General features: G+C 70.4%; 55 protein-coding genes and 1 pseudogene (1 of these 56 cut by a window edge). 40 read left to right on the forward strand and 16 right to left on the reverse strand.

Annotated elements, in window-relative coordinates; all coding sequences use genetic code 11:
* Positions 1-113: 113 nt before the first annotated feature.
* Complete coding sequence (locus ABTX78_RS26950; protein WP_352209385.1) at positions 114-1,361, reverse strand: cytochrome P450; 1,248 nt, start codon at positions 1,359-1,361, stop codon at positions 114-116.
* Positions 1,362-1,625: 264 nt separating this feature from the next.
* On the opposite strand from ABTX78_RS26950, the gene ABTX78_RS26955 reads away from it, so the two are divergent.
* The 3 genes from ABTX78_RS26955 to ABTX78_RS26965 all read left to right on the forward strand — a co-directional run bounded on the left by ABTX78_RS26955 (position 1,626) and on the right by ABTX78_RS26965 (position 3,555).
* Positions 1,626-2,084: a hypothetical protein gene (locus tag ABTX78_RS26955; protein WP_352209386.1), complete on the forward strand. Its 459-nt coding sequence runs from the start codon at positions 1,626-1,628 to the stop codon at positions 2,082-2,084.
* A 138-nt stretch (positions 2,085-2,222) separates the two neighbouring features.
* Positions 2,223-2,675, forward strand: coding sequence for a tyrosinase family oxidase copper chaperone (locus tag ABTX78_RS26960; RefSeq protein WP_352209387.1), 453 nt, complete (start codon positions 2,223-2,225; stop codon positions 2,673-2,675).
* A 19-nt stretch (positions 2,676-2,694) separates the two neighbouring features.
* On the forward strand, positions 2,695-3,555 hold the full coding sequence (locus ABTX78_RS26965) for a tyrosinase family protein (RefSeq protein WP_352209388.1): 861 nt from the start codon (positions 2,695-2,697) through the stop codon (positions 3,553-3,555).
* Between the two features lie 120 nt (positions 3,556-3,675).
* Here the strand turns inward: ABTX78_RS26965 and ABTX78_RS26970 are convergent, their stop codons facing one another.
* The gene (locus ABTX78_RS26970) at positions 3,676-3,948 is read right to left on the reverse strand and encodes a chaplin (protein ID WP_352209389.1); all 273 of its coding nucleotides are present in this window, start codon (positions 3,946-3,948) and stop codon (positions 3,676-3,678) included.
* 215 nt (positions 3,949-4,163) lie between these two features.
* Here ABTX78_RS26970 and ABTX78_RS26975 point away from each other — a divergent pair, with 215 nt between their 5' ends.
* The 3 genes from ABTX78_RS26975 to ABTX78_RS26985 all read left to right on the forward strand — a co-directional run bounded on the left by ABTX78_RS26975 (position 4,164) and on the right by ABTX78_RS26985 (position 5,999).
* The gene (locus ABTX78_RS26975) at positions 4,164-5,039 is read left to right on the forward strand and encodes a S1 family peptidase (RefSeq protein ID WP_352209390.1); all 876 of its coding nucleotides are present in this window, start codon (positions 4,164-4,166) and stop codon (positions 5,037-5,039) included.
* Positions 5,040-5,119: 80 nt separating this feature from the next.
* Positions 5,120-5,326 (forward strand): hypothetical protein, encoded by a 207-nt coding sequence (locus tag ABTX78_RS26980; protein ID WP_352209391.1) that lies wholly within the window; start codon positions 5,120-5,122, stop codon positions 5,324-5,326.
* A 46-nt stretch (positions 5,327-5,372) separates the two neighbouring features.
* A complete protein-coding gene (locus ABTX78_RS26985; RefSeq protein ID WP_352209392.1) occupies positions 5,373-5,999 on the forward strand; it encodes an alpha-ketoglutarate-dependent dioxygenase AlkB in 627 nt (208 codons plus the stop codon).
* 67 nt (positions 6,000-6,066) lie between these two features.
* Here ABTX78_RS26985 and ABTX78_RS26990 read toward each other — a convergent pair whose 3' ends face one another.
* A complete protein-coding gene (locus ABTX78_RS26990; protein ID WP_352209393.1) occupies positions 6,067-7,677 on the reverse strand; it encodes an N-acyl-D-amino-acid deacylase family protein in 1,611 nt (536 codons plus the stop codon).
* A 14-nt stretch (positions 7,678-7,691) separates the two neighbouring features.
* A complete protein-coding gene (locus ABTX78_RS26995) occupies positions 7,692-8,996 on the reverse strand; it encodes an alanine racemase (protein WP_352209394.1) in 1,305 nt (434 codons plus the stop codon).
* A gap of 133 nt (positions 8,997-9,129) precedes the next feature.
* Between ABTX78_RS26995 and ABTX78_RS27000 the strand changes: the two genes are divergently transcribed.
* From ABTX78_RS27000 to ABTX78_RS27015, 4 genes are all read left to right on the forward strand, one after another.
* On the forward strand, positions 9,130-10,227 hold the full coding sequence (locus tag ABTX78_RS27000) for a sugar kinase (protein ID WP_502993973.1): 1,098 nt from the start codon (positions 9,130-9,132) through the stop codon (positions 10,225-10,227).
* On the forward strand, positions 10,224-10,976 hold the full coding sequence (locus ABTX78_RS27005; RefSeq protein ID WP_313944397.1) for an IclR family transcriptional regulator: 753 nt from the start codon (positions 10,224-10,226) through the stop codon (positions 10,974-10,976). Before ABTX78_RS27000 ends, ABTX78_RS27005 begins: the two co-directional genes overlap by 4 nt.
* 208 nt (positions 10,977-11,184) lie before the next feature.
* Positions 11,185-11,595: a RidA family protein gene (locus tag ABTX78_RS27010; RefSeq protein ID WP_340475071.1), complete on the forward strand. Its 411-nt coding sequence runs from the start codon at positions 11,185-11,187 to the stop codon at positions 11,593-11,595.
* A gap of 121 nt (positions 11,596-11,716) precedes the next feature.
* A complete protein-coding gene (locus ABTX78_RS27015) occupies positions 11,717-13,192 on the forward strand; it encodes a GntP family permease (RefSeq protein ID WP_352209395.1) in 1,476 nt (491 codons plus the stop codon).
* 106 nt (positions 13,193-13,298) lie between these two features.
* Here ABTX78_RS27015 and ABTX78_RS27020 read toward each other — a convergent pair whose 3' ends face one another.
* Positions 13,299-14,651, reverse strand: a complete 1,353-nt coding sequence (locus ABTX78_RS27020; RefSeq protein ID WP_352209396.1) for a M14 family metallopeptidase — start codon at positions 14,649-14,651, stop codon at positions 13,299-13,301.
* A 210-nt stretch (positions 14,652-14,861) separates the two neighbouring features.
* Between ABTX78_RS27020 and ABTX78_RS27025 the strand changes: the two genes are divergently transcribed.
* Positions 14,862-16,181, forward strand: a complete 1,320-nt coding sequence (locus ABTX78_RS27025; protein WP_352209397.1) for an Nramp family divalent metal transporter — start codon at positions 14,862-14,864, stop codon at positions 16,179-16,181.
* A 115-nt stretch (positions 16,182-16,296) separates the two neighbouring features.
* Here ABTX78_RS27025 and ABTX78_RS27030 read toward each other — a convergent pair whose 3' ends face one another.
* Positions 16,297-17,997 carry a chitinase gene (locus ABTX78_RS27030; RefSeq protein ID WP_352209398.1) on the reverse strand — a complete coding sequence of 567 codons (1,701 nt, stop codon included), beginning with the start codon at positions 17,995-17,997 and terminating at the stop codon, positions 16,297-16,299.
* 439 nt (positions 17,998-18,436) lie between these two features.
* Between ABTX78_RS27030 and ABTX78_RS27035 the strand changes: the two genes are divergently transcribed.
* The 17 genes and pseudogenes from ABTX78_RS27035 to ABTX78_RS27115 all read left to right on the forward strand — a co-directional run bounded on the left by ABTX78_RS27035 (position 18,437) and on the right by ABTX78_RS27115 (position 34,271).
* Positions 18,437-19,315 (forward strand): hypothetical protein, encoded by an 879-nt coding sequence (locus tag ABTX78_RS27035; RefSeq protein ID WP_502993974.1) that lies wholly within the window; start codon positions 18,437-18,439, stop codon positions 19,313-19,315.
* Positions 19,316-19,427: 112 nt separating this feature from the next.
* Entirely contained in the window at positions 19,428-20,141 is a 714-nt protein-coding gene (cpaB, locus tag ABTX78_RS27040; protein ID WP_352209399.1) for a Flp pilus assembly protein CpaB, read from the forward strand.
* A gap of 7 nt (positions 20,142-20,148) precedes the next feature.
* A complete protein-coding gene (locus ABTX78_RS27045; RefSeq protein ID WP_352209400.1) occupies positions 20,149-21,396 on the forward strand; it encodes a CpaE/TadZ family protein in 1,248 nt (415 codons plus the stop codon).
* Between the two features lie 244 nt (positions 21,397-21,640).
* Positions 21,641-22,042, forward strand: coding sequence for a TadE/TadG family type IV pilus assembly protein (locus tag ABTX78_RS27050; RefSeq protein WP_352209401.1), 402 nt, complete (start codon positions 21,641-21,643; stop codon positions 22,040-22,042).
* The gene (locus ABTX78_RS27055; protein WP_352209402.1) at positions 22,039-22,392 is read left to right on the forward strand and encodes a TadE/TadG family type IV pilus assembly protein; all 354 of its coding nucleotides are present in this window, start codon (positions 22,039-22,041) and stop codon (positions 22,390-22,392) included. The genes ABTX78_RS27050 and ABTX78_RS27055 overlap by 4 nt, the downstream gene beginning before the upstream one ends.
* Before the next feature lie 40 nt (positions 22,393-22,432).
* Entirely contained in the window at positions 22,433-23,773 is a 1,341-nt protein-coding gene (locus ABTX78_RS27060; protein ID WP_352209403.1) for a TadA family conjugal transfer-associated ATPase, read from the forward strand.
* A gap of 176 nt (positions 23,774-23,949) precedes the next feature.
* On the forward strand, positions 23,950-24,891 hold the full coding sequence (locus ABTX78_RS27065; protein ID WP_352209404.1) for a type II secretion system F family protein: 942 nt from the start codon (positions 23,950-23,952) through the stop codon (positions 24,889-24,891).
* 14 nt (positions 24,892-24,905) lie between these two features.
* Positions 24,906-25,793 carry a DUF5936 domain-containing protein gene (locus tag ABTX78_RS27070; protein WP_352209405.1) on the forward strand — a complete coding sequence of 296 codons (888 nt, stop codon included), beginning with the start codon at positions 24,906-24,908 and terminating at the stop codon, positions 25,791-25,793.
* A 115-nt stretch (positions 25,794-25,908) separates the two neighbouring features.
* Positions 25,909-27,291: a sensor histidine kinase gene (locus tag ABTX78_RS27075; RefSeq protein ID WP_352209406.1), complete on the forward strand. Its 1,383-nt coding sequence runs from the start codon at positions 25,909-25,911 to the stop codon at positions 27,289-27,291.
* Between the two features lie 44 nt (positions 27,292-27,335).
* Positions 27,336-28,172 carry a response regulator gene (locus ABTX78_RS27080; protein ID WP_352209407.1) on the forward strand — a complete coding sequence of 279 codons (837 nt, stop codon included), beginning with the start codon at positions 27,336-27,338 and terminating at the stop codon, positions 28,170-28,172.
* Positions 28,173-28,295: 123 nt separating this feature from the next.
* Positions 28,296-28,541, forward strand: a complete 246-nt coding sequence (locus tag ABTX78_RS27085) for a hypothetical protein (protein WP_352209408.1) — start codon at positions 28,296-28,298, stop codon at positions 28,539-28,541.
* 44 nt (positions 28,542-28,585) lie between these two features.
* Positions 28,586-29,197 (forward strand): annotated as a pseudogene (locus tag ABTX78_RS27090) (pilus assembly protein TadG-related protein); the annotation flags it as partial.
* Positions 29,198-29,226: 29 nt separating this feature from the next.
* A complete protein-coding gene (locus tag ABTX78_RS27095; protein WP_352209409.1) occupies positions 29,227-29,823 on the forward strand; it encodes a hypothetical protein in 597 nt (198 codons plus the stop codon).
* Complete coding sequence (locus tag ABTX78_RS27100) at positions 29,823-30,452, forward strand: OmpA family protein (RefSeq protein ID WP_352209410.1); 630 nt, start codon at positions 29,823-29,825, stop codon at positions 30,450-30,452. Before ABTX78_RS27095 ends, ABTX78_RS27100 begins: the two co-directional genes overlap by 1 nt.
* Positions 30,453-30,535: 83 nt before the next feature.
* Complete coding sequence (locus ABTX78_RS27105) at positions 30,536-31,861, forward strand: hypothetical protein (protein ID WP_352209411.1); 1,326 nt, start codon at positions 30,536-30,538, stop codon at positions 31,859-31,861.
* A gap of 384 nt (positions 31,862-32,245) precedes the next feature.
* Positions 32,246-33,127, forward strand: coding sequence for a serine/threonine-protein kinase (locus ABTX78_RS27110; protein WP_352209412.1), 882 nt, complete (start codon positions 32,246-32,248; stop codon positions 33,125-33,127).
* 79 nt (positions 33,128-33,206) lie between these two features.
* Positions 33,207-34,271, forward strand: a complete 1,065-nt coding sequence (locus ABTX78_RS27115; RefSeq protein ID WP_352209413.1) for a phosphotransferase family protein — start codon at positions 33,207-33,209, stop codon at positions 34,269-34,271.
* 125 nt (positions 34,272-34,396) lie between these two features.
* Here the strand turns inward: ABTX78_RS27115 and ABTX78_RS27120 are convergent, their stop codons facing one another.
* Positions 34,397-34,813 carry a DUF192 domain-containing protein gene (locus ABTX78_RS27120; protein WP_352209414.1) on the reverse strand — a complete coding sequence of 139 codons (417 nt, stop codon included), beginning with the start codon at positions 34,811-34,813 and terminating at the stop codon, positions 34,397-34,399.
* A 103-nt stretch (positions 34,814-34,916) separates the two neighbouring features.
* On the opposite strand from ABTX78_RS27120, the gene ABTX78_RS27125 reads away from it, so the two are divergent.
* The 4 genes from ABTX78_RS27125 (at position 34,917) to ABTX78_RS27140 (ending at position 38,815) form a co-directional block, all read left to right on the forward strand.
* Positions 34,917-35,792: a prepilin peptidase gene (locus ABTX78_RS27125; protein ID WP_352209415.1), complete on the forward strand. Its 876-nt coding sequence runs from the start codon at positions 34,917-34,919 to the stop codon at positions 35,790-35,792.
* A 135-nt stretch (positions 35,793-35,927) separates the two neighbouring features.
* Entirely contained in the window at positions 35,928-36,323 is a 396-nt protein-coding gene (locus ABTX78_RS27130; protein ID WP_352209416.1) for a cupin domain-containing protein, read from the forward strand.
* Positions 36,320-37,102, forward strand: a complete 783-nt coding sequence (locus ABTX78_RS27135; RefSeq protein WP_352209417.1) for a class I SAM-dependent methyltransferase — start codon at positions 36,320-36,322, stop codon at positions 37,100-37,102. Before ABTX78_RS27130 ends, ABTX78_RS27135 begins: the two co-directional genes overlap by 4 nt.
* A gap of 159 nt (positions 37,103-37,261) precedes the next feature.
* Positions 37,262-38,815, forward strand: a complete 1,554-nt coding sequence (locus ABTX78_RS27140; RefSeq protein WP_352209418.1) for a DUF2079 domain-containing protein — start codon at positions 37,262-37,264, stop codon at positions 38,813-38,815.
* On the opposite strand, the gene ABTX78_RS27145 is transcribed toward ABTX78_RS27140, so the two are convergent.
* Positions 38,793-39,947 (reverse strand): winged helix DNA-binding domain-containing protein, encoded by a 1,155-nt coding sequence (locus ABTX78_RS27145; RefSeq protein ID WP_352209419.1) that lies wholly within the window; start codon positions 39,945-39,947, stop codon positions 38,793-38,795. The genes ABTX78_RS27140 and ABTX78_RS27145 overlap by 23 nt on opposite strands.
* A gap of 113 nt (positions 39,948-40,060) precedes the next feature.
* On the opposite strand from ABTX78_RS27145, the gene ABTX78_RS27150 reads away from it, so the two are divergent.
* Positions 40,061-40,414: a winged helix-turn-helix transcriptional regulator gene (locus ABTX78_RS27150; protein ID WP_352209420.1), complete on the forward strand. Its 354-nt coding sequence runs from the start codon at positions 40,061-40,063 to the stop codon at positions 40,412-40,414.
* A 429-nt stretch (positions 40,415-40,843) separates the two neighbouring features.
* Here ABTX78_RS27150 and mgrA read toward each other — a convergent pair whose 3' ends face one another.
* The gene (gene mgrA / locus ABTX78_RS27155; protein WP_352209421.1) at positions 40,844-41,881 is read right to left on the reverse strand and encodes an L-glyceraldehyde 3-phosphate reductase; all 1,038 of its coding nucleotides are present in this window, start codon (positions 41,879-41,881) and stop codon (positions 40,844-40,846) included.
* A gap of 210 nt (positions 41,882-42,091) precedes the next feature.
* Between mgrA and ABTX78_RS27160 the strand changes: the two genes are divergently transcribed.
* From ABTX78_RS27160 to ABTX78_RS27180, 5 genes are all read left to right on the forward strand, one after another.
* The gene (locus ABTX78_RS27160) at positions 42,092-42,853 is read left to right on the forward strand and encodes an isoprenyl transferase (RefSeq protein ID WP_352209422.1); all 762 of its coding nucleotides are present in this window, start codon (positions 42,092-42,094) and stop codon (positions 42,851-42,853) included.
* 305 nt (positions 42,854-43,158) lie between these two features.
* Positions 43,159-44,481: an RNA 5'-3' helicase PhoH2 gene (phoH2, locus tag ABTX78_RS27165; protein WP_352209423.1), complete on the forward strand. Its 1,323-nt coding sequence runs from the start codon at positions 43,159-43,161 to the stop codon at positions 44,479-44,481.
* Positions 44,482-44,869: 388 nt separating this feature from the next.
* Positions 44,870-45,559 carry an aggregation-promoting factor C-terminal-like domain-containing protein gene (locus ABTX78_RS27170; RefSeq protein ID WP_352209424.1) on the forward strand — a complete coding sequence of 230 codons (690 nt, stop codon included), beginning with the start codon at positions 44,870-44,872 and terminating at the stop codon, positions 45,557-45,559.
* A 110-nt stretch (positions 45,560-45,669) separates the two neighbouring features.
* Positions 45,670-47,010 (forward strand): AI-2E family transporter, encoded by a 1,341-nt coding sequence (locus ABTX78_RS27175; RefSeq protein WP_352209425.1) that lies wholly within the window; start codon positions 45,670-45,672, stop codon positions 47,008-47,010.
* The gene (locus ABTX78_RS27180; RefSeq protein WP_352209426.1) at positions 47,007-47,759 is read left to right on the forward strand and encodes a hypothetical protein; all 753 of its coding nucleotides are present in this window, start codon (positions 47,007-47,009) and stop codon (positions 47,757-47,759) included. The genes ABTX78_RS27175 and ABTX78_RS27180 overlap by 4 nt, the downstream gene beginning before the upstream one ends.
* A gap of 110 nt (positions 47,760-47,869) precedes the next feature.
* Here ABTX78_RS27180 and ABTX78_RS27185 read toward each other — a convergent pair whose 3' ends face one another.
* Both ABTX78_RS27185 and ABTX78_RS27190 read right to left on the reverse strand, forming a co-directional pair.
* A complete protein-coding gene (locus ABTX78_RS27185) occupies positions 47,870-48,403 on the reverse strand; it encodes an alkyl hydroperoxide reductase (protein ID WP_352209427.1) in 534 nt (177 codons plus the stop codon).
* A 2-nt stretch (positions 48,404-48,405) separates the two neighbouring features.
* Entirely contained in the window at positions 48,406-48,960 is a 555-nt protein-coding gene (locus tag ABTX78_RS27190) for a peroxiredoxin (protein WP_352209428.1), read from the reverse strand.
* A gap of 141 nt (positions 48,961-49,101) precedes the next feature.
* Here ABTX78_RS27190 and ABTX78_RS27195 point away from each other — a divergent pair, with 141 nt between their 5' ends.
* Entirely contained in the window at positions 49,102-50,034 is a 933-nt protein-coding gene (locus ABTX78_RS27195; RefSeq protein ID WP_352209429.1) for a LysR substrate-binding domain-containing protein, read from the forward strand.
* Here ABTX78_RS27195 and ABTX78_RS27200 read toward each other — a convergent pair whose 3' ends face one another.
* The 5 genes from ABTX78_RS27200 to ABTX78_RS27220 all read right to left on the reverse strand — a co-directional run bounded on the left by ABTX78_RS27200 (position 50,035) and on the right by ABTX78_RS27220 (position 54,931).
* Positions 50,035-52,392 (reverse strand): FtsX-like permease family protein, encoded by a 2,358-nt coding sequence (locus ABTX78_RS27200; protein WP_352209430.1) that lies wholly within the window; start codon positions 52,390-52,392, stop codon positions 50,035-50,037. It lies immediately after the preceding gene.
* Entirely contained in the window at positions 52,392-53,075 is a 684-nt protein-coding gene (locus ABTX78_RS27205) for an ABC transporter ATP-binding protein (protein WP_352209431.1), read from the reverse strand. The genes ABTX78_RS27200 and ABTX78_RS27205 overlap by 1 nt, the downstream gene beginning before the upstream one ends.
* Positions 53,072-53,596: a PadR family transcriptional regulator gene (locus ABTX78_RS27210; protein ID WP_352209432.1), complete on the reverse strand. Its 525-nt coding sequence runs from the start codon at positions 53,594-53,596 to the stop codon at positions 53,072-53,074. The genes ABTX78_RS27205 and ABTX78_RS27210 overlap by 4 nt, the downstream gene beginning before the upstream one ends.
* A gap of 178 nt (positions 53,597-53,774) precedes the next feature.
* Positions 53,775-54,050 (reverse strand): type II toxin-antitoxin system antitoxin, encoded by a 276-nt coding sequence (locus tag ABTX78_RS27215; RefSeq protein WP_502993976.1) that lies wholly within the window; start codon positions 54,048-54,050, stop codon positions 53,775-53,777.
* Entirely contained in the window at positions 53,996-54,931 is a 936-nt protein-coding gene (locus ABTX78_RS27220) for an SPFH domain-containing protein (RefSeq protein ID WP_352209434.1), read from the reverse strand. Before ABTX78_RS27220 ends, ABTX78_RS27215 begins: the two co-directional genes overlap by 55 nt.
* A gap of 287 nt (positions 54,932-55,218) precedes the next feature.
* On the opposite strand from ABTX78_RS27220, the gene ABTX78_RS27225 reads away from it, so the two are divergent.
* A protein-coding gene (locus tag ABTX78_RS27225; RefSeq protein ID WP_352209435.1) for a transglycosylase domain-containing protein crosses the window boundary here: on the forward strand, positions 55,219-56,610 show its 5' portion. It continues 837 nt past the right edge of the window; 1,392 of the gene's 2,229 nt are visible here — the first part of the coding sequence; its start codon is at positions 55,219-55,221; its stop codon lies beyond the right edge, outside the window.

Genomic DNA, 56,610 nt, shown 5'->3' on the forward strand with positions numbered 1-56,610 from the left:
AGCTGCGGGCCTGACCCTCAGCGCGGCTCGAAGGCGAACGGCAGGGCCAGCTGCGGGCCTGACCCTCAGCGCGGCTCGAAGGCGAACGGCAGGGCCAGCTGCGGGCCTGACCCTCAGCGCGGCTCGAAGGCGAACGGCAGGGCGCGGACCCGGTTGTCGAAGCTGGAATCGACCAGCTCGGCCGCGCCCACGGCCCGCAGATCGCGAGGCCGGGTGAACAGCTCGTGGAAGAGCGCCTTCATCTCCTGCCGCGCCAGATGGGCCCCCAGGCAGTAGTGCGGCCCGCCGCCTCCGTACCCCAGATGGGGGTTGGGCTCGCGGGTGATGTCGAAGACGTCGGGATTCTCGAAGACCGCCTCGTCGCGGTTGGCCGACGCGTAGAAGAGCACCACTTTCTCGCCGGGGTGGAAAGCACGGCCACCGAGCTCGCACGGTGCGGCGACGGTACGGCGGAACTGGATGATCGGCGTCGAATGGCGCACGATCTCCTCCACCGCAGCGTCGGCACGGCGCTCGAAGTCGGACATCAACAGGGCGCGCTGGTCGGGATGTCCGGACAGCAGCGCCAGTCCGTGGGCGATCGCATTGCGCGTGGTCTCCACACCTGCGACGAGCAACAGGGAGAAGAACGCGCCCAGTTGGCGTGAGGAAAGGGACTGTCCGTCGATGTCGGCGGTCACCAGCGCCGAAATGAGGTCACCGGTCGGGCGGCTGCGCCGTTCCCGGGCCAGTCTCGCCATCACCAGTTGCATATGGGCCAGGGCACGCAGTCCGCGCCCCGGCATCCGAAGTCCGCGCTTCACCCCGACGTTCTCCGACGCCTGGTCGATCCGTTCGGCGATCTCCCGACGGTACCGCTCGGGGATGCCCATCAGATTGCAGATGATCTCGAACGGCATACGGGAGGCGACGGACGCCACGAAGTCGCGCGGGCGTTCGGCGATCATCTCGTCGACGATGCGCCGGGCGACCTCGCGCACATCGTCCTCGGCGTCGGCGAGCAGCTTCGGGGTGAAGGCCCGCGAGACGATCCTGCGCATCCGGGCGTGCTCGGGACCGTCCATATTGACCATCGAGTTGCCGAAGACCGCCTTGGCCCAGGCGGCCGGCTCCGGTGTGGTGACACCGGGCGCGCTGGCGAAGTCCTTCGGCCGGCGGCTCGCCTCCATCACGTCGGCATGGCGGACCAGGGCGTGGAAACCGGGCCCGGTGCCGAAGCGCGCGGGCGCGGGGAGGCCGCGCAGCAGGGCGAACGACTCCAGGCGGACGGACCGCGGCAGCCGCCAGAACGCCGGATCGGCGAGATCGACGTCCTCCACGCGCAGCGGGGGCGGTGCGGACGACTGCTTCGGGACCTTCATGACCACTACCTCCTGGGGCTCGGGCGGCCATGCCGGCCCCATGCGCGGAGCCGGATGACCGACAGCAACCCGAGAGTGGACGAATTCCCACGGACGCGTGACGCCCCGCGTCAAGGGACGCGTTGCTGCGGACAGGGGAACTTTGCACTGGTTCAGCCATCTGGCTCGTTGGAGCAGGGCGACAGAAAGTCTGTTGAGCCAGAGGGGACGTACGTACCAATGAAGTTGACCACCCGAGGGTCTCTTGCGGCAGTCATCGCGTGCATGGCGTCGGCGGTGGCGGCCGCGCCCGCCGTCGCCGGTACGTCGGTGCCGGTCACGCTGCCGCTGGAGAGCCTGGAGACGGTTGTCCCGCTGGAGGCCCCCGCGCTGAGCACCGGCATCCCGGTGCTGGTGCCCGGTGCGCCCGAGGGGCCGCGTCATGTCACGGGCCGGCTCCTCCCGGAGGGCACGGTGCCGCAGGTGCCGTTCACCGGCGAGGTGCCGAAGACCCTGCTCGAACTGCCGGTGGAGAACGTGCTGGGCGAGGGCAACCTCGGAGTGGCGACCGCCGAGTCCGAGGCCTCCGACCTGGAGCTGAGCAGCCCGGGGGCGTCCCTCGGCGCCCCGCTGTCGGCGCCGCGCCCCGATCTCTTCGGTCAGCCCGAGCCGGTGCTGCCCGAGCTCGCGGTGCTCACGCCCTCGGTCGTGGGTGACCCCGTCGCCCATCTGCTGCTGAGCTGACGCACCGCGCCCGGGTGGCCGGCGGCGCCCGTACGGCTGTGAAGTGACAGTCGTACATCCGGCCACCCGGACGAGGAACCCTTTCGTGGTCGCCTCGTTGACAACACCGAAGCACGGCCACGTCGAAGGAGCGGACCCATGCGCATCCTCACCCGTCGCGTCGCACTGCGCGCGTTGTTCACGATCGGTGTGGTCGCGGGCACGGCCGGGGTACTCGCGCCGGTCGCCTCCCGCAGGCCCGGCACCGGCTCACCGGCCACGGACACCCCTTCGGGACCGGAGCTGGAGCGGTTCACCGAGATGTACCGGGGCCGCCGTATCGAGGGCACCGCGATCCACATGGTCCCCGCCGCCGGTTCCGGCGGCGAGTTCTCCGCTGCGGCGCGGGTGCTCCCGAGTGTCGAAGTCCGCATCGACGGACGTCCGTTGCACGTCATGCGGCGCGCCGACGGCAGCTATCTGAGCCTGGTCAACCACTACGAGTCGTTTCCGACGCTGCGTGACGTGGCCCGCGCCGCGGTCGACGAACTGGGTGCCGAACAGCTGGCGCTGTCCCCGGCGCACTCCCCGCTTTCCTCGTCCAGCATCTGAACCGGGAGGGGCCCCACCGGTGCACACCCGCAAGAACCAGCGGAACCTCAGCCGCAGCGAGAAGCGGCGGCTGGTCGACGCGCTGCTCGCGCTGAAGCGCTCGGGACGCTACGACGAGTTCGTCCGGATGCACGGCGAGTACTACGTCCCCGACGCCGACAGGGGCCCGCGTGCGGCCCATATGACGCCGTCGTTCTTTCCCTGGCACCGCAGGTTCCTGCTGGAGTTCGAGCGCGCTCTCCAGCAGGTCGACCCCGGGGTGTCCGTTCCCTACTGGGACTGGACGACGGACAACACGCCCGCGTCCTCGCTGTGGGCCGAGGACTTCCTCGGCGGCAACGGCAGGACCGGTGACCGGCAGGTGATGACCGGCCCGTTCGCGTACTCGAACGGGAACTGGAGGATCAGCGCCCGGGTCACCGAAGGGAAGTTCCTGACCCGGAACTTCGGCCGCCCCTCGGACCCCGTGTCGCTGCCCACCAAGGACGACGTCGCCAAGGCGCTCCGAGAGCCCGCCTACGACGCGGCTCCCTGGGACTCCACCGCGAGGACCGGCTTCCGCAACGCCATCGAGGGCTGGAGCGCCGGCGGCCCCGCACGGTGGCGCAACCACAACCGGGTGCACCGCTGGGTCGGCGGCGTGATGCTGGGCGCGACCTCGCCCAACGACCCGGTGTTCTGGCTCCATCACGCGTTCATGGATCTGCTCTGGACCCGCTGGCAGCGGGCGCACCCGCGGTCCGGTTATCTGCCGCGCACCCGGCTCGCCGCGTCGGATCCGCAAGCCGGACGGGTGTTCGCCCTCGACGAGCCGATGCCGCCGTGGAACGTACGGCCTTCGGCGCTGCTCGACCACAGCCGTCTCTACCGCTACGCCTGAGAGCTGTCCTCGGCGAACCGGCGGTCTCCTGCTACGGCGGGAGGCGGCCGGCCCGGTGCACGACCGAGGCCTCTCCCTTCCGACCGGAAGGGAGAGGCCTCGGTGTTGTGGGGGTGGGGCTCAGCCGCCGTAGGCCTCGTCCTTGTCGTGCCCGCCGTTGTTCACGCACTGGTTGCCGAACGCCGGGTTCAGCAGCGCGATCACGTTGACGGTGTTGCCGCAGACGTTGACCGGGATGTTCACGGGCACCTGGATGAGATTGCCCGAGGCGACACCGGGCGAGTGGGCGGCGACGCCCTCCGCTCCGGCGTCGGCGGCGGCCAGACCGGCACCGCCGGCCAGGATGGCGCCCGATCCGGCGACGACGGCCACAGCCTTCGCGATACGCGACATCAGTTCTCCTTGCAGATGAGAGCCAGGCCACATCGTGTGGCCTTCACGTTCCTTCAACGCGCCGACCCGGAGGGGGTAACGGTGGCAACCGAAGTTGTCGTCATATGCGGCTGACCGGATTTCGTCCCTTGTCGGCTTGTCGTGGGACCCCAACAATGCGCATGACAAACCGAAGGACCCCTTCGGTCACAGAAGTCGCAAGAGGGGACCCCCACATGAAGAAGCCTCTCGTCGGCGCTTTTCTCGCTCTGACACTCCTCGGGGCGGGTGCGGCACCCGCGGTCGCCGTCACCGCTCCGGACGCGGCGCCCGCCGCCGCGAGCGCCGAACCCCGCGCCAAGGCTCCGGCCGACGTCAAAGCCGTCGATTTCGCCGGGACGGTGGCGCTCAGCAACTGCTCGGGATCGGTGGTGCGCATGCCGGCCTCCGAGCCCGACGACCCCGCCCTCGTGCTCTCCAACGGACACTGCATCGAGAGCGGTTTCCCGGCCGCGGGCGAGGTCATCGTCGACCAGCCGTCCAGTCGCAGCTTCAGCCTGCTCAACTCGGCGGGCAGCAGAGTCGCGACGCTGCGCGCGAGCAAGATCGCGTACGCGACGATGACGGACACCGACGTCTCGCTCTACCAGCTCACCCGCACCTACGCGCAGATCGAGAGCAGCTACGGCATCAAGGCGCTGGAGGTGAACGCGGCCCACCCGGTCAAGGGCACGGCGATCAAGGTCGTCTCCGGGTACTGGAAGAGGATCTACAGCTGCTCCGTCGACGGCTTCGCCTACCGGCTGAAGGAGGGGGAGTGGACCTGGAAGGACTCGGTCCGCTACACCTCCAGCTGCAACACGATCGGTGGCACGTCGGGCTCACCCGTCGTCGACAACGCCACCGGGAAGGTCGTCGCCGTCAACAACACCGGCAACGAGTCCGGCGGACGGTGCACGGACAACAACCCCTGTGAGGTGGACGAGAGCGGCAACGTCACGGTGCGCAGGGGTATCAACTACGGCCAGCAGACGTACCAGATAGTCCCGTGCGTCGGCCTGGACAACAAGATCGACCTCGGCCGGCCGGGCTGCACGCTGCCCAAGCCGTAGTACCGCGCGCCGCCCCGGGCTCAGGGGTGGACGACGGCCGGACCCGTGACCCGTCGCGTGGTCCGGCCGTTGCACCGGGCGTGATCAGCTACAAGTACGCCGCCGCTGCCGCGGCCGCCGCATGCGCCCTCGCCGTCACGTCCTTCGGGACCGCCCACGCCGCCGCTCCGGACCCGGGCACCCGGTCCGGTGCCTCGAACGAGATCGACCGGAACCTGATCAAGCCCCCGCCGGGCGGTGTCCTCGCGCCCGTCGCCGACGCCGCCGGCAAGATCCTCCCCACCTGACTCCACTGTTCGATCGCTTGTTCGGTTTTATGGTTACCCTGGAAGCATGGCCGCACATCTCCAGGGCTCGCTTTTCGACCAGACCGACGAGATTCGACTCGGTCCGCTGGACGGCGTCCGGCGGACCGTGCTCGGCGACGGCGCCTGGATCGACGTCCTGCCCGGCTGGCTCCACGGGGCGGACGCCCTCTTCGAGGAGCTCCGCTCCGGTGTTCCCTGGCGCGCCGAACGGCGCCAGATGTACGAGCGCGAGGTGGCCGTGCCCCGGCTGCTGGCCCACTACCGGGAGAGCGACCCGCTGCCGCACCCCGTGCTGGACGAGGCCCGCGACGCGCTCGACGCCCACTACGCGGAGGAGCTCCGTGAGCCGTTCACCACGGCGGGACTGTGCTACTACCGCGACGGCCGCGACAGCGTGGCCTGGCACGGTGACACCGGAGGGCGGGCGTCCCGGCAGGACACCATGGTCGCCATCCTCTCGGTCGGCGCGCCCCGCGATCTGCTGCTGCGCCCCCGCGGGGGCGGCCCGTCCATGCGCCGGGCGCTGGGGCACGGCGACCTCATCGTGATGGGCGGGTCCTGCCAGCGGACCTGGGAGCACGCCGTGCCGAAGACGACACGCGCCACGGGGCCGCGCATCAGCATCCAGTTCCGGCCGCACGGTGTGCACTGAGCCCCCGCCCGGCCGCACGGCGTGCACTGAGCCTCCGCGCGGCAGCCGGAACGTGAGCCGGGGGCTGTCAGGCGCGCGGTGTCCGGCGCACCGACCGGCCCGCCAGCACATCCGTCCGTACGCCGTCCTCGATGACGAACCGGCCGTCGATCAGGACGTGGGGGATGCCGGTCGGCAGGGTGCGCGGCTCCTCGAAGGTGGAGCCGGCTGCGACCGTCGCCGGGTCGAACAGCACCAGATCGGCGCGGTGGCCCTCGCGCACCAGGCCCCGGTCCGACAGCCGCAGCCGGGCCGCCGGGCGTGAGGTGAGGTGGGCGACGGTCTCCTCCAGGGAGAGGATGCCGAGCTCCCGGGCGTAACGGCCGAGATAGTGCGGGAAGGTGCCGTAGGCGCGCGGGTGGGGCTTGGCGCCCTGGAGGATGCCGTCGCTGCCGCCCGTGTGGACCCGGTGGCGCATGATCGCCCGGACGTTCTCCTCGTGCCCGACGTGCTGGAGGATCGTCGAGCCGAGGCCGTCCTCGATGAGCAGCCGGCGGGCGGTGGCCCAGGGGGCCTCGCCCCGCGCCCGCGCGGTCTGCTCGATCGTCCGGCCCACATGGGAGGCGAGCGCCGGATCGGAGACGCCCGAGATCTCGATGGTGTCCCACTCGATCGGCACCCCGTGGCAGCCGTCCGAACCGATCTCCTCCAAGTGGTGGCGGATCCGCTCGGCGCCGGCCTCGTCCCGGAGCCGGGCGAGCACCGCGTCCGGTCCGCCCTCGCCCGCCCAGCTGGGCAGCATGGCGACGAGCGTCGTGCAGCCGGGGGTGTAGGGGTAGGTGTCGAGGGAGATGTCCGCCCCCTCGTCGAGCGCCTTGTCGAGCAGGGCGAGGAGATCGGGTGCCTTGCCCTTGTTCACTCCGAAGTTCATGGTGGCGTGGGCGAGATGGAGTGCGCAGCCGGCGTCCCGGGTGACCTCGACCATCTCCTCGTACGCCTGGAGGGCGCCGGCGCCGTAGGAGCGGTGGTGCGGGCAGTAGTAGCCGTCGTAGCGGGCCACCACCCGGCACAGCTCGGTCAGTTCGGCGTCCTTGGCGTACATCCCCGGGGTGTAGGTCAGGCCGGAGGACATGCCCACCGCACCCTGTTCCAGGCCCTCGGCCACCAGTCGCTTCATGTGGTCCAGCTCGGCGCCGGTCGCCGGGCGGTCGTCCCAGCCCAAAGCGTACATCCGCACGGTGCCCTGCGGGATCAGATACGCGGCGTTGACCGCGATGCCCCGGTCGAGACGGTCCAGGTACTCGCCGACCGTGCGCCAGTCGAAGTCGACGGAGGTGTCCGAGGGGCCGCCGCCGTTCCAGCCGGTGATCGCCTGGCGGACCGCGTCGAGGGTGCGGTCGTCGACCGGGGCGTACGACAGGCCGTCCTGGCCGAGCACTTCGAGCGTCACGCCCTGGGCGGCCTTCGCCTCGTGCGCGGGGTCGCGCAGCAGGGCCAGGTCGCTGTGGGCGTGCATGTCGATGAAGCCGGGGGACAGGGCGAGGCCGGCCGCGTCCACGGTGCGTGCCGCGGTCGGGCGGGGGCCGTCACCCTCGCGGTGGATCGCGGCGATGCGCCCGCCGTCGACGGTGACGTCCGCGCGGTAGGAGGGGGCGCCGGAGCCGTCGATGACACGGGCGTCGCGGATGACGAGGTCCATGGGACGACCGCCTCTCAGAAGAAGGTGCGGATGTAGTCGGTGACCGTGCCGTCGGCCTCGACCAGCGGGATCAGCTGCCACTTGTCGAAGGAGGTGCACGGGTGGGACAGGCCCATGCCGATCCAGTCGCCGACCTCCAGTTCGGCCTCCGGTGCGGTGCGCACCCAGCCGTGCTGGTCCGACAGGCCGCTGACGGTGATGCCGGTGGCCGGGCGGATCTCGCCGGTGCGGCCGTCCCGGACGACCTGGGCCTCGGGGAGGTCGAGGTCATGGGCGGCGTCCCGCTTGCCCGCGTTGACGAAGGCCTGCTCGCCGCTCGGGCGGGAGACGACCTGGGCCCAGAGGCGGAAGGCGGGCCGGAGTGCGCCCTCGTCGGGGACGCGGTTGAACGGGGTGAGGTGGCGGTAGTGGCCGTCGTCATGCGAGATGTACGCGCCGGATCGCAGCAACTTGCAGACCGGCAGAGACAGCTCGGGGATCTCGGCGAAGACGTCGGCCACCGCGTCGAACCAGGCGCTGCCGCCCGCGCTGATGACGATCTCGTCCGTGGCCGCGAAGCGCCCGGCCTTGTCGAAGTCCGCGGCGAGCGCGGTCAGCCGGCGGAGCCACGCACGGACCCGGTCGCCGTCGGCCTGCGGCACCTCGCCCTCGTACCCCGCGACACCGACGAGGCGCAGCGTGGGGGCGGCGGCCACGGCGTCGGCGATCGCCGCGCAGTCGGCGCCGGTGCGGGCGCCGGTGCGGGCGCCGTCACCGGCGCCGAGTTCGACGACGACATCGAGCGGGCGGGAGGACCCGGCGTCCCGCAGAGCCTCGTCCATCAGCTCGGCGCCGCGCACCGAGTCGACGTAACAGACGAAGCGGAAGTCGGGATCGGCGTCCAGCTCGCGGGCCAGCCAGTGCAGGGCGACGGCATCGACGACCTCGTTGGCGAGGAAGATCCGCCGGATGCCGTGCGCGCGGTAGACACGTACCTGGTGGGGCACGGCGGCGGTGATGCCCCACGCTCCGCGCTCCAGCTGGCGCACGAAGAGCTGCGGCGCCATGGACGTCTTGCCGTGCGGTGCGAAGGCCAGACCGTGGCGCTCGGCGTAGGTCTCGAGGAGCGCGAGGTTGTGCTCGACCGACTCGGCGGACAGGGCGAGGACGGGCGTGGTGAACCCACCGTCGAAGAGGTTGCGCCGCTCGGCGGCCAGTTCGGCGACCGTGAGGCCCTCGGCGTCCGGCGGGAGCGCCTTGAAGCGGTGGTCGACACGCTCGTCCCCGAGCTGGTCCACGCGCTCGTTCCCGAACTCGTCGGTGGGCCGGTCGGCGGCCATGGGAGCCTCCTCGAAAGGTATCGTTGCAACATCTGCAACAGTCATTGCGTATAACGCTTAATGGTGTCTAACATCCGGCGCAATGCCGGGTCAATGGATCCGGCTGCCCCAGAACCCGCGAGGAGGCCCCAGGGTGAGCAGCGTGACCGGCACCGCAGCCGCGGACCCGACCGAGGTGATCTGCCTCGGCGAGTCCATGGTCACGTTCATGCCCTCACGGCCCGGGCGCCTCGCCGACGTCCCCTCCTTCGCCCGCACCATCGGCGGCGCCGAGTCCAACGTCGCCTGCGCGCTCGCGGCGGCCGGGCACCGGGTGAAGTGGGTCAGCCGGGTCGGCGCCGACGGATTCGGCGACCACCTCATCGAGGCGATCGGCGCGTACGGGGTCGACACCTCGGCCGTCGGCCGCGACCCGGACCGGCCCACCGGCATCTACTTCCGCACCGCGACCGACCGGTCCACCGACGCGCACGAAGTGGCGTACTACCGAGCCGGTTCGGCGGCGTCGGCGATGTCCCCGATGACCCTGCCGTACGCCGAACTCACCGGTGCGCGCGTCCTGCACCTGTCCGGCATCACCGCCGCTCTCTCCGCCGACTGCCTGGCGCTGATGCTCGAACTCACCGAACGGCGCGAGGGGCGGCCGCTGGTCTCCTTCGACGTCAACCACCGGCCGGGGCTGTGGCGCGACGCCTCGGGACCGGAGGTCCTGCTGGAACTGGCCCGCGGAGCCGACCTCGTCTTCGTCGGCGAGGACGAGGCGGCGGACGCGTGGGGGCTCAACGGCGGGGCCGCGATCCGCGAGGCGCTGCCGGAGCCCGGTGTCGTCGTCGTGAAGCACGGCGCCCGGGGCGCCACCGCCTACACCGGGCCCGCGCCCGAGACGGCCGGAGGCCTCGCGCCGGGAAGGGCCGAAGGCCCCGCGGACGGCGCGCGGGGTGCGGTCTTCGCCCCCGCTCCCCGTGTCGACGTCGTCGCCCCGGTCGGGGCCGGTGACGCCTTCGCGGCCGGCTTCCTCTCCGGCACACTGCGCGAACTGCCCCTGCGGGACCGACTGCGGCACGGACACCTCATGGCCGCCGCCGCCCTGACCGTCCCGGGCGACCTCGGCACCCCGCCCTCCACCGCGCACGCCGACCGCCTCGCGGAACTGGACGACGCGGCCTGGGAGAGACTTCGACTCGGCCCCGGCTGGACCTCAGCCGTGGATGAGGAGGTACGTACGTCATGAGCCAGACCGTCGACCGAGCGCTGAGCATCCTTCCGTTGCTCGCCCAGGGACCCGCCGACCTCGGACAGGTCGCCGAACGACTCGGCGTTCACAAGTCCACCGCGCTGCGGCTGCTGCGTACGCTCCACGAGCACGGACTGGTCTACCGCCAGCAGGACCAGCGCTACCGGCTCGGGGCCCGGCTGTTCGCCCTCGCGCAGGAGGCCGTCGAGAACCTCGACGTACGCGAGATCGCCCACCCTCATCTCGTCACCCTCAACGAGCAGATCGGGCACACCATCCATCTCGCCGTGTACGAGGAGAGCGAGGTGCTCTACATCGACAAGGTCGAGAGCCGCTACCCGGTGCGGATGTACTCGCGGATCGGCAAACCCGTCGCGATCACCGTCGCGGCCGTGGCGAAGCTGCTGCTCGCCGACCTGCCCGAGCCCGAGCGGCGCGCGGTCGCCGAGAAGCTCGACTACCCCATGTACACATCCCGTTCGACGCCGAACGCCGGTGCGTTCCTCAGAGAACTCACCGTCGTGCGCGAACAGGGATGGGCCACCGACCTCGGCGGCCACGAGGAGTCCATCAACTGCATCGGCGCACCCATCCGGGGCGCCGACGGCCGGGTCGTCGCCGCGATGTCGGTGTCCGCGCCGAACGTCGTCGTCACCGGAGAGGAACTCCTCACCCTGCTCCCGCTGGTGCGCCGCACCGCCGACGCCATCAGCCGGGAGTACTCCGGTTCCGTCACTCCCCACTGAGCGCTACCGGAACCACTGAGCGCTACCGGAACCGCCGAGCGCTACCGGAACCACCGAGCGCGACCGGAACCACCGAGCGCGACCGATCCACCGAGCACGCCGATCCACCGAGCACGACCGATCCACCCACCACGCCCGATCCGTCGAGTCGACCGAGCACCCCGCCGGTACGACACACCCCAGCACGACACCGCCCGAAGGAAGCTCCATGACCGAGAAGACCGCGATCACCCCCGCCACCCACACCGAGCCGCCCGCCAAGTTCTCCCACGGCGTCAAGAAGGGCAACATCCTTCAGGTCGCCGGACAGGTCGGATTCCTTCCGGCCGTCGAGGGACAGGCCCCCACCCCCGCGGGCCCCACGCTGCGCGAGCAGACCCTCCAGACGCTCGCCAACGTCAAGGCGATCCTCGAAGAGGGCGGTGCGAGCTGGGACGACGTGATGATGATGCGCGTCTACCTCACCGACGTCGGCCACTTCGCCGAGATGAACGAGATCTACAACGCGTACTTCGCGGAGCAGAATCTGAAGGCCCCCGCCTCCGCGCGCACGACGGTCTACGTCGGACTGCCCGCCGGGCTCCTCATCGAGATCGACGCGCTGGCGGTCCTCGGCTGATCGTCCGCTGACCTTGCCCGACCCCACCCCCCACCCCACACCGCACGGCCCGGCGCCCGTCCCCGGGGCGCCGTGCCGCGGTCCCCCCTACCCGAAATCACCTCGAACGACAGGTTCTCCCATGTTCCTCGCCGCTGACGCACCGCCACCGGCCCCGCCGCACACCGGTGGACTGCTCCACCTCATCGACGGCACCGCAGGTCTGCTGACCATCGCCGCCCTCGGTATCGCGCTTCTGCTCGTGCTGATCATCAAGGTGAGGCTCCAGCCGTTCGTCGCGCTGCTCGCCGTCTCCATCGCGGTGGGTCTCGCCGCCGGCCTCTCCGTCACCGAACTCTTCGGCACCGTCCAGCGGTCCGCGGCCGTGTCCGTCATCGAGACCGGTATGGGCGGCATCCTCGGCCATGTCGCGATCATCATCGGACTCGGCACCATGCTGGGCGCGATACTCGAAGTGTCCGGCGGCGCCGAGGTGCTGAGCGCGCGTCTGTTGGGCCTGTTCGGTGAGAAGCGCGCGCCGCTGGCCATGGGACTGACCGGTCTGATCTTCGGTATCCCGGTCTTCTTCGACGTCGGCATCTTCGTCCTCGCGCCGATCGTCTACGCGGCGGCCAAGCGCTCCGGCAAGTCGATCATCCTGTACGCGATGCCGCTGCTGGCGGGCCTGTCGATGACCCACGCCTTCCTCCCGCCGCACCCCGGCCCGGTCGCCGCGGCCGGCCTGTTCAAGGTCTCGCTGGGCTGGGTCATCCTGATGGGCATCGTGGTCGGCATACCCGCGGTCCTCGCCGCCTGGGGGTACGCGGCGTGGATCGGCAAGCGGCTGTTCGTCGAGGTTCCGCAGGACATGCTGGAGGCCGCCGAGGACGCCAAGGCCGCGATAGCCGCCGAGCGCAAGGACCGGCTGGGAGACGGCGCCGGCGAGGCGCCCGTGTCGCTCGCCACCGTCCTGCTCATCATCGGTACGCCGCTGGTGCTGATCCTCGCGGCGACGTTCTCCTCCATCGCGCTGGACGAGTCCACGCTCCGCTCGGTCGTCGAGTTCTTCGGCAATCCGTTCGTCGCGCTGACGATCGCGCTCTTCCTCGCGTACTACCTGCTCGGCATCCGGCGCGGCTGGTCCCGCAAGTCCCTGGAGCGGGTGTCGACCTCGTCGCTCAAGCCGGTCGGCAACATCCTGCTCGTCGTCGGCGCGGGAGGTGTGTTCGGTGCCGTCCTCAAGGCGAGCGGGGTGGCCCAGGCGCTCTCCGACACCTTCAACGACGTCGGCCTGCCGGTCATCGTCCTCGCCTATCTGATCTCGCTGGTGCTGCGGGTGGCGCAGGGTTCGGCGACCGTCGCGATCGTCACCACGGCCGGCATCGTGCTGCCGCTCGTGGAGAACGGCGGTCATTCGCAGGCCTTCCTGGCCCTGGTCATCATGGCCATCTCGGCCGGTTCGATCTTCGCCTCGCACGTCAACGACGGCGGCTTCTGGATCGTCTCCAAGTACTTCGGCATCTCCGAGCGCGACACCCTCAAGTCGTGGACGGTGCTGGAGTCGGTGCTGTCCGTCGCGGGCTTCGCGGTCGCGGCGGCGCTCAGTCTCGTGGTCTAGGGCCACCGGCAATCCTGCTGACCGGTCGGCCCGCGCGGACGAAGGCGCCCGGGACGGTGTCCGTCCCGGGCGCCTCCGCGTGCCTCGGCGGGTCGGCCCGCGCGGGTCAGCTCGCGCAGTACTGCTGTTCCTTGCCGATCGAGCGGTACATGCAGTCCGAGTTCTCCAGCAGTTGCAGGACGGCGTCCCGGTTGCGGCTGGTCTCGCGCTCGATCACCTCGTCGGGCGGGTAGAAGCCGCCACCGCCGAAGCCCGTCGGGTACATCTCGAAGGTGTACGCGAAGATCTTCTGGTTGCCCCACAGCCAGTCGTCGATCGAGCCGTCCGTGACGTAGAGGTCGCTGGACTGCTCGGGCGTGTAGCCGTTGCTGGCCGCCATCTTCCTGCCGACCGCGGCGAACGCGTCACGGTCGTCCTTCGTCAGCCCCGGGGCGGTGTCCGCGGTGGTGTACCCGTACGGCCACAGCACCAGTTCGCTGTAGGTGTGGAAGTCGATGCCGGTCCTGATCTGCTGCTTGCCGCCGACGACGCGGCTGCGGGCGAAGTCGGCGACGACCTTGACCTCGGGGCCGGACTCGGCGGCACGGCCGCGGTAGGTCTCGGAGCTCGGGGATCCCGACGAGCCGTTGCAGCAGCCCCACTTGAAGTTCCAGTTGCGGTTGAGATCGGTGCCGATGGCCGACGAACCGGTGTTGGGCTGCCGGTTCTTGCGCCAGCTGCGGTACGAGCCGGAGGCGATGTCGTACTCGCCGCCGTCCGGATTGACGTCCGGGATGATCCAGATCTCCCGGCCGTTGACGGCGTTGGTGACCCGCGAGTCGGTGCCGTAGTCGTCACCGAGCTCGCGCAGCAGATACAGCGCCATCTCGACCGTCAGATGTTCACGCGCGTGCTGATGGTGGGTGAAGAGCACCTCGGGCTCGGCCTCGTCGGTCGCGACGTTGTCGCTGATCTTGACGGCGACGATGTCCCGGCCCTGGTAGCTCTTGCCGATGACCCGCTTGCTCATGATGGCCGGATGGGCGGCGATGCGCTGGTCGATCTCCGCGGTCATCTCGGCGTAGTTGTGATAGCGCGAGTCGGCCGACGGAAAGTCGAACGGCTCCACGGCCGCTCCACCGGTCCTGGCCGGCGGTCCGGGCAGCGCCGTCAGTTCGTAGCCGAGCGCGCGAAGCCGTTTCGCCTGGGCGTCGTTCGCGCTCACCACGGCCGAGCGGGCGTCGGCCTCGTCGATCGAGACGCCGGTGGCGGCGATGGCGGTACGGGCCGCGACGCCGGCCGCGCCCTTGATCTCGTACTGAAGGGTCCGTTCCTCCGCGGCGGCCGCGGGGGTGGTGGCCGGAGCCCGGGCATCGTCCGGGGGTGCGGCGTTGGCGGTGAGCGGTGCTGCCACCGCGAGCGCCAGCAGGGCGGCGAACGTGACCGTTCTCCGGCCGCCGCCGCGTATGCGAAGTCGCATGCTGTCTCCTGGGTGTGGAGGTGGGGGGTTGCGCAGGTGCGACACGTCGTGCGGGTGTGTGCGCACATGGTGCGGCCGTGGCATGACCCGGTCAAGAGGGAAGCTTCGGCCATCCGGCCCCCGATTCGTACGGACCTCTTGCGCGATCACTCGTCCACCGATTACGTGACCTGAGCCCCACGCCGGTACGAGTGAGAAGGCGGCCCGCACATGTCAGGCACCACCGAGAGCAGCACCGACGAGCCCGTGTCCCGACCGCGCAAGTCCAGTTGGAAGTACATCGGCCCCGGCATCGTCGTCGCCGCGACCGGCGTCGGGGCCGGCGACCTGGTCGCCACGCTCATCGCCGGCAGCAACTTCGGCTACACGCTCCTGTGGGCCGCCGTCCTCGGCTGCGTCGTCAAGATCTCGCTCGCGGAGGCGGCCGGGCGCTGGCATCTGTCCACCGGACGCACGCTCTTCGACGGCTGGGCCGACCTCGGCCGCTGGACCACCTGGTTCTTCGTCGTCTACGTGGTGATCTGGGGCTTCGTCTACGGGGCGGCCGCCATGTCGTCCAGCGGCCTTCCGCTCCAGGCGCTGTTCCCCGGAGTGATGGACCTCGAATGGTGGTCCATTCTCACGGGTGTCTGCGGCCTGGTCTTCGTCTGGTTCAACAAGTACAGCGTCTTCGAGAAGGTCATGACCGTCCTCGTGGGCGTGATGTTCGTGGTCACCGTCTACCTGGCGATCCGGGTCACCCCGAACCTCGGCGACGCCTTCGCCGGTCTGCTGCCCGTACTGCCGGACGAGAAGGACTCGATCCTCAACACCCTCGGCCTGATCGGCGGCGTCGGCGGCACGATCACGATCGCCGCGTACGGCTACTGGGTCAACGCCAAGGGCTGGACCAACACCGGCTGGATGAACGTGATGCGGCTCGACAACCGCGTCGCCTACATCACCACCGGCATCTTCGTGGTCGCGATGCTCATCGTCGGTGCCGAACTGCTCCACTCGGCCAATGTGGCCATCGCGAGCGGCGACAAGGGACTGGTCCAGCTCGGTGACATCCTGGAGAAGGAGTACGGCCAGGCCACCGCCACGTTCTTTCTCGTCGGCTTCTTCGCCACGTCCTTCACCTCACTCATCGGTGTCTGGCACGGCGTTAGCCTGATGTTCGCCGACTTCGTCGAGCGTTACCGCAGGAACCGCGCCGACGCCGGCGGGGTCACGGGCGAAGAGGTGGCCTCCGGCGCGCGCGAACGGTCGCTGCCGTTCCGGCTGTATCTGCTCTGGCTGACCTTCCCGCCGATGGTGCTGCTCTTCCAGGGCCAGCCGTTCCGCCTGGTGATCATCTACGGCGTGCTCGGCGCGGCTTTCATGCCCTTCCTGGCCCTGACCCTGGTGTGGCTCCTCAACTCGAACCGCACTCCCCGGGAATGGCGCAACGGCAAACTGAGCAACGGGATGCTGGTGATCTCCGGACTGCTGTTCCTGGTGCTGGCGGCCAAGCAGGTCATCGACCAGCCGTGGGCCGACTTCTTCTGACCCCGCTGTCTTCTTTCTGACCCCGCTGTCACCCATGGGGGAGGCAGGACAACGGACAGGGCCCGTCCCGCCGGGGGGAGCGGCGGAACGGGCCCTGTCATCCGAACGACAGGCCCTACGGCAGGCCGTGCACGTGCGGGCCCACCGCGTTCGACCAGGCGTTGCCGGCCGTCGCGTCCCAGTTCGTGGACCAGGTCATCGCGCCCCGCAGACCCGGGTAGGTCTTCGAGGGCTTGAAGGAACCGCAGTTCGTGCCCCGGGCGAGGCAGTCCAGCGCGTTCTTCACGATCGACGGGTCGACATAGCCGCTGCCCGCGCCCCGCGTGGAGGCCGGCACACCCAGTCCCACCTGGGAGGGGTCGAGACCGTTCTCCAGCTGGATGCAGGCGAGCGCCGTGAGGAAGTCCACGGAGCTTTGCGAGTAGACCTTGCCGTCGCAGCCCAGCATCGAACCGCTGTTGTAGTACTGCATGTTGACGACCGTGAGGATGTCCTTCACGGCCAGCGCGGTCTTGAAGTACTCCGAGCCGGTGTTCTGCATGTCGATGGTCTGCGGCGCCATCGTCAGCACCAGCGAGGCTCCGGCCTTCTGCGACAGCTGGCGCAGCGCTTTCGTCAGATAGGTGGAGTTGATTCCGTGCTCCAGGTCGATGTCGACGCCGCTGAAGCCGTACTCCTGCATCAGTGCGTAGGCGCTGTTGGCGAAGGCGGTGGCGGAGGCGTCGCTGTTGATGGTGACGTTGCCCTTCTCACCGCCGACCGAGATGATCACCGACTTGCCCGCTGCCTTCTTCGCGGCGACGTCGGCCTTGAAGTCGGCGACCGAGGCGTAGCCGACGGCCGGGTCCAGGTTGAAGACGATCTGGCCCGGTGTGGCCGTGGAGTCCGCGAAGGAGACGGCGATGATGTCGTACTGGGACTGCACATCGCGAAGCTTCTGCACGGTCGCGCCGTTGTTGAAGTTCTGCCAGTAGCCGGTCAGGGCGTGCTTCGGCACGGCCGGGTTGCCCGGGTTGCCGGTGCTCTGGCTCGTCCTGCCGGTGACCGCCGCCGACTTCGGGGACTCACCCGCGGAGTTCGTCGCCGTCACCTGGAACTGGTACGAGGTGTTCGCGGCGAGTCCGGAGACCGTGGCCGAGGTGCCGCTCGCCGACTGGACCCTGGTCCCGTCGCGGTAGACGTTGTAGCCGGCCGCGCCCGACACCGCGCCCCAGTTCAGGGAGACGGAGGAGGAGGTCACCGAGCCGACCGACACACCGGCCGGTGCGGAGGGGATGCCGGGCTCGGGGTCCGTGCCGCCGCCCCCGTCGGGGCCGAAGACGTTGACGTCGTCCGCGATGTAGGCGGCCTGGCCGTACCACCCGTGCATGTAGATCGTCACCGACGTGGTGCTCGCGCCGGTGCGGAAGCCGGTCGACAGCTGGGTCCAGCTGCTGCTGCCGGGCGTCCAGGTGGAGACGTCGGTGGTGCCGGTTCCCGTCGCGCCGAGGTAGGCGTACCCGCCCTGCACCCATGCGGCCAGGGTGTAGGTCGAGTTGGGCTTCACGGAGACGGTCTGGGTGCACCTGGCGTTGTCCTGGCCGGCCGGTGTGGCCTTCAGCGCGGAGGAGCCGGTGCGTACGGGGGAGGAGGTGTTCGCACCACTGCCGCCGGAACAGGTCCAGTTGGAGAGCCCGGACTCGAAGCCGGCGTTCTTGGCGACGTTGATGTCGGCCGCCTGAGCGGTGCCTGTGCTGCCCACGATGGAGATACCGGCTCCGACGGCGAGCGCCAGGGCTCCGCCGAGCCATCTCCGCGAGCGTGTGGTGCGGTCCACTTTGCAGCCTCCGGTGGGGGAGTTGGGGGTGTGGAGGGGGTCTCGGAACGGTGGCCACCGCTGGGCGTACAAACTGGTCCAGACCAATGGGGTTGTCAAGACCTCTGACATCGATTCGTATACGGACGCCTTCGTCGGTTTTCGGCCAAAGGTGGAGGGCGCCTGTCCCGCCTTTCCCGTCACCCGGGCAGGAGTTGTCCTCGACGGCCGATTCGACCGGACGTTCGGCATCCCGAATTCACTCCCGCGTGACGGGAGTGAACTTCTGACCTCTACGTCCGGTTTGGCCTGTGCGGAGAGTGCGCGAGTTGAGGCTCTCGGTTCTGAAAGGTGTTCTCTGCCTCGGGACTCGTGGATAAAGTGCTGAGGCAGGAGCGATGAGCAGTAGGTAACTGCGGTCACGGGTCCCCCGGCGGCCGGAGCTGAACGGGGAACCAGCGTGCCGACCGCAATAGCTGTCACCAGCGCAGATCTGGTGCTACCGCCGATGGACCACCACACGCCCACGGCGGCTCTGCTGCAGGCGCCGGACGTACAACCGCTGGATGCCGCCCTCTCCGACATGACGGTCCTGCTGGAACAGCACGGCTATGTGATCGCCCTCTATCCGGCCTCGATTCCGCTCGCCCACGAACGCAGACTGCACACGGTCCGATCCGTGCTGGAGAGCAGTCGCATCGCCCTCCTGAAAGTGGATCTTCCACCTCTGGCGACGGCCGTGCTGGTGCGCCAGCTGAGGCAGTTGTCGATCTGCGATTTCAGCGCCGGGATCGTCGCGTCCGCGGCCCGGCTGCTCTCGCACTACATCTACGCGGGAGCGCTGCTCCATTCCGTCACCCGGCTCGACCGGGTGCCGGTGAGCCTCAAATCCCACGCCAAATCATGGGTTCCGGGTTCGCAGTTCGGCGTGCTCGCCAATCCCGACCCCGAACTGATCAGAATCGGCACCGGTCGGCTCACCGGCCCCGAGTTCGTCACCCGGCTCGCGGTGGCCGAGGGCCGGCTCCAGTCCGACTGGGTGAGGGCGACCCTGGCCCCGGAGTGGCAGACACAGGGCCTGGAGGAGGCCCGGTTGCCCGCCGACTCACCGGTCTGGTGGGGCACCGGCCGGCTGATCGAATTCGCGGCCTTCCTGCCCGACATCTCGGTTCTCCACCAGCTGGTTTCATCCGTACGGAGAGAGGTGTGCACCTGGTGCGGAATCGAACTCATCGGTGATCGCTGCGGCTTCTGTTGCGCACCGCTCTCGGCGGCCGAGAACCGCGCCCACGAGCCCCGCGCGCTGAGCCGGGGAACGTCCTCGTACCACGGACCGTGAACGGCCGGCCGGGCCACTTGTATCGAACGGCTTGCCGAAAGCGCGTCCCCCACCGCACTTCTCGCTCTGTCCGCTCCGCCAGTCCACGTCTGCGAACGAGGTTGTCCAGCCCATGAATTCACGCCAACGCCGCGGCATCATACTTCTGCTCCTCTCGGTGCTGTGCGCCCTCGGGGCGTTCGCCGGCGTGATTTCCGTGATCAGCGACGTGAATTCGAAGGTCGGCCCCGAGGTTTCCGCCTACCGGCTCAAGGCCGATGTCTCTCCCTATACGCCTTTGCGGCCGGAGCAGTTCGAGAAGATCTCGATGCCCCGGCGCTGGCTCTCCGACAGCGCGGTGACCGACCTGTCCGTGGTGAACGGAAAGATCGCCGTGACGCAGCTGCGCAAAGGGTCGCTGCTCCAGGACGACATGATCGTCAAGCGGCCGGTGCTCGCCTCCGGTGAGCAGGAGATCGCGATCATGATCGATGCCGCCACCGGAGTGGCCGGAAAGATCACCCCGGGGGACCTGGTCAACATCTTCGCGACCTTCGCCGGCAAGGACGAAGGCGACCCGGACCAGTCCCGGATCATCGTCCCCAACGCCAAGGTGATCGACGTCGGCCGGCTCACCCCGCTCGAACCCAAGGACGACGATCGCTCCAGCGGCCCGCGCGAGGCCGTGCCGATCACCTTCGCGCTCAACACCACCGACGCCCAGCGCGTCGCGTACGCCGAGTCCTTCGCCGAGCACGTGCGCCTCGCGCTTCTCGCCAAGGGCAGCCCGGCCACATTGCGCCCCGGTGACAGCACCTACACCCTCGACGAAGACAAGAACAGGTGAGGGCTGTATGACCACACGCATCCTCCCGGCCGTCGGCGAACCCGATGCGGCCCGGTCCATCACCACCCTGCTGAGCCAGCTCCCGGACGCGGAGCCGGCCGCGCCGGTCGCCGACTCGACCTCGCTGCTCGACATGCTGGCCCGGCTGGCGTCCGAGTCGCTCGACGAACTGCCCGAGGTCGTGCTGGTCCACGAACGCATCGGACCGGTCCCCGCACTCGAACTGATCCGGGAGGTGGCCCTGCGCTTCCCCGCCGTCGGTGTGGTCCTGGTGTCGGGCGACGCGAGCCCGGTCCTCTACTCGGCCGCCATGGACTCCGGAGCCCGCGGACTGGTCGGACTGCCGCTGTCGTACGAGGAACTGGCCCAGCGGGTCCAGGCAGCCGCCGGCTGGTCCGTCGGCGTACGACGCCATCTCGGGCACGGCGGGGACGTGTTCAGCGGACCCGGCGGCACGGTGGTCACCGTCAGCGGGGCCAAGGGCGGTGTGGGTGCGACGGTCATCGCGGTGCAACTGGCGCTCGCGGCACAGGCGTCGGGCCGACCGGTGGCTCTCGCCGACCTCGACCTCCAGGCCGGGGACATCGCCTCGTACCTCGATGTGCAGTTCCGCCGCTCGATCGTCGACCTCGCCGGGATCCAGGACATATCCCCGCGCGTCCTCCAGGACGCGCTGTTCGCCCACCCGACGGGGATGGGGCTGCTGCTCGCCCCCGCCGAGGGCGAACGCGGCGAGGAGGTCAACGACCGTGCCGTGCGCCAGATCGTCAGCGCGCTGCGCAACCGGCACGAGGTCGTGATCATCGACTGCGGCACGCAGATGAACAGCGCCAACGCGGCAGCCATCGAGATGGCCGACATCACGCTGCTGGTGACCACCCCGGACGTGGTCGCCGTCCGCGCGGCCAAACGCATGGTGCGCATGTGGGACCGGCTCCAGATCCGCAAGGCGGAGGAGACGGTCGCCGTGGTGAACCGGCACACCCGCGGGACCGAGATCCAGCCCCCGCTGATCGAGAAGATCACCGGCACCCGGGTGTCGCGGATCGCCGTCCCGGCGAACTTCAAGGAGCTTCAGCCCGTCGTCGACGCCGGGCGGATGCAGGACCTGGAGTCCCGGTCGACCGTGAAGCAGGCCGTCTGGGGGCTGGCGGGCGAACTCGGCCTCGTACGCGCTCCGGCGGGTGACCGGAAACAGGGCAGGTTGCGCGGCGACAGGGGATCGATCGGTGTCCGGCGGGCACGGTCGAGGTGACTGCGGTGAGGGGGCACGTCGAGCGATGAGATCTCCAGCGACAAGAGTGACTGCGACGGCGACTGCGACGGCGACGGCGGCTGCGGCTGCGGGTGCGACGGCGACTGCGGCTGCGACAGGGGCGGTGGTGGCGCGGCTGCGTGGTGACCGGGATGAGGTGCCGGTGGTGACGCGGCTGCGTGGTGAGCGGTGTCGGGCATCGGTACCGGCGCGGCTGCGTGGTGACCGGAGTGAGGTGCCGGTGGTGGCGCGGTCGCGCGATGAGCGGGGCGAGGTGCCGGTGCTGGCGCGGCTGCGTGGTGACCGGGGGCAGGCCGCCATCGAGTTCACAGGCACGGTCCCCGTCATTCTCGCGACGCTGGTCCTGCTGTGGCAGGCCGCCCTGCTCGGCTACACGTTCTCGCTCGCCGGGAACGCCGCCGACGCGGCGGCCCGGGCGGGTGCGGTGGACGGGGACTGCTCGGCCGCCGGCACGGAGGACCTGCCGGCCGCCTGGCAGGGCGGGGCGAGCGTGAACTGCGGCAACGCCGGTGACCTGGTGACGGCCACGGTCAGCCTCGACGTGCCCGTCCTGTTCCCCGGCAGCGTGAACTTCCCCTTCCGCTTCGACGCCCATGCCTCCGCGGCCCGAGAGGACCGGCCGTGAGGCGCCGCAGGGACGACCGCGGCCAGGCCGCCCTCGAATACGCGGGCGTCATCACCCTGCTGCTCTTCGTCGCCCTCGCCGCGATCCAGCTCGGCATCGTCGCCTACACCGCCCAGCAGGCCGGCACCGCGGCCCGTGCGGCCGCCCGGGTCGCCTCGCACGGCGAGGGCGGCGGCGAGGCCGCCGGCTACGCGGCCATGAGCGACTGGCTCGCCGACGGGGCCGAAGTGAGCGCACCCGCCGAGGGCGGAGAGGTGACGGCGACCGTCACCATCCCGGTCCCCGCGCTGCTGCCGGTCTTCGACTTCGGCTCCGCCGAACGGTCCGTCACCATGCCGGTCGACGAATGACCCCGCCACACGGTCGCGGACGGCGAGAGGAGATGACGTCATGAGCCTGCGGTCACGGATCAGCAGTCCGGAGCCGGTCAACGGTCACAGCGAGGAGAACCGCCTCGTCGGGGTCTACCGCGCCAAGCTCCTGGAGGAGATCGACCTCGCGGAGATGTCCTCGCTCGCCGCCGCCGAACGACGGGCCCGGCTGGAACGCGTACTCGGCCACATCATCAGCCGCGAGGGCCCGGTGCTCTCCACCGTCGAGCGCTCGCAGCTCATCCGCCGCGTCGTCGACGAGGCACTCGGCCTCGGCATCCTGGAACCGCTGCTGGAGGACGCGTCCATCAGCGAGATCATGGTGAACGGCCATGAGCAGGTCTTCGTCGAGCGCGGCGGGCGGCTGGAGATGCTCCCGCTGCGTTTCTCGTCCAACGAACAGCTGATGCAGACGATCGAGCGCATCGTCTCCACCGTCAACCGGCGGGTGGACGAGGCCAATCCGATGGTCGACGCCCGGCTGCCCTCCGGGGAGCGCGTCAACGTCATCATCCCCCCGCTGTCCCTGACCGGCCCGATCCTCACCATCCGGCGCTTCCCCCGGGCGTTCACGCTCGCGGAGATGATCGCGATCGGCTCGCTCGACGAGCAGATGACGCTGCTGCTGGCGGGTCTGGTGCGGGCCAAGTTCAACGTGATCGTCTCCGGGGCGACCGGCACCGGGAAGACGACTCTCCTCAACTCGCTGTCCGCTCTCATCCCCGAGGGCGAGCGCATCGTCACCATCGAGGACTCCGCAGAGCTCCAGCTCCAGCAGGCGCACGTGATCACCCTGGAGAGCCGGCCCCCCAACGTCGAGGGCAAGGGCCGCGTCACCATCCGCGACCTCGTACGCAACTCCCTGCGTATGCGCCCTGACCGCATCATTGTCGGTGAGGTCCGCGGCGGCGAGACGCTCGACATGCTCCAGGCGATGTCGACCGGTCACGACGGATCACTCGCCACCGTCCACGCCAACAGCGCCGAAGACGCGCTGATGCGCCTCCAGACGCTGGCGTCCATGTCCGAGGTCGAGATCCCGTTCGTGGCGATCAAGGACCAGATCAACAGCGCCGTCGACGTGATCGTGCAGCTCACCCGGCACGCCGACGGCTCCCGCCGGGTCACCGAGATCGCCGTCGTCGACTCCTCCGGCCGTGAGGAGTACCGCATCGTCTCCGTCTGCCGCTTCAACGCCCAGCCGATGTCCGCCGACGGGCGGATCCACGGACGCTTCGAGTACTACCCGGTGCCGCGGCGGGTCGCGGAACGCCTCTACATGAAGAACGAACCCCTGCCACCGGCCTTCGGTATCGCCGCCTCCGAGACCCAGCTCGCCGTCCGCAGGTCCCTCCTGTGACACGGCCACGACCCGACTGACCACCCCGACCCGGCCGACCACCCCGACCCGACTGGCCACCCCGACCCGGCCGACCACCCGACCCGGCCGTCCCCTCCGATGCCGCCGACCACCCCGACGCCGCCGACGACTCGACCACCCCGCCCCCGACCGCACACCGAGAAGGTCCCGCCGCCATGGACAACCTCCCGCTCCTGACGATCGGAGTCACACTGCTCGCCTGTGTGCTCTGCGTCGTCGGCGTGCACGCGTACTCCTCCGGCAGGGCCCAGCGCCAGGCACTCGTCGAGCGCATGTCGCAGACGGGCCCCCTCGCCCTTCCCTCCGGGAGGCGGCGGCGGTTCGGCGGTGTCGACCGGCGGCTGCGCGGGACACGGCTCGGCAACCGCATCGAACGGAAGATCGCGGTCACGGGCCTCGACCTGACGCCCGGCGAGTACGTCGTCTACGTGGTCGCTGCCCTGCTCGCCGTGTACCTCGTCATCGGCGCGATCTTCGCCCCCTTCTTCGGTGTGCTGGCCGCCGTCGCGAGCCTGTGGGGCGCCAACGCCTTCCTCAACTGGCAGCGCGTCAAGCGCACCGAGGCGTTCATCGCCCAGCTCCCCGAGTTCACCCGCGTCCTCGCCAACGCCACCCAGGCCGGGCTCGCGCTGCGCACGGCGCTCGCCATGGCCGCCGAGGAGCTCGACGATCCGGCCGGCCACGAACTGGGAATGGTCGCCGACCAGTTGGCGCTCGGACAGTCCCTGGACGACGCCCTCGGCGAACTCGCCGAACGGCTGCCCTCCCGCGAGCTCATCGTCCTGGTCACCACACTCATCCTCGCCAACCGCGCCGGCGGTCAGGTCGTCACCTCGCTGCGGAACCTGACCGAGACGCTGGAGGAGCGGAAGGAGACCCGCCGTGAGGTCACCACGATGCTCTCCCAGATCAAGGTCACCGCGCTGGCGGTGCCCCTCCTCGGGCTGGGCTTCCTCCTGATGATCAACGCGATGACACCGGGCGCCCTCGACAAGATGACGGGCTCGGTGGTCGGCCAGTTCGCCACGCTCATCGCCTTCGGCCTGTACGCCCTGGGCGCCTTCCTCATCCGCCGCATGTCCAGGATCCAGGTCTGAGAGGCGACGACACCATGGGACTTCTGCTCGCCGCGCTTCTCGCGGTCTCCGTGTACGGGATCTTCCACGGCATCCGGATGTACCGGGCCGACGCCCGGCTCCCCGGCGACCTCGCGCTCGCGCTGGAGGTGGGCTCCACCCGGACCACCGCGGTCGGCTCGGGCATCGACCGGCTCGGCATGCGGTACGCCCCCGCCGTGCTGCGCGCGATGGGCCCCAAGCGGGTCGACGCCGTCCGCAGACGGCTCGACATGGCGGGCAACCCCTCCGGCATGACCGTCGACCGCTACGCCGCCCGCCGCGCGGTGTACGGATTCCTGGGCGTGCTGGCGGCCTTCTCCATGCTGCTGCGGGGCCAGATCGTCATCGCCGTCCTCGCCCTGCTGTTCGGACTCTTCTGGACCGACGTCATCATCCGCGCGGCGATCCGCAAACGGCGTGAGGACATCGAACGCACGCTGCCCGACTTCCTCGACGTCCTCGCCGTCGTCGTCTCCGCCGGACTCGGCTTCCGCCAGGCACTGGAACGCGTCGCGGAGAAGTACCAGGGCCCCTGGTCCGACGAACTGCGCATCACTCTGCGGCAGATGGACATGGGCGTCAGCCGACGCGACGCCTTCGACCAGCTGCGCCGGCGCAACGACTCCGAGCAGGTGTCGATGTTCGTCACCGCCCTCCAGCAGGGGGAGGAGCTCGGTGCGCCGATCGTCGACACCCTGATCCAGATCGCCACCGACATGCGCCGCACGGACGCGCAGAACGCCCGGCGGAACGCCGCGAAGGCCGTGCCCAAGTCGACGCTGGTGGTCACGCTGGTCATGCTCCCGGCCACCATGATCCTCATCGTCATGAGCTTCTACTACGGCTCCGGGGTGGACCTCGGGGACGTCCTGGGCGGCTGACCACGGCACACCCGGATCCCCGCACCAAGACCGCACAGCCCGCACAGCCAGCCCGGATCTCGCATATCGCACGGACCGCGGACACAGACGAAGGACCGAAGGGGAGGTGGACACCATGGCACCTGGCAAAGCCGTACTCAGCGGCGGCAACGCGGGTGAGACGCCGGCCGACGTGGCCTCCACGGGCCCCGCGCGCCTGCCGTCGCTGCCCATCCAGGTCAACGCCCTCCAGGCGCTGTGCCGTCAGGTCTTCGGGTTCCGGCTGGCAATGATCGCTCTGGCCGCGCCGTTCGCCCTCGACGGCACCCGACCCGGCCCGGCGACCTGGCTGGTGGGCGCCGCGGTCCTGGTCACCTTCATGAGCTCCTACGTCCTCCTGAGGGACTGGGAACGCTTCGGGCCCGTCCTGCTGCGCCACCCGTGGCTCCTCGGCGCCGACATGACGTTCGGCGCGCTGCTGCTGATCACGGCATCGCCCGACTCCACCCTCGCCTACGTCACCATGTGCACCCCGCTGCTGGCAGGACTGATCTCCGGGTGGCGCGGAGCCGCGGTCTTCGCGGTGCTCCAGTCGCTGATCATCGCCGGGGCGTACGCGGTCAACATCGAGGCCGAGGCCCGCTTCACCGCCCTGCTGCTGCCCGGCCTGTGCGTCCTGGCCGGCGCCATCGGCAGCACCCTGCGCAATCTGATGCTCGGCTTCGGAGCGGCCAGCCAGGCGCTGACCGAGGCGCGCGCCCGGCTCGCGGTCAGCGGCGCGGTCGATCAGGAACGGGCGCGGCTCGCCCGCGAGCTGCACGACTCCGTGGCCAAGACGCTGCACGGTCTGGCGCTCGCCGCCGACGGCCTCGCGAGTTCCGCCGACCGGATGGACCCGCTCACCGTCAAGCACCAGGCGGACCTGGTGGCCCGCTCGGCCCGCCGGGCCGCGGCCGAGTCCCGGGAGCTCCTGTCGGACCTGCGCCGGGAGTCCGGCCTCGACGGCGGCGTCGACCTGCTCGCCGAACTGGCGGCTCGTACGGACGACTTCGCCCGCCGCAACGCCGTACGGGCCACCTTCAGCCCTCTCGGCGACGGACCGCCCCCGCATGTGCCCCCCGCCGTCGCCCGGCAGGCCCTGACCATCGCGTCCGAGGCCATGGAGAACGCCCACCGCCACGGCCGCCCGAGCTATCTCTCCGTATCGGCGGGAGTCACCGGAGACGTGCTGCGGATCAGCGTGTACGACGACGGCCGGGGCCTGCCCCCCGGCACTTCCCTCGAAGGCCTGCGCCGGGCCGGCCACTTCGGTCTCGTCGGCATGGTGGAGAGAGCGGCGTCCATCGGAGCGAGGATCCGGATCGGCCGGGGGAAGGCGGCGAAGGGCACGGAGGTACGCCTGGAACTGCCCGTGGTCGCGCTGGGGGCGGTCGGGGGCATACCCCGGCAGCCGGCCGGACCGTCCCGTCGTCAGACGCCGCACACCCCCGAGGCACAGCGCACACGAACGGTCACCTGACAACGCCACCCCCCGTCCCCGCCTTTCGAGAGGAGGCTGCAGCCATGCCGGACGAACACTCCCGCACCTCGGGACAGCACTGGAGCCATCAGGCGCATGTCTCGCAGCACACGTCCTCACATACCTCCGACGAACTTCCCGCGCTGCCCGATCAGTTGCCGGGGGCGTGCCCACCTCTGCGGGTGGTCGTGGTCGACGACAACCCGGTCGTACGAGCCGGGCTGACGGTCCTGCTGCAGGGCCGGGACGACCTCGACGTCGTGGCCGAGGCGGCGGACGGCCGCGAGGCCTACGAGGCCGCGGTCCGGCACCGACCCGACGTGATCCTGCTCGACGTCCGGATGCCGGGGGTCGACGGCCTCGGCGCGCTGCCGCATCTGGTCCGCCTCGCACCGGTGCTGATGATGACCTACAGCCGGGAGAGCGAGATCGTGCACGAGGCGCTGCGGCTGGGTGCCGGGGGCTATCTGGTGCACGGCGAGTTCACCGCGGACCAACTGGTCGCCGCCGTACGGGACATCAAGGCGGGTCGTGCGACGTTCACCCACTCCGCGTCCGGCGCGCTGCTCGCCGGGGTGCGGAGCGGCCGGCAATTTGCTCAACGGTCTTCGCTTACGCAAGCGAATGTGGCACATTCGTCCTCAGGCCCCGTTGTAGCCGGTGAACTGCGGGGAGTGATCACCGAGTTGAGTCAGCGGGAGGTGGAGGTGATGGACCTGATCGCGTCGGGCATGACCAATCAGCAGATCGCCGCCTCCTGCTTCATCAGCCAGAAGACGGTCAAGAACCACATCAACCGCATCTTTGCCAAATTGAACGCGGGGAGCCGGGGCGAGGCCATCGCCGTCTGGCGCAGCCTCGCACGAGGGGGGTCGGCGTGAGGGCGTTACGCACACTCCGCTGCCCCGATTGGGCCCACCCTTGGGCCCACAGGCCCATGTCCGCCGTCCCGCCCCGGGCGTACGGTGCACGCGCTGTCAGCCGGACCGGCCTGGAGGAAGTCGATGTCGAACGTGACACTGAAGGCGATCGTGAACACCCGTGTGTACGTGGCCGCCTGGGTGGCCGCGACGGCACTGACGATGAAGGAACGCCGCGACGAGGGGCAGGGCGCGGTCGAGTACGTGGGCGTGATCGTGCTGGTGGCGCTGATCATCGCGGCGCTGGTGGGGTCGGGGGTGGCGAACGACATCGCCACGGGCCTCACCACCAAGGTCAACGAGATTCTGGGCGGAGGCGGTGGGGAGTAGTCCCTCCCGCCGCTGGTAGGACCCGTGACGCAGGGCAGGCCGCTCCCATCTACATCGCGATGGTGGCGGGCCTGCTCTTTCTCGCGCTCGCGTTCTTCGCGGTGGGGCAGGCGGGAGCCACCCGCAATGGTGCTCAGTCCGGCGCCGATGCCGCAGCCCTCGCCGCCGCCATGGAGTCCCGCGACCGGGTCCTCGGGGACGGCGAACTCGACCTCGACTTCCTGGGCAGCCTTCTCGACGGTGATGTGATCGGGGACCCCGGCGGGGGCTGCGCCGCAGCCGGTCGATTTGCAGGTGAGAACGAGACGACGGTCACGGGGTGTGACTTTCTGGGCCCCGGTCGCTGGGGATTCCGGGTGACCGTCGACTCGCAGCCGCTCGGGGAGACGATCCTCCCGGGAACAGCCGACCGGCGTGCCGAGGCGAAGGCCACCGCTGTCGTGGAGCCCTTGTGCACCTTCAAGCCCTCGGAGAACGAGCCCTCGCCGGGCGACGGCGGCAACGAACCCGAGGAGCCCAGCCCGTCGCCCTCGGAGGAGCCGGAGTCCCTGGGAACGCTCCGCTGCCCCGATGGCGAGATCGACATCGACCCCGAAGACACGGATCCACTTCCCGACCTGTCCGAACTCTTCACCGTCCGGCTGGTCGAGGACTGACCCCGACCGAACGCAAAGGAACACCACTCATGACTATTCGGCACGGAGCGATGACCCGCAGGGCAGTGACCGCCGTCCTTGCGGCAGCGGCGCTGTCGCTGTCGACGGCGTGCGGGGGCGGCGGTGACAGCGGCTCCGACGACAAGAAGAGCAGCAGCTCGGCGTCGACGGAATCGGACAAGCCGGAAGAGTCCGGTGCCGGCGAAGGCAACACTGTGCCGGACAAGAGCAAGACCTTGGCCACCATCAATGGCAGCAACGGTTTCGAGTTCACCATCCACAGCGCCGTTCGGGACGGCGGTGGCTTTCTGACGATTTCCGGAGCGGTGAAGAATACGACCGGGAAACGGCAGATTCCCCCGATTCAGTGGAACGGCGAAGAAACCCAGGTCAAGCGCACCGGCAGGTCATTCGCCGGGGTGACCCTGGTCGACAAGGTGGGGAAGAAGCGTTACTACGTCCTGCGCGACACCGACGGCTTTCCCCTGACGACCACTGGCCTCAGTGCATTCGAAGGCGGCCAGAGCGTCGACTTCTTCGCCCAGTTCCCCGCACCCCCCAACGAGACCACCACCCTCGATCTCCAGATCCCCCTCATGCCCACCGCCACGATTGAGATCTCCTGATGCGTGCGGCACCCGTCTCCCTCGCCGCCCTGTTCCTCTTCACCAGCATCCAGCTGACCACCGCCCCCGCCGCGTCCGGCGACCCCGGCGACGACGGCCCGAGCGTCCCGCCCGGGACCGAGTCGACGTACACCCCGCCGGAGATCGACGGCAGCAGCCCCGGTCTGAAGATGCGCGACGGTGCCACCCTCGCCCAGCCGCGCGTGCTGGACATCGTCTCCATCGTGGAGACCGAGGGCGGCGAGGAGCGCCGTGAAGAGACCACGTCCTCGCTGAAGTTCGCGCTCCAGGCCGAGGTCCTGTTCGGCAAGGACAGCGCCAAGCTCACACCCCAGGCCAACGGGCGCATCTCCGCCATCGTCGCGGAGATCAAGAAGCACAACGCCCAGAAGATCCGCGTCTTCGGGTTCACCGACAACCTCGGTACGTACGAGCACGGCCGGGTCCTGTCCAAGAAGCGGGCCGATGCCGTGCACGGGGTGCTCAGCGGGCAGCTCGACGACGCCGGGATCACCTACGAGGTCCGCGGCTACAGCGAGGACTATCCGATCGCGGACAACTCCAGCGAGGAGGGCCGGACCAAGAACCGTCGTGTGGAGGTCTCCTTCCCGACCGGGGGCACCAACTGAACGCGTTTACGCCGTACGTCCCGCAGCCGGCCCGCAGTACGCTGCGGGCCGGCTGTCGACCGAATGGGCCGAGGAGCGCGCGGATGAGACGGGTACGGGCGGCAACGGTGACGGTGCTCCGCGGAGTTCTCCTCGGAGTCGTCTCCGGGGCTCTCCTCGCACCGGCCTCCGCCGCCGCCGTCTCCCCGAGCGGCCAGGCCGCCGCCTACCGGACCGCCTCGGACGCGAAACGCGTGCAGGGCGCGGCATCCAGCGATGAGGGCCCGCGGCTGCGGCCCGGGACGTACACCGACACCGTCTCCGCGGGAGAGCGGAAGTTCTACCGCGTCGTTCTCGACGACGAGTCGAACGCCTATGTCTCCGCCGTACTGGCTCCGCCGCCCGGCAGTCCGGTCGGTGCCACGGACGGCGTCCGGATCACGCTGGAGTCCGCGGACGGTGAGAAATGCAGCGTGAGCAACGACGTCACGTTCGGCAGCTCCACCGCCCGGCCGGTCGCCGACTACGCCACGCGGCGCATCGGTCAGGGGCGGGAGTGCCAGGAGGCGGGCGACTACGTCTACAGCGTCGAGTGGATCGGCTCGGGGGCCGGTTCCGGAGCCCGTGACTGGCCGTTGGAGCTGAAGTACATGACGGAGCCCGGGGTCGGGGACGGTGCGCAGACGCCCGCGCCGTCCTCCTGGGCGACGCGGCCGGCGGAACCCGTCACGGGGACGCCGAAGGGCGTCGACGGCGGGTCCGGGTTCAACGACGCTCCCGCCGTCGGGCACGGCGTGTGGCAGGACCGGCTGAGTCCCGGTGAGAGCCGCTTCTACAAGGTGCCCGTCGAGTGGGGTCAACAGGTGTTCCTCGACGCGGAGTTCGCGGGCATGGGCGGCGGCCGTGCCGCGTCGGTGCCGGACGGCCTGCGGCTGACCCTGTTCAACACGGGCCGTGGCTTCGTCAAGAACGCGGCGACCGGCTACCGGGGCGGTCCCTCGGAGGTGTCGCTCGGCACGGCGCCCGCCGCGTTCGCCAACAGGACCTCGCCCCGGGACGACACGGGAGCGATGCGGTTCTCGGGCTGGTACTACGTCCGGGTCTCGCTCGACCAACGGGTCGACACCGCGCTGCCGTTGACGCTGCGGGTGGGCGTCGAGGGCGATCGCGTCGAGGGCCCGGCGTACACGGGTGACGCCGTCGCGGCCGGCTTCGGGCTCACCGACGAGGACCGGGCGGCCGCGCGGGACGGGCGGGCGGCGTCCGGCAGCGGCACCGGGAACAGCACGCTGTACAGGGCCGTCGGCTACACCGGCATCGGCCTGGGCGCGGCCCTCGTACTGATCCTCGCCGCATGGACCCTGCTGGCCCGCCGCAGCCGCGGCCGCCACGTACCGCAGCCACTGCCGTGGGAGCCGCGCGCCCACTGAGCGGGCCGGGCAGGGTGGGGCTTGAGCCGTCGCCGCCGCCACAGGCCGGACGCCAGGCCCAGCAGGACACAAGACCCAGGCCGGACACAAGGCCGAGGCCGGACGCCAGGCCCAGGCCCAGGCCGGACACAGCACCCTGGCCGGGGCCAAGGCCCAGGTCACGGGGGGCCCGCGATTGGGCCCGGGGGCCCATGACCCCGGCACATTCGCTCCCTACCGTCGCTTCATGTCGCCACACGGGGTTGCGCGTCGGACCCGCCGTCGAGTGTGCCGGGGACTGCCGCGCCCCCGCGCACGCCTCCTCGGCCCGCGGAAGGAGCGCGGGGACCGGTCGGGCCCGCACGCCGTCGACCGTGTGGGCCGGGCAGACGACGGGACCTCTTCGTGATCTACAGCTTTCTGACCGTCCACCGGCTGACCGTGTCCGCCATGGCCGTGGCGCTGGCGCGTGCGGTGGGCGTGCCCTCCACGGCGGTCGACATCGCCGACGAGGACTCGGCCGACGACCGGGACGGCCGCAACTGGGACGCGCTCGTGCTCTGCGGCTATCACGCGGTCGCCGGGGATGTCGCGCTGGCCTGGGAGGTATCGGTCGCGGACGCCGTGCCCGACCCCCCGGACGAGGCCGACGCGGCGCGGAGCCTCGCTGCCCTGAGCGGGACGACGGTGCTGTACCCCGCCGAGGAGGCGGTCCCCTCCGCGTACTGGGCGGCCGCTCCGGACGGTACGGTGACGCGCGCCCGGGTGGTCGAGGCGGGCGCAAGCGGCGGAGCCGTGGTGGTGGAGGTCGAGGCCGTCGAGACGGCGGTCGCACAACTGCCCTCGGCGCGCGTTCAGTTGCTGCCGGAGATTTTCCGGGAGGAGAAGGTGCCGACGCCGGTGGCGGATGCCTTCGCCGCCCTCACCGACGCGGACGGCAGCGCACCGGTGCGGGGACCGGAGAACCGGGCGCGTGAGGAACTGCTGCTCTGGGAGCGTCTCGTCCGCAGGATCGCGGCCGATTGGGCGCCGACCGGCCGCTACCCCGAGGAGCTGTATCTGGAGGACCTGCGCACCCGCGACCGGCTTGCCGAGCGGCTGGCCGCCGTGCACGGCACCCTGGCCGAGGAAGTCGCTCGTTCTGCCGAGACGCTCGACGTACTCTTCCGTACGCACACCACCGACGACGGGGGAGAACTGCTCGGATGCCTGACCAAGTCGGGATCCGCGACGGCGGACCGCGGCTGGTGGTGGCGACGACGACCTGCGCGGCTGCCCTGGGTCTGACGGCGTGACGGCGTGACGGGGGTCGGGCAGCCCGGCCGGCGTCCTGGCGACAGGCGCGCCGGGCGAAGGAGGAGCGAGCGTGGCAGTGCCGTTCGGTGACCGGCTGCGGGACGAGCTGGGTCCGCCCCGGCGGGCACGGCTGCTCGACAGCAGCCCGCGATCGGCTGTCTGGCGGGTCGAACTGGGCGACGGCACGGCCGCCGTGGTGAAGCAGCTCATCGCCGAAGGACCGGGCGGCGAGGCAACCGGTGAAGCCAGTGAAGCTGCCGACGAACGCTACCGACGGGAGATCACGGCCCTGCGCTCCGCCGGACGCGTACGTCCCGCGGTGGTGCCACGCCTGCTCGGTACAGATCCGGACGCCCGGGTGCTCGTACTGGAGCATGTGGAACACCGGACACCGCGCGAGGGCTGGCAGATCGTGTACGCACAGGGCCTCGCGCGCTTGCATGCCGCGGCCACCGGCGACGAGGCGGAGCTGCCCCGCTGGACCGGGCCCGGTGAGCGCGATGTCACCGCGTTCCTGGCCTTCGCCCGGCGTCTCGGTGCCACCGTCCCCGCGGCGGCCGAGGACGAAGTCGGCGCGCTCGTGGACCGCCTCGGGGCACCGGCCGTACGCAGCGCACTGCTGCACGGCGACCCCTGCCCCGGCAACGATCTGCACACCCCCGACGGCATCCGCTTCGTCGACTTCGAGCAGGCCTGCCTCGGCAACGGCCTCATGGAACTCGCGTATCTGCGCATCGGCTTCCCGACCTGCTGGTGTGTCACCGATGTCGCCGAGCCGCTGCTGTCCGAGTCCGAGCAGATGTACCGCGCCACCTGGCGTGCGGCGACCGGAACCGAGGTCGCGGGCGATCTCGCCGACGCGTGCGCGGGCTGGCTGATCCGGGGCGACGCCCTGGTGGAGCGTGCCCGCCGGGGCACCGTCGACCGTTTTGCCCGCGCGGTGGACGAGGACTGGAAGTGGGGCACTGTCACCGCGCGGGAGCGCCTGCTGCACCGGCTCTCCGTGGTCGCCGGGATGGCCGAAACCCATGAGGCGCTCGGGGCGCTGGGGGCGCTCGCCGGGGACGTACGTGACCGGGTACGACTGCGGTGGCCCCGCCTCGGAGCGGTCCCGACCCGCAGACCGGCGTCATAGAGAGCCGCGCGAACTCCGGGCCGGGCCGCCCGCCTCGCGGCCCAAGCCGCCAGGCCCGCCGCCTGAACGTCCCGGCCGGCAGCCCGAGAGGGCCCATCCCGGTGCCCTGCTCAGGACATCACCGGTCAGGGGGCCCCGACCCCGTCGTGCCCGTCGTGCCCGCGGTCCTTGCCGTCCCCCGGCGTCTCGATCGTGAGCCGTGCCCCGGCGACGACACCCCACTCCGCCATCGCCCCCGCCGCAGCCTCCAGCACGTGCCGCGCCCGCAGCCGGGGCCTCCCGAGTCGCCCCGGACCCATCGTCCGGACCTTCACGACCCTCAACTTCCGGTCCAGGTAGGCCACATCGATCGCGAACCGCATCCGGAAGGTGTGCACGCTGTTGCACGGCGTCAGCAGCATGGCCCCGTCGATTCCGTCCCGGCCCAGCAGCCCGCGCCGCCGCGGACCGTACGTCGCCGCGATCTCCACCGGCACCGCGGCGTCCCGCCCGGCCACCCGCAACGCCCCCGTGCCGTCCCGCCATCGACGCCGTCCGCTCATGGTCGTAGACCGTAGCGGCGGCCTTGCGGCCGTGGGTCCGGATGCCCCGAGTGGGCCCCCGGACCCATGACCGCGAGCGGAACGGGGCCCTACGCTCTGTGCCGTGTATGCCACGATGCTCGCCGTCGCCGCCCTGTGGGGCGCCGCCGCGGGCCTGCTCGTGCCCCGGGCCGCGTACCGGCTGTCCGTCGAGCCGGGGGAGCCCTGGCGCGGCAGCTGTCCTTCCGGGCACGGCTTCGGCGGTCCGGTGCGCGGCTGGATCGGCGGAGCCCGGTGCGCGACCTGCGCGACGCCGGTACCGGCCGTGTCCGGCCGAACGGCCGACGGCGACGCGGGCGGCTCCCCGGACGCACCGGCGGCACCCGCGATGCCCCCAACACCCGCGACACCCGCGACACCCACAACGCCCGCGGCACCCACAACGCCCGCGACGCCCGCGTCCTCCGTCACCGTCCCCTTCGTCACCACCGCGGTCTGCGTCGCGGTGGCCGCCGCCACCGGGGCCCGCCCCGAACTGGCCGTCTGGCTGCTGATGGTGCCCTTCGCCGTCCTGCTCGCGGTCGTCGACCTCCGGGTGCACCGGCTGCCCGACCAGCTGACCCTGCCGCTGGCCGCCGCCGCGGCCCTTCTCCTCGGACCGGTGGCCCTGCTGCCCGGCCACGCCGGTTCCTGGTCCACCGCACTGCTCGGCGGACTCGTCCTCGGCGGCGCCTACTTCATGCTCTTCGTCATCCATCCGAACGGCATGGGCTTCGGTGACGTCAAACTGGCCGTGTCGCTGGGCGTCGTCCTCGGCTGGTACGGCTGGACCGTGCTCCTCGCCGGCGCCTTCGCGGGCTTCCTCTTCGGCTCGCTCTACGGGGTCGCGCTGATGGCTCTCGGCCGCGCAGGCCGCAGGACGGCGATCCCGTTCGGGCCGTTCATGATGGCGGGAGCGCTGCTGGGTCTGCTGCTCGGCGCACTCGCCGCCCGCGGCTGACCTCGTACGTACGCAAGCACCCCACCCCGCGCCCGCGCCCGCCCCACGGAGCCCCACCCAGCCCCGCAGGTCGCGCACCCGCGAGTCGCCCATAACGAGAAGACAAGCGCCGCCGTGGCGCGCAGTATCGGTTCCATGGACACCCAGCCGGTCAACATCATCAAGGCGCTCGCCTCCTTCGACGACGTCTACAGCCCGCGCATCGTCGCCCGGATGAACGACTACGAGGTACGCATCGCCCACACCGCCGGAGAGCATGTCTGGCACGCCCACGAGGACACCGACGAGTTCTTCCTCGTGCTCGACGGCCGCTTCGACATCGCCCTGCGCGCCGCCGACGGCACCGAGTCCACCGTCGAGCTCACCAAGGGCGACACCTACGTCGTCCCCAAGGGCACCGAGCACAAGCCGTCGTCGCCCGGCGGCTCGATCCTCATGTTCGAGCCGTCCGGTACGAAGTCGACCGGCGACCGGCACGAGGGCGAGATCCCCGGCCATGTCGACAGCACCACGGGACACGCCCTGTCATGACAGCGCGGCAGCCCGGCACACCGCGGTCGTTCGAGGACCTGATCGAGGAGGCGTCGTCCGTCTCCGTCGAGGGCTGGGACTTCTCCTGGCTGAACGGGAGAGCCATCGAGCAGCGCCCCTCCTGGGGGTACGCCCGGTCGATGGGGGAGCGCATGGCGCGGGCCTCGGCGGCGCTGGACATCCAGACCGGCGGTGGAGAAGTCCTCGCCTCCGTACCGGTGTTGCCGGTCCTCACCGTCGCGACGGAGGCCTGGCCGCCGAACGTCGCCAAGGCCACCGCCCTGCTGCGGCCGAGGGGCGTGGCGGTCGTCGCCGATCCCGAGGAGCCGCCACTGCCGTTCGCCGACGAGGCGTTCGACCTCGTCGTCAGCCGCCATCCCGTCCGTGCGTACTGGCAGGAGATCGCCCGCGTACTGCGGCCCGGCGGCACGTACTTCTCGCAGGAGGTCGGCCCGGCCAGCGTCTTCGAACTGGTGGAGTACTTCCTCGGGCCGCAGCCGCCGGAGGTGCGCGGCGCCCGCGATCCGCGGGCGGCGGTGGCCGCGGCACAGGCGGCGGGCCTGGACGTGGTGGATCTGCGGGCGGAGTCGCTGCGGACCGAGTTCCACGACATCGGGGCCGTCGTCTACTTCCTGCGCAAGGTCATCTGGATGGTCCCCGGGTTCACGGTCGAGCAGTACCGTCCGCGGCTCGCGGCGCTCCACGAACGGATCGAGTCGGAGGGACCGTTCGTCGCCACGACGACCCGCTTCCTCATCGAGGCGGTCAAGCCCGTCTGAGTCCCTGCCCTGTCGCGTCGTCCTGTACGCCCCCGCCGCGTCGCTCACCAGCCCTCGTAGCTACGCCAGGAGGACTTCCGGCCGCCTTGCGATGGCACGCACCGGACGACGTTCCCCAACGGGCAGACATTGCCGGTCCAGGCACTAGCATCCGGAGGTATGCGGACATTTTCTGACAACTCGGCGGCTCGGCGCAGCGTCCTGCGATCCCTCGTCCCCGCGCCCTCGCCGGAGCCCGGAACACGCACCGCTGCCCGTTTCCCCGCCGCCCTCCTCCCCTGGAGCTGGGCGGCGGTCTTCTTCCTGCTCTACGCCACCGTCGCGGTGCGCCGTCATCTGCTGCTGCGCACCACCGGCTACGACCTCGGCATCTTCGAGCAGGCCATCCGCGCCTACTCCCAACTGCGCGCTCCGATCGTCCCGTTGCGCGGAGAGAACTTCCATCTCCTCGGCGACCACTTCCACCCCGCGCTCGCCGTCCTCGGCCCGCTCTACCGACTGTGGCCGTCCCCTCTGTGCCTGCTCATCGCCCAGTCCGCGCTGCTGGCACTCGGCGCCGTACCGCTGGTGGCCTGGGCGCAGCAGGTGCTCGGTCGGCGGCCCGCGCACGCCGTCGCCCTCGGGTACGGGCTCAGCTGGGGCATCGCGTCGGCCGCCGCGTTCGACTTCCACGAGGTCGCGCTCGCCGTGCCGCTGCTGTCCTTCGCCGTCGTCGCGCTCGGCCGGCGGCGCTGGGGAGCCGCTGTGGCCTGGGCGGCACCGCTGGTCCTGGTCAAGGAGGACCTGGGGCTCACGCTCGCCGCGCTGGGCTGTTTCGTCGCCTGGAAGGGCCCGCGGCTTCTCGGCGCCGTCACCGCGGCCGCCGGTGTGATCGCCTCGGTGATCGAGATCAAGGTGCTGCTCCCGGCGTTCAACCCGGCCGGCGGCTATGCCCACGGGGGGAACCTGGGCGAGGGCAGCCACTCCACCCTGCTCGGCACCCTCGTCTTCGCCCCGCTCGACGCGCTGCGCCCGGACATCAAGGCGATGACCCTCGTCCTGGTCTTCGCGCCCTCGGCGCTCCTCGCCCTGCGCTCTCCGCTCGCCCTGCTGGCCGTGCCCACGCTCGCGTGGCGGATGCTCTCCCAGAACGGCTTCCACTGGGGCACGTCCTTCCACTACAGCGCCGTCCTGATGCCGATCGTGTTCGCCGGGCTCATCGACACCCTCCGGCGCTGGGGGGCGGCCGACCACCCGCTCGCCGCACGGCAGGTGCGGGCCTCCCTCGCCACGGTCCTCGCCGTCACCGTCGTCATGCTGCCGTCGTTCCCCCTGGCCCAGCTGGCGCAGCGCGCCACCTGGCGCACCACACCCCACATCGAGACCGCCCGCTCCCTGCTGGCGAAGATCCCCGACGGCGCGTCCGTCGCCGCCTCCAACCGCCTGGTGCCCCAGCTCACTTCACGCTGCGACGTGGTGCTCTTCCCGACCTTCCCGGTGGACGCCCGGCTCTACGAGTACGACAAGGACCGGCTGCCGCGCCCGACGGCCGAGTGGATCATCCACGACCGGGAGGTGCCCGAGGCCTGGCCGTACCGCACCGGCCACTGGCCCTATCCGCCCGAGAAGCAGGCCGCCGAACTCGATGCCGCCGCGCGCCGGTACGGCTACGAGCGGATCGCCGAGAAGGACGGCATCACCCTGCTGCGCCTCAGGCATGCGGCCCGACCGTGACCGTACCGACCGTCAGCTCCGCCGTCCCCTCCAGCACTTCGGCGATCCGCTCCACCTGACACTCGAGTTCGCGGCGCGTCCGGGCGTGCTCCAGCGCCTTCCCCACCGGCTCGACCGTCACCGCGACGCGCTTCCCGGACCGCTTCTGGTGCCACACCCCGCGGACCCGGCCGTCGACGAGGACGACGGGAAAGTTGCCGGCCTGACCGCCGGCGAGGGCCCGCTCGCGGGCGGCGCCCGGGAAGAGCAGCTCACGCGGCTGCGCGGCGATGGTGAACGCGTCGAAGTAGGGCAGCAGCCGCACCCCGCGCGGTGCCTCCTCGGCGAACTCGCTGTCCCCGGCCGCCACCCACGCCCGCTCACCGGCGAACACGACCTCCTCGGTCCGGCCCTCGGCCGCCGAGGACTCGAAGAGCCCGGCCGCCCAGGCGCGCGGAGCGGCGAGCCACTTCGCGAAGTGCGCGGGCGAGGCGGGCCCGTACGCCCGCAGATAGTGCTCCAAAAGGACCTCCAGCGCGGCCGGCCCGTCCATGGGGGTGACGCCGGGGTTGGTGCAGGTCGCCTTGCGCCCGCGGTTGGGGGCGAAAGCGAGCAGCCCCCGATGCGCCGCCAGATGCGTCACCTGGCGCCACCGGGGCCACTTGTCCTGGAAGGCCTCCATCACCGGATCGCCCGCCCATGATCCGGTGCGCTCCACGATCGCCTCGGTCAGCTCGTCGACGGTCAGCTCCGCGCCGGTGAGCGCGTCGCCGATGGCCGCCAGGACCTGCTCCGTCTGCTCGTCCGTCATCCGTACATGGGGCGGCATCGGGTTCGATCCGGCCGGGATCGCGGAGAGCGCGCCGGTCCACATCGGCATGTCCGCGGCCGCCAGCAGATGGACGGTGCCGCGGGGTCCGTACGTCTTCACCAGGCTGCGCTCCGTCCACAGCGCCTCCCGCACGCTCGTACGGGTTGCGCCGCCGTCCAGGCGCAGCGCGACGGACAGCTCGGCGGCGGAGAGGACCTGTGCGTGCGCGCCGAGCATGGCGGCGGTGATCCGGGCGGGGGAGTCCTGGGCGGGCGTGAGCAGGCCCTGGCGGCGGAGCCTGCGGGCCGTGGCCTCGGTCCATGTCACTTCGCGCGTCGTCATGACAGGACTGTAGGAGCCCTATAGGCCAGATCCTGTCCTCGTTCCGGACCGCGGTCCGCGAACGGTGGTGTACTGGCGAAACGGTAAGTGTCGAGCGTGTCGGAGGAGTTGTCGTGGCCAAGGTGAAGAGTGCGTACAGCTGCGGTCTCGATGCCGCCGTGGACGTCGTCGGCGGCAAGTGGAAGCCGCTCATCCTGTGGGCGCTGCACGACGGCACGCACCGCTTCGGGGAGCTGAAGCGCCATGTCGGCGGCGTCAGCGAGAAAATGCTCATCCAGCAACTGCGCGAGCTGGAGGCGGACGGGGTGGTGCACCGCGAGGTCTACCGGGAGGTGCCGCCCCGGGTGGAGTACTCGCTCACCGAGCTGGGGGAGGCGCTGAACACCGCCCTGCTGCCGCTCGGGGCGTGGGGCGACACCTTCATGGAGCAGATCATCGCCAACAAGACGAAGGAACCCGCGGCCTGACGGAACGCCTGACGGAACGCCCGACGGACGCCCCTGACGGACCCCCGACGGACCGCCTGACGAACGGTCCTTCCCTACACGCCGTCACCGCGTCAACGGCGCGCCCGTACCCCGGGTCCCCCCTGAGGGGTACGGCCCGGGATGCCCGAAGAGCCCAAAAGCCCCTGGTTTCCGGGCTCCCGGGCTACAACAGGCCCTCCGTTCGCCGCATCCGGGGCGTAGTTCCGGCACGGCGTGGCACGCAGCACCACTTACGAAGGGTTATGGTGGAAACCCCCCCTCGGGCCGGTCCGTATCCCCCCACGGACCGGCCCGGTTTTATGTCCCGGCCCGTGCGGCTGCCCGCCGCACCCGGCAGATGAGCCGCTTCCGACCCTCCCCGCCGGTGCGCGGCCACCGCCTCACCCGGGACTCACGCTGCGTCAGCCGTCAGCTGCGGCCCGCCCAGATGTTGGTGCCCTCGGTGTCGACAGCGTAGGCGTCGATCTCCCGCAGCTCCTCCTCGCTCAGCGGCGCACCGGCCAGGGCCGCCACGTTCTCCTCGAGCTGCTTCACGCTGGACGCGCCGATCAGGGCCGACGTCATCCGCGGATCCCGCAGTACCCAGCTGATGGCCAGCTGCGCCAGCGACTGGCCGCGGCCGGCGGCGATGTCATTGAGCCCGTTCAGCCGGCGCACGACCTCGTCGGAAAGAAGCTTGGGATCCAGCGACTTGCCCTGGGTGGCCCGCGAGCCCTCCGGGATGCCCTTCAGGTACTTGCCCGTCAGCAGGCCCTGGGCGAGCGGCACGAAGGAGATGCAGCCCATGCCCGCGCTCTCCAGGGTGTCGAGCAGCCGGTCGTCCTCGATCCAGCGGTTGATCATCGAGTAGGAGGGCTGGTGGATGAGGGCGGGGACGCCCATCTCCTTCAGCAGCCGGGCGGCCTCGGCGGTCTGCTCCGCGGTGTAGGAGGAGACGCCCACGTACAGCGCCTTGCCCTGCCGCACGGCCGTGGCCAGCGCGCCCATCGTCTCCTCGAGAGGAGTGTCCGCGTCGAAGCGGTGCGAGTAGAAGATGTCGACGTAGTCGAGGCCCATACGGTCCAAAGAGGCGTCGAGCGAGGACAGCAGGTACTTGCGGGATCCCCACTCGCCGTACGGCCCGGGGTGCATGAGATAGCCGGCCTTGGTCGAGATGACCAGTTCGTCGCGGTAGGGCGCGAAGTCCTGCGCGAAGAGCTTGCCGAAGTTGAGCTCGGCGGAACCGGGCGGCGGGCCGTAGTTGTTCGCCAGGTCGAAGTGCGTCACGCCGAGATCGAAGGCGCGGCGCAGGATGGAGCGCTGCGAGTCGAGCGGGCGGTCGTCACCGAAGTTGTGCCACAGGCCGAGCGAAAGGGCGGGCAGCTTCAGCCCCGACCGGCCGGAGCGCCGGTACTCCATTGAGTCGTAGCGGTCGGGAGAAGCGAGGTACGGGGAGGTATGAGTCACGTATCCCTCCTTATCACGGACTTGTGACAGACCGGGTTGGGTGGCCGTGGCCCGTGCGCAGTACTGTTGCGGCTTCGGGGATTGCCGCCCGGCGGGGGCCGAGGCCGGTGCTGCGTTCACCCGGGGCAGGGCGCCCGACGGCGGCCGCGCCACGGGCCGGGCCCCGGGTACAGGGCGGGTGAGCCCGACGGAACCGAGAGGTGGACTGGCGTGAACTTGCGTGACCTGGTGTACGGGCTCTACGCACGCCGGGTGGAGGGCCGACTCGACCACGCCCAGGTGCCCAAGCACATCGGCGTCATCCTCGACGGCAACCGTCGCTGGGCCAAGGCCTCCGGCGGTACCGCCGAACAAGGTCACAAGGCCGGTGCCAGCAAGATCCAGGAGCTGCTGGGCTGGTGCGCCGAGACCGATGTCGAGGTCGTCACCCTCTGGCTGCTGTCCACGGACAATTTGGACCGCCCGGAGAAGGAACTCGTCCCGCTCCTCGGCATCATCGAGAACGCGGTCCGCGACCTGGCGGCCGACGGCCGCTGGCGCGTGCACCACGTCGGCACGCTCGACCTGCTCCCCTCCCGCACCCAGTCCGTGCTGAAGGAAGCGGAGCAGGCCACCGACGGCACCGACGGCATACTGGTCAATGTCGCCGTCGGCTACGGCGGCCGGCAGGAGATCGCGGACGCGGTCCGCTCCCTGCTCCTGGAGCACGCCGACAAGGGCACCAGCTTCGAGGAGCTGGCCGAGATCGTCGACGTCGAACACATCTCCGAACATCTCTACACCCGCGGCCAGCCCGACCCCGACCTGGTCATCCGCACCAGCGGCGAGCAGCGGCTGTCCGGATTCATGCTCTGGCAGAGCGCCCACTCGGAGTACTACTTCTGCGAAGTCTTCTGGCCGGCGTTCCGCAAGGTGGACTTTCTGCGAGCCCTCCGTGACTACGCCGCGCGCCACCGCCGCTACGGAAACTGAGGTCCCGGCAGGGCCTCCGCAGCGCTGATCACCCTCTGTTCACCCACACGTCGTCATATGCCATGGCATGGCAGCGCGTGTTCGAGGGAATATCCCTTCCAGGTCGACGTCCGATCCACGAACGTCGTATCTCAGTGAGCGGCCGAGACCGCTCACCCGGGAGGCCCTTTGCACACGAAGGAACGCACCCCCTGTGCGGACCAGGCGGAGGGCCGGTGCTCGGCCCGCGCATCGTGGCCAGAGCCCGGCCCAGTCGCCCGCGACGCCGTCGCAGCCCGACCTCGTCCGAGGGGGTACGTCCTTCCGTGGTGAACAGCACAAAGCGCCGCATGCCCGACAGGCGCACTTACGTTCTCGACACCAGCGTCCTGCTGGCCGACCCGAACGCCATGACCCGCTTCGACGAGCACGAAGTCGTGCTGCCGATCGTGGTCATCACGGAGCTGGAGGCCAAGAGGCACCATCCGGAGCTCGGTTACTTCGCCCGTCAGGCCCTGCGCCTGCTGGACGACTTCCGTATCCGGTACGGACGCCTCGACGCACCCATCCCCATGGGCGACCTCGGCGGCACGATCCGTGTCGAGCTCAACCACTCCGATCCCGGCGTCCTTCCGGCCGGCTTCCGATTGGGGGACAACGACTCACGGATCCTGGCGGTAGCGCGCAATCTCCAGGCCGAGGGGTACGACGTCACGGTCGTCTCCAAGGACCTGCCCCTGCGGATCAAGGCCTCCTCCGTCGGCCTGCTGGCCGAGGAGTACCGCGCCGAGCTCGCCATCACCGACTCCGGCTGGACCGGAATGGCGGAGATGCCGCTCTCGGCCGAACAGGTCGATCTGCTCTACAGCGAGGAGACGCTTTACGTCCCCGAGGCGGCCGAGCTGCCCGTCCACACGGGACTGGTCCTGCAGTCCGAGCGCGGCAAGGCGCTCGGCAGGATCACGGCCGAGGGCAACGTCCGGCTCGTGCGCGGCGACCGGGAGGCCTTCGGCATCCACGGCCGCAGCGCCGAACAGCGCATCGCCCTCGATCTGCTCCTCGACCCGGACGTCGGCATCGTCTCGCTCGGCGGCCGGGCAGGCACCGGAAAGTCGGCGCTCGCGCTGTGCGCGGGACTCGAAGCGGTCCTGGAGCGCAGGCAGCACCAGAAGGTGATGGTCTTCCGGCCGCTGTACGCGGTGGGCGGGCAGGAGCTCGGCTATCTGCCCGGCACCGAGGCCGAGAAGATGAGCCCCTGGGCGCAGGCCGTCTTCGACACGCTCTCCGCCGTGGCGGGCCGTGAAGTGATCGAGGAGGTCCTCGGGCGCGGCATGCTCGAAGTGCTGCCGCTCACCCATATCCGCGGCCGCTCGCTGCACGACGCGTTCGTCATCGTGGACGAGGCCCAGTCCCTGGAGCGGAACGTCCTGTTGACCGTTCTGTCCCGTATCGGGGCTGACTCCCGGGTTGTTCTCACGCATGACGTGGCACAACGGGACAATCTGCGCGTGGGGCGGTACGACGGAGTTGTCGCCGTGGTGGAGAAGTTGAAGGGCCATCCGCTGTTCGCGCACGTCACCCTCACCCGGTCCGAGCGATCGCAGATCGCCGCGCTGGTGACCGAAATGCTCGAAGAAGGCCAGATCTAGCACCAGATACGGCAGTTGGCGCCGCCCGGCAGACGCAAGAGCGTAGCCGGGCGGCGTCGTGCTGTGCGCCGCTTTCCGTAAAACTCGTCTAGCAAACGGCATGTGAGCTTTCACACGCAACGAAGAATTGCCTTGCGGCGTCGGCTTCCGGCAGAGTCTTGCTTCCGTCAGGCCCCGCATACGACACACCCGCACCACCCGTGGTGCACCGCAACACACAACTCAAGACCTGCCGTCGTGTGCCGCCCGCGAGTTTCACGGGTTCTCCCGCAAGGGAGTTGCCCACCGGGCCAGCGCCTCCTGTGACCCGATGCAGTGAGGAGGCCAGCGCAAGGGGCACGATTCGTACGCGAGGTCACCCATGCGCGCGATGCTGGAAGGAAACCGTGTGAGCCGGATCTCGGTCCGGGGATTCGCCGTGGCGTCAGCCACCGCGGTCACCACCGTCGGAGCTGTTGTGGGCGTTGCCTCGGGCAACACCCAGCCCGCGGGCGACACGCTCGAGGCAACGGCCGCCGACGCGACCCTCCTCGCAGACATTCCCATGGGCCAGCAGGCCCAGGTTCAGGTCTCCTCCCTCGCGGAGCAGGCCGACGCCCAGGCTGCCGCCGCCGACGCGACGGCCAAGAAGTCCGCCGAGGAAGCCGCCCGCATCGAGGCAGCGAAGACGGCCAAGGCGAAGAAGGAAGCTGCCGAGGAGAAGGCCCGGGCCGAGCGCGAGAAGGAAGAGCGGGCCAACCGCGACTCCGTGCGCGAGGCTTCGAGCTTCTCCGCGAAGGGCTCCTACTCCGTCGCCGAGGTCCAGGCGATGGCCCGGCAGATGATCCCTGCCGACCAGTTCCAGTGCTTCAGCAACATCGTGGACCACGAGTCCACATGGAACTACCGCGCGCAGAACCCCTCGTCCGGCGCCTACGGTCTCGTCCAGGCCCTGCCCGGCTCGAAGATGTCCTCGGCCGGCGCCGACTGGCAGACCAACCCGGCGACCCAGATCAAGTGGGGCCTCAACTACATGAACGACCGCTACGACAGCCCCTGCGGCGCGTGGGCGTTCTGGCAGGCCAACCACTGGTACTAGAACCGGCGCTCAACTTCACGTCGCCCCTCACCGTCCTACGGTGAGGGGTTTCGTGCGTGTACCGTCGTTCGGAATGCGTGGGGGGAGCAGTGGGGGGAAGAGAGAAGATCATGTCAAGACTGCCAGGTTGGCTCGCGGGGCTGGGCGCCGGAATCACCCGTGCGTCCCAGCGGCTGGACGAGCGCCGTAAGGAAGCCGTGGCCGACGACCTCGCCGACGAGGTCGTCGTGACCGCTCCCCGCCCCGAGCGGATACCGGCGCCGCCCGCGTACGCCCCGGCGGTCGTGGCCAAGCCCGATCCCGTCTCCGCCATTCCCTGGGGCATGCGGGTCGCGGCGGAGGCCGGCTGGCGCCTTCTCGTACTCGCGGGCACGCTCTGGGTGTTGATGAGGATCATCAGCGCCGTCCAGCTGGTGGTGCTCGCCTTCGTCGCGGCGCTGCTCGTCACCGCGATGCTCCAGCCCACCGTGGCGCGGCTGCGCCGGCTCGGCCTGCCACGCGGGCTCGCCACCGCGGTCACCGCGGTCGCCGGGTTCGTCATCATGGGCCTGGTCGGCTGGTTCGTGGTGTGGCAGGTCATGGACAACCTCGACAACCTCTCCGACCGTGTCCGGGACGGCATCGAGGAGCTCAAGCGCTGGCTGCTGGACAGCCCGTTCCATGTCACCGAGTCGCAGATCAACGACATCGCCAAGAACCTCAGCGACACGATCGGCACCAACACCGAGGAGATAACGACCGCCGGCCTGCAGGGCGTGACGGTGATGGTGGAGATCCTCACCGGCATTCTGCTGGCGATGTTCTCCACGCTCTTCCTGCTGTACGACGGGAAGCGCATCTGGCAGTGGACGCTGAAGCTGGTCCCGGCGCAGGCCCGCGAAGGGGTCGCCGGAGCCGGGCCGCGGGCATGGCGCACCCTGACCGCTTATGTGCGCGGCACGGTGATAGTCGCCCTGATCGACGCGATATTCATCGGTATCGGGATCTATTTCCTCGATGTCCCGATGGCTGTGCCGCTCGCCGTGTTCATCTTCCTGTTCGCCTTCATCCCGCTCGTCGGCGCGGTCATCTCGGGCGCCCTGGCGGTCGTCGTGGCGCTCGTCACCCAGGGCGTGTTCACCGCCCTGATGGTGCTGATCGTCGTCCTGGCCGTGCAGCAGATCGAGGGGCACGTGCTGCAGCCCTTCATCCTGGGGCGCGCGGTCCGGGTGCATCCCCTCGCCGTCGTCCTCGCGGTCGCGGCGGGCGGCCTGACCGCCGGCATCGGCGGAGCGGTGGTCGCGGTGCCGCTGGTGGCCGTGACCAACACTGTCGTCGGCTATCTGCGGGTGTACAGCCAGGAACAGGCCCTGCTCGCCACGGCTCCGCCGTACGACGCGACGGTCGTCGAGGTGGCGCCCGGCGCCGTGGCCGTTCCCGAAGGGGCGCCCGTGCCGCAGGAGCGGGAGTGATATCCGAGCCGGAACCGGTCGGTGACGAGGGGCCGTTCGGCGAGCCGGAGATCGCCGGCCGGGGGAAGGACGACGGGGGAGACCGGGACGCTGCCGCGGAGACCGTCTCTGCGGCGGACGTCCCGTGGTTCCGGCGCCCGCCCCCGCAGGCCTGGTGGTGGGCCCTCGGCGGCGCACTGGCGGCCTCGGCGGTGTGGGCGTCCGGTCTGTACGTCCACGAGAGCCGGGGCCCGGACATGGGCGCCTACCGCGAGAGCCGCAACCTCTGCCTCGACGCGGAGGTGAAGGCCCTGTCGTCCGCACTCGGCGCAGTGGACTCCCCGCGGCCGTCCGGACGCGAGCACGAGGCCAGGGACATGGCGACCTGCTGGATCCATCTGGTGGACTCCACCACGAAGGAAACCGACCCGTACACGCCGACGACGGTCTTCGTCACCTACGCGCTGCACAAGAAGACGGACCCGGGGCCGGAGTTCGGCGCCGGCGTGGGCACGGACATGTACTTCGGCGACACCGAGATCGCCACGGAGCGGATCGAAGGGCTCGGCGAGCGCGCCTACTTCGTCCTGTCCGGCGGCTCCGGCACGCCGGACCTGCAGGTGCTGGACGGGCAGGTCGTCCTCACCATGACCGTGTCGCCCGGCGCACCGTCCGGGGTGGACACCGACGGCGGCCCGGTCGACGCGTCGGAGATCAGGCCCTTCATGGTCGAGGACATGCGGGCGCTGATGGCGAAGCTCCAGAGCTGAGCGGGCGGGCACCGGGAAGCCCCCGGCCCCACGACACACAAGAAGGGCCCCAGCCGGTTCGATACCGGCGGAGGCCCTTCTCGTACGTCTGTTGTCCCTCGCCCGCTCGCCTAGCCGGCGAGAAGGGCCTCGGCGTCGAGCGTCGTCCCGACCGCCTGGATCACCGCGGCGATCTTGAAGGCTTCCTGGACCGTCTCGCGGTCCACGCCCGCCTTGCGCAGCACCTGCTCGTGCGAGTCCAGGCACTGGCCGCAGCCGTTGACGGCGGAGACGGCGAGCGACCACAGCTCGAAGTCGACCTTCTCCACGCCCGGGTTGCCGATGACGTTCATCCGCAGGCCCGCCCGCAGCGTCCCGTACTCCGGGTCCGACAGCAGGTGCCGGGTCCGGTAGAAGACGTTGTTCATCGCCATGACGGCGGCGGCGGACTTGGCGGCGGTGTACGCCTCGGGGGAGAGGTTCTCCCGGGCCTCCGGCTCCAGCTCGCGCAGCACCTTCGGCGAGCGCGAGGCGATCGCGCAGGCCAGCACGGTGCCCCACAGCTGCTGCTGCGGGAGCTCGCTGTTGCCGATGACCGAACCGAGGTTCAGCTTCAGGTCCTTGGCGTAGTCCGGCAGTGCGGACTTGAGCTCATCGAGTGCCATGGTCACTCACCGGCCAGCAGCTTGACCGGGTCGAGGGTCTCGTCGCCGGACTTCCAGTTGCAGGGGCACAGCTCGTCGGTCTGCAGGGCGTCGAGCACCCGCAGGACCTCCTTGGGGTTACGGCCGACGGAACCGGCGGTCACCATCGTGAACTGGATCTCGTTGTTCGGGTCGACGATGAAGACGGCGCGCTGGGCGAAGCCGTCCTCGCCCTCGATGCCGAGGTCGCGCATCAGCTCGTGCTTGGAGTCCGCCATCATCGGGAAGGGCAGGTCACGCAGATCGGCGTGGTCCTTGCGCCAGGCGTGGTGGACGAACTCGGAGTCACCGGAGAAGCCGAGGATCTGAGCGTCGCGGTCGGCGAACTCGTCGTTCAGCTTGCCGAAGGCGGCGATCTCGGTGGGGCAGACGAAGGTGAAGTCCTTGGGCCACGCGAAGACGACCCTCCACTTGCCCTCGTAGGACTTGTGGTTGATCACCTCGAACTCCTTGCCGGTCTCCAGCGAGACGCAGGAGGTGAGTTCGTATGTGGGGAACTGGTCACCGACAGTGAGCACGCGCTCTCCTTGCAAAACATGGAATTCCCTTTTGGGGTATTCCAGAGGGTTGGACGGATCTTGATCCTGGCACAGAGTGCATTGATCAAAGAAATAGCTATACTCGGTCGTCGCGATCGGAGGTGGTTATCAGTGGGCGGCATGAAGAGGGGCAAACAGCCGAGCCTCGCGCAGCTGCGTGCCTTCGCGGCGGTGGCCGAATATCTGCACTTCCGGGACGCGGCGGCATCAATCGGGATGAGTCAGCCGGCACTCTCCGGAGCCGTCTCCGCGCTGGAGGAGGCACTGGGTGTCCAGCTCGTCGAGCGAACCACCCGCAAGGTGCTGCTGTCGTCGGCCGGCGAGCGGCTCGCCGCCCGGACCCGGGCCGTGCTGGACGCGGTCGGTGAGCTGATGGAGGAGGCCGAAGCGGTACGGGCGCCCTTCACCGGGGTCCTCCGGCTCGGCGTGATCCCCACCGTCGCGCCCTATCTGCTGCCGAACGTCCTGCGCCTGGTGCACGACAAGTACCCCGAGCTGGACCTCCAGGTCCACGAGGAGCAGACCTCATCTCTGCTGGACGGGCTCGCGGCGGGGCGGCTCGACCTGCTGCTGCTCGCGGTTCCCCTCGGGGTGCCCGGCATCGAGGAGCTCCCGCTGTTCGACGAGGACTTCGTTCTCGTCACCCCGGAGGACCACTGGCTCGGCGGCCGCCAGGACATACCGCGCGAGGCGCTGCGCGAACTTCCGCTGCTGCTGCTCGACGAGGGCCACTGTCTGCGTGACCAGGCCCTCGACATCTGCCGGGAGGCCGGCCGCCGCGACGGCACACCGGTGACCACCACCGCCGCCGGGCTCTCCACCCTCGTTCAGCTGGTCGCGGGCGGACTGGGCGTGACCCTGCTGCCGCGTACGGCGGTCGACGTCGAGACCGGACGCGGCGGTCTCCAGACGGGCTGGTTCGCCGACCCCGCCCCGGCACGGCGCGTCGCCCTGGCGATGCGCTCGGGAGCGGCACGCCAGGGCGAGTTCGAGGAGTTCGCACAGGCGCTGCGCGACGCGATGCGCTCCCTGCCCGTACGGGTTCTCGGCTGACTACTCCGTACGCAGTCCGTCGGGGCGCATCAGGCGCCACAGCACGGGCAGGCTGAGGAGCGTCACCAGCAGGATCAACGCGGCGCCGACGGCGTTGACCGGCAGGAACGCCCACCAGTCCTCGACCTGCTTGTTCACCATCCGCAGCAGCACCAGTCCGAGGCCCACCCCGCCGCCGGTCGCCAGGGTCAGACCCAGCACGATCGGCACGGCCGTCTGCCACAGCACCGACCAGCCCAGCGTGGCGCGCCGGGTGCCGAAGGCGACCAGCACCGACAACAGCCGCTTTCGGTCGCGCAGTTGCTCCAGCGTGGAGACGAGCATGGACGCGGCGATCAGCAGCATCGTGGCGGTCGCGCCGACGAACAACCCGGTGCGGACGCTGGTGTACTGGCTGTCCCGCTCGAAGTTCTGCAGCGTGTTGACGAAGGTCAGCGGGTCGATGGCGGCGGCCGTGTTGCGGGCGTACTCGGCCGCGTCCGGCACCGCCGGATCGAGCTTGACCATCGTCCTGGCCTCGGGCGACATCAGCGCCTTGACGTCGATCGCCGACGGTGTGGCCATGATGCCGAAGGCCATGTCCCCCATCGGATCGGGCCGCGAGTCCACCGTGCGGGCCGACTCCGGTACCCGCCACAGGGCGGGGGCGGGGCGTGTGGTCTTCCCCGCACTCCACTGCTCCGGACGGAGGTTGACCTCGGCGCCCGCCCGAGCGGTCTTGGCGAGGTAGTCGTCCGGCGGGCCCTGATCCTCGGGCGTCCGGACGATGAAGACATCGCCGTCCCGGCACGAGGAGATCTTCGCCAGCTCCTTCAGGGAGGGGCAGTCGCCGACGGTGAGCCGGGTGGTGGGGACGAAGTCCTCACCCGCACGCAGCGGGCCCGGCCGCTCGACGCCCGCCTCGATGAACCCGACCACGCCGAGGACGCCCTTGGTCCGGGCGTACTCGTCGATCATGCCGCGCGCCAGGGTGCCGTTCCCGGCCGGCACCCTCGTCTCGAGCTGCGCCCGGGCCGAGTCCATCCCGGTCGGTCGCATGAAGTCGTTCTGCACGGCGGTCAGCAGCATCTGGAGCGCGATCGCGCCCGCCGCCGCGACGACGATCCCGCTCACCGCACGGGCCGCCGTGCCGCTGCTCAACTGGAGCCGGCGCACAGCCAGTTGCCAGGCCACCGGTCCGCCCCGGAGCCGGCCGACGACCGCTTCCACCAGCCACGGGAGCAGTGAGGTGGTGCCGATCAGCACCAGCATGGCGCCGATGGCGATCTGGTACGTGGCGATGCCCGTCTCCGCCATGCCGATGCTTCCCGACTGGGGCAGCAGCAGCGCGACACCCACGGCCGGGAGCAGCAGACGCCACCACAGCCGGCGCCGGCGCGGAGCCGCGTCGCGGACGACGCCGAGCGGCTCGATGGACACCCGGCGCAGCGCGGAGAGGGTGACACCGATCGCCGACGCGGGCACGGCGATGAGGATCAGTACGGTCAGCCAGAGGCTCGGGACGATGTCGGAGGGGAAGGCGTTGACGTCCCAGACGGTCACCGAACCGGCGAGCTGCCGCAGCCATGCGAAGAGCGCGGCGCCGGTGACGAGGCCCAGCAGCGCGCCGCACAGGGACTCACCCGCCGCGATGCGCCGGGTCATCGCCCGGTCCGCGCCCACCAGGCGCAGAGCGGCCAGCCGGCGGTCGCGCTGCTCCCCGCCGAAGCGCACGGCGGTGGCGATGAACACGGCGACGGGCAGGATCAGGGCGACGCAGATCATCACGACGATCAGCAGCAGTACCGCGTTCAGCGGATCGCCGGGTGTCCCGTCGCCGTAGTGGTCCGCCCGGCCCTCGGCGCCGGTCTCCATGCCGGCCGGACCGCCGGCGTAGTAGAGCAGCTCGGCCCGCCCGGTCAGGCCCTCCTTGTCGATGCTCGCGCCGACCTCGTACGGCAGGCGGTCCTTCAGCAGGGAGCCGCCCGGGGAGTCGAGCAGTTCGGCGAGCGCGGGCGAGACGGCCATCTCGCCGGGAGCGGGCAGCTCCGTGAGGCCCGGAGGCGCGGGGGCGCCGCCGCCGTCGGGCCGGATCACGACGCCGTTCACGGTCTCGCCGCGGTACAGCGTGGTGGTCCGGGCGAAGAGGAAGGAGCTGTCGGACCGCTTCGCCTCGTCGAGACTCACCTGGCGGGCGGCCGCGCGGTCCTCGCGCGTCTGCAGAATGCCCGGCACGGAAGCGGCGAACAGCAGCATGGCGACGCCGAGGCCGACGCCCAGTGCGGTGAGGGCGGTACGGGCCCAGCCGGGCCGCCCGCCGGTGACGGCGAACCGGAGACCCAGCGCCAGGTCCCGTATCCAGGAGGAGCCGCGGTTCATCAGACGCCCGCCATGTCGCGGACCCTGCCGTCGCGGACGACGACCTCGCGGTCGGAGTAGGCGGCGACCCGGGCCTCGTGGGTGACGAGGACGACCGCCGTGTTCGACTCGCGGGCCGCACCGGTCAGCTGTTGCAGCACCCGCTCGCCGTTCAGCGAGTCCAGCGCGCCGGTCGGCTCGTCGGCGAACAGCACGCGCGGCGACGTGACCAGGGCACGGGCCACCGCGACCCGCTGGGCCTGACCGCCCGACACCTCGCCGGGCCGCTTGCCGCTCACGCCCTCGATCTCCAGGCGCTCCATCCATTCGGCGGCGGCGCGCTCCGCGGGCTTGCGCCGGGTGCCGCCGAGCCGCAGGGGCAGGGCCACGTTCTCCAGGCAGGTCAACTCCGGTACGAGCCGGCCGAACTGGAAGACGAAGCCGAACTCGGTACGCCGCAGTGTGCTGCGCCGCGCGTCCGACATGTCGGTGAGGTCGCGTCCGCCGTAGCCGATGGAGCCCGCGTCGGGTGGAACGATCCCGGCCAGACAGTGCAGCAGCGTCGACTTGCCGGAGCCGGACGGCCCCATCACGGCGACGACCTCACCGGCGTGGATGGAGAACGAGGCCCCGACGAGGGCCGGGGTCGAGCCGTACGCCTTGTGCAGGTCCTCGGCCACGAGCAGGGAGCCGGCCGGGGTCATGCGCCGACCTCCTTCGCGAGCTGCCCGAGCCGGGCGGCGGTCAGTTCGAGCCAGCGCAGATCGGCTTCGAGGTGGAAGAGCGCGTGATCGCAGATGAGCTGGTCGGCGAGGTCGCCGCGGCGCTTGCGGTCGGTGAGGATGCGCATCAGGCGCAGATGCTCGGCTCGCTGCCGATCGAGCAGCTCGGCCGCGCTGCGGCCGGTGAGCAGGGCGAGGACGACCTTGGTGTAGAGGGTCGACTGGAGATACGGCTCCGGCTTCTCCGGCTCGGCGAGCCACTGCGAGACATCGGTGATCCCGGCGTCGGTGATGGCGTAGCGCTTCCGCTCGGGCCCGCCGCCCGCCTCCACCCCGTCGACCTCGACGAGGCCGTTCCTGAGGAGCCGGGACATGGTCGAGTAGACCTGCCCGTAGTGCAGGGGCCTGTCGTGGCCGAACTTCTCGTCGAAGGCGCGCTTGAGGTCGTAGCCGTGGCGCGGACCGGACTCGAGGAGCCCGAGGAGGGTGTGACCGATGGACATGCGCAGCACTCTACACACGGCGTATACACGGTGTGTATACCCGGGGTGTAGAGCCATGGGGGGACATGAGGGAACGGTCCTCACGCCCGGCGCGCGGCCCGTGGTCCAGGCGCCCCTGCCCCGGCGCCGCAGAGGGAGCGGACCCGCGCGGTCTCGCGCGGATCCGCTGTCCTCGTCCCTACTCCTGCTGTTCCTCCGGCTGCGTGGCCGGCGGGCGGCCCCTCTTCGGGATCGGGCGGGCGGTGGTCGGCAGCCGGCCCGCGTCCGACAGGGCCCTGCGCAGCAGGAACTCGATCTGCGCGTTCGCGCTGCGCAGTTCGTCGGACGCCCACCGGGCGAGTGCCTCGTATACCGCCGGGTCCAACCGCAGCAGCACCTGCTTCCGCTCGGGCGAGGGCGTCACTGGTAGAGCGTGCCCGTGTTGAGGACCGGCTGCACCGACCGGTCGCCGCACAGCACCACCATCAGGTTCGACACCATGGCCGCCTTGCGCTCCTGGTCCAGCTCGACGATCTGCTGCTCGGTCAGCCGGGCCAGTGCCGCCTCCACCATGCCGACCGCACCGTCCACGATCTGCCGCCGTGCGGCGACCACCGCACCCGCCTGCTGACGCTGGAGCATCGCGGACGCGATCTCGGGCGCGTAGGCGAGATGGGTGAAGCGGGACTCGATGATGTGCACACCCGCCGCGTCCACCCGGGCGCGCAGCTCCACCGCCAGCTTCTCGGTGATCTCCTCCGCGTTGCCCCGAAGCGACAGGTCCTCCTCGTCGTGCGCGTCGTAGGGGTACTCGATCGCGATGTGCCGCACGGCCGCCTCCGTCTGGGTGGAGACGAACTCCAGGAAGTCGTCCACCTCGAACATGGCCTGGGCGGTGTCCTCGACCTTCCAGACCACCACGGCCGCCAGCTCGATGGGGTTGCCGTAGGCGTCGTTGACCTTCAGAACCGCGGTCTCGTGGTTCCGTACGCGCGTCGAGATCTTGCTCCGTGAGGTGAGCGGGTTGACCCAGCGCAGCCCGTCGGTGCGGATCGTGCCGCGGTAGCGCCCGAAGAGCTGGACGACCCGCGCCTCGCCCGGCGCCACCATGTTGAGCCCGCACATCGCGAAGAACGCCGCGATCGCCACCGCGATGCCGATCGTTATGAGGGTCGCCTTCAGCCCGGTCGAGCCGGACGCGGAACCGGCGACCACGAGCCCGACCCCGGCCGCGAGCCCGAGCAGGCCGAGGAGCAGGGCGAGACCGCCGCCGATGCTGTGAGCAGGGACTTCCCGGACCTGTGGGGCCGGCATCTCGGGTACGTCGTCGGGTGTCGTCGATGTGGCAACAGGCATGTGCGCTCCCCGTTTTCCGGGCCGGGCAGCCCTGTTGGCGGCAGCCCGACCGGCTAGCAAAGTGATAACACTTTATCGCCTGCCGCAACCCTTCGCACCCCTCGTGAGTCGGTTCCATGAGACGGGGTGCTGATTGTCACGTCCGGAAAAGGCCGGATCGGTAGCCGTTTGTCTGGGTGACCGGTGTTAGTTTTCTGAGCTGCTTCCGGTCGGAGCCCGGAAGGCACCACCCACCACCAGCACCAGGGCGACGACGGACAGAGACCGAAGAGCGGAGCGGACGAGCGATGGGTCGAGCGGAAGCGCGACAGGCCCGGCAGCGCGGAGCGCGCCGGGCGAACAGAGCCGGACGGACGGGCATACGGCGCTTCTTCACCTGGAGGAAGCTGCTGGGCACCTTCCTCGGCTTCTGCCTGCTCGTGATGGGCGCGTTCTTCATCATCTATCTGCTCGTCCCCGTGCCCTCGGCCAACGCCCAGGCCGAGATGCAGAGCAACGTCTACAAGTACAGCGACGGCAAGGTCCTCACCCGCACCGGCAAGATCAACCGCGAGATCGTGCCTCTGGAGAAGATCCCGAAGGGTGTCCAGTACACCTTCGTCGCCGCGGAGAACAAGACGTTCTTCAAGGACTCCGGCATCGACTTCAAGGGCACCACCCGCGGTGTGCTCAACACCCTCCGGGGCAAGGGCAAGCAGGGTGGCTCGACCATCACGCAGCAGTACGTCAAGAACTACTACCTGAGCCAGGAACAGACGGTCACCCGCAAGCTCAAGGAGCTGGTGATCTCCCTCAAGGTGGACCAGAAGAAGGACAAGCACGAGATCCTCGCCGGGTACGTCAACACCAGCTACTACGGCCGCAACGCCTACGGCATCCAGGCCGCCGCCCAGGCGTACTACGGTGTCGACGCCTCGAAACTGACCGTCGCCCAGGGCGCGTACCTCGCCGCCCTGCTCCAGGCCCCGAACCAGTACGACTGGGCGATCGCGTCGAAGACCGGCAAGAAGCTGGTCACCCAGCGCTGGAACTACGTGCTGGACAACATGGTCGAGGAGGGCTGGCTGGAGAGCTCGGTCCGCCAGGGCCTGGAGTTCCCCGTGCCCAAGCCCCCCAAGGCCGCTCCCGGACTGGAGGTGGGCCAGACCGGATACCTCGTGGACGCAGCCGAGGCCGAGATGGAGCGCATGGGCATCTCCGAGGAGGAGATCAAGGCCGGCGGCTGGACGATCACGCTCAACATCGACCGCAAGCGCCAGCAGGCTCTGGAGAAGGCGGTTGCCAAGCAGCTGGAGGCCAAGCTCGACCGCAAGGGCGACAAGGCCGACGCCACCGTCCAGGCGGGTGCCACCTCCGTCGACCCGAAGACCGGCAACGTTCTCGCGCTCTACGGTGGTGTCGGCGCCACCGAGCACTGGCTCTCCAACGCCACGCGCCGCGACTACCAGCCGGCGTCGACCTTCAAGCCCGTCGTGCTCGCCTCGGCCCTGGAGAACGGTTCCGAGACCCAGGACGGCCGCCCGATCGGCCTCCGGACCAGGTACGACGGCACCAGCAAGCGTCCGGTCGAGGGCAGCGACGTCGCCTTCGCGCCGGAGAACGAGGACGACAAGGACTACGGCCAGGTCAGCGTCCAGCGCGCCATCAACAGTTCGATCAACTCCGTCTTCGCGCAGATG

The sequence above is a fragment of the Streptomyces sp. NPDC096193 genome, from assembly GCF_040302905.1.
Taxonomy (GTDB): Bacteria; Actinomycetota; Actinomycetes; order Streptomycetales; family Streptomycetaceae; genus Streptomyces.

Coding starts and splice junctions, on each gene's coding strand:
- ABTX78_RS26950 (WP_352209385.1), bottom strand. CDS start 1,361: ATGAAGGTCCCGAAGCAGTCGTCCGCACCGCCCCCGCTGCGCGTGGAG.
- ABTX78_RS26955 (WP_352209386.1), top strand. CDS start 1,626: ATGGCGTCGGCGGTGGCGGCCGCGCCCGCCGTCGCCGGTACGTCGGTG.
- ABTX78_RS26960 (WP_352209387.1), top strand. CDS start 2,223: ATGCGCATCCTCACCCGTCGCGTCGCACTGCGCGCGTTGTTCACGATC.
- ABTX78_RS26970 (WP_352209389.1), bottom strand. CDS start 3,948: ATGTCGCGTATCGCGAAGGCTGTGGCCGTCGTCGCCGGATCGGGCGCC.
- ABTX78_RS26975 (WP_352209390.1), top strand. CDS start 4,164: ATGAAGAAGCCTCTCGTCGGCGCTTTTCTCGCTCTGACACTCCTCGGG.
- ABTX78_RS26985 (WP_352209392.1), top strand. CDS start 5,373: ATGGCCGCACATCTCCAGGGCTCGCTTTTCGACCAGACCGACGAGATT.
- ABTX78_RS26990 (WP_352209393.1), bottom strand. CDS start 7,677: ATGGACCTCGTCATCCGCGACGCCCGTGTCATCGACGGCTCCGGCGCC.
- ABTX78_RS26995 (WP_352209394.1), bottom strand. CDS start 8,996: ATGGCCGCCGACCGGCCCACCGACGAGTTCGGGAACGAGCGCGTGGAC.
- ABTX78_RS27005 (WP_313944397.1), top strand. CDS start 10,224: ATGAGCCAGACCGTCGACCGAGCGCTGAGCATCCTTCCGTTGCTCGCC.
- ABTX78_RS27010 (WP_340475071.1), top strand. CDS start 11,185: ATGACCGAGAAGACCGCGATCACCCCCGCCACCCACACCGAGCCGCCC.
- ABTX78_RS27015 (WP_352209395.1), top strand. CDS start 11,717: ATGTTCCTCGCCGCTGACGCACCGCCACCGGCCCCGCCGCACACCGGT.
- ABTX78_RS27020 (WP_352209396.1), bottom strand. CDS start 14,651: ATGCGACTTCGCATACGCGGCGGCGGCCGGAGAACGGTCACGTTCGCC.
- ABTX78_RS27025 (WP_352209397.1), top strand. CDS start 14,862: ATGTCAGGCACCACCGAGAGCAGCACCGACGAGCCCGTGTCCCGACCG.
- cpaB (WP_352209399.1), top strand. CDS start 19,428: ATGAATTCACGCCAACGCCGCGGCATCATACTTCTGCTCCTCTCGGTG.
- ABTX78_RS27045 (WP_352209400.1), top strand. CDS start 20,149: ATGACCACACGCATCCTCCCGGCCGTCGGCGAACCCGATGCGGCCCGG.
- ABTX78_RS27060 (WP_352209403.1), top strand. CDS start 22,433: ATGAGCCTGCGGTCACGGATCAGCAGTCCGGAGCCGGTCAACGGTCAC.
- ABTX78_RS27065 (WP_352209404.1), top strand. CDS start 23,950: ATGGACAACCTCCCGCTCCTGACGATCGGAGTCACACTGCTCGCCTGT.
- ABTX78_RS27070 (WP_352209405.1), top strand. CDS start 24,906: ATGGGACTTCTGCTCGCCGCGCTTCTCGCGGTCTCCGTGTACGGGATC.
- ABTX78_RS27075 (WP_352209406.1), top strand. CDS start 25,909: ATGGCACCTGGCAAAGCCGTACTCAGCGGCGGCAACGCGGGTGAGACG.
- ABTX78_RS27080 (WP_352209407.1), top strand. CDS start 27,336: ATGCCGGACGAACACTCCCGCACCTCGGGACAGCACTGGAGCCATCAG.
- ABTX78_RS27085 (WP_352209408.1), top strand. CDS start 28,296: ATGTCGAACGTGACACTGAAGGCGATCGTGAACACCCGTGTGTACGTG.
- ABTX78_RS27095 (WP_352209409.1), top strand. CDS start 29,227: ATGACTATTCGGCACGGAGCGATGACCCGCAGGGCAGTGACCGCCGTC.
- ABTX78_RS27100 (WP_352209410.1), top strand. CDS start 29,823: ATGCGTGCGGCACCCGTCTCCCTCGCCGCCCTGTTCCTCTTCACCAGC.
- ABTX78_RS27105 (WP_352209411.1), top strand. CDS start 30,536: ATGAGACGGGTACGGGCGGCAACGGTGACGGTGCTCCGCGGAGTTCTC.
- ABTX78_RS27120 (WP_352209414.1), bottom strand. CDS start 34,813: ATGAGCGGACGGCGTCGATGGCGGGACGGCACGGGGGCGTTGCGGGTG.
- ABTX78_RS27130 (WP_352209416.1), top strand. CDS start 35,928: ATGGACACCCAGCCGGTCAACATCATCAAGGCGCTCGCCTCCTTCGAC.
- ABTX78_RS27135 (WP_352209417.1), top strand. CDS start 36,320: ATGACAGCGCGGCAGCCCGGCACACCGCGGTCGTTCGAGGACCTGATC.
- ABTX78_RS27140 (WP_352209418.1), top strand. CDS start 37,262: ATGCGGACATTTTCTGACAACTCGGCGGCTCGGCGCAGCGTCCTGCGA.
- ABTX78_RS27145 (WP_352209419.1), bottom strand. CDS start 39,947: ATGACGACGCGCGAAGTGACATGGACCGAGGCCACGGCCCGCAGGCTC.
- ABTX78_RS27175 (WP_352209425.1), top strand. CDS start 45,670: ATGTCAAGACTGCCAGGTTGGCTCGCGGGGCTGGGCGCCGGAATCACC.
- ABTX78_RS27185 (WP_352209427.1), bottom strand. CDS start 48,403: ATGGCACTCGATGAGCTCAAGTCCGCACTGCCGGACTACGCCAAGGAC.
- ABTX78_RS27195 (WP_352209429.1), top strand. CDS start 49,102: ATGAAGAGGGGCAAACAGCCGAGCCTCGCGCAGCTGCGTGCCTTCGCG.
- ABTX78_RS27200 (WP_352209430.1), bottom strand. CDS start 52,392: ATGAACCGCGGCTCCTCCTGGATACGGGACCTGGCGCTGGGTCTCCGG.
- ABTX78_RS27205 (WP_352209431.1), bottom strand. CDS start 53,075: ATGACCCCGGCCGGCTCCCTGCTCGTGGCCGAGGACCTGCACAAGGCG.
- ABTX78_RS27210 (WP_352209432.1), bottom strand. CDS start 53,596: ATGTCCATCGGTCACACCCTCCTCGGGCTCCTCGAGTCCGGTCCGCGC.
- ABTX78_RS27220 (WP_352209434.1), bottom strand. CDS start 54,931: ATGCCTGTTGCCACATCGACGACACCCGACGACGTACCCGAGATGCCG.